Origin of the sequence: Candidatus Syntrophocurvum alkaliphilum, assembly GCF_009734445.1 — a bacterium.
Classification (GTDB): Bacteria; Bacillota; Syntrophomonadia; order Syntrophomonadales; family Syntrophomonadaceae; genus Syntrophocurvum; species Syntrophocurvum alkaliphilum.
Map to the genome: position 1 here is coordinate 2,205,756 of NZ_CP046457.1, position 57,186 is coordinate 2,262,941.

The window sequence follows — 57,186 nt, forward strand, 5'->3', positions numbered from 1 at the left end:
TAGAGTTGGAGGGGACAAGTTTGATGATGCAATAATAAGATACATACGAAGAGAATATAACCTAATGATTGGTGACAGAACAGCTGAGGATATTAAAATACAAGTTGGTACAGCTTATGTAACAGATAACAATAAGGATAAATATATGGAGGTAAGAGGAAGAGATTTATTAACAGGCTTACCAAAAACTATAAAATTTACTGCTCAAGAAAGTTACGAAGCTTTACAAGAGCCTATTGAATCTGTGGTTGAAGCAGTTAAAAAAGTTCTAGAAATAACCCCACCTGAATTAGCTGCAGATATTGTGAACAATGGTATCGTAATGACAGGTGGAGGCGCATTACTTAATGGATTAGATATATTAATTTCAAAGGAAACAGAACTTCCGACTCACATTGCAGATGAAGCTATATCATGCGTTGCTATAGGAACTGGAAAAGCATTAAATGAGATAAATATTTTACAACAAACAAAATATAGAGGAGCAAAAAGAGTATTATAAACAACTAAAGTTTTCTTAAACTAAAACCGATAAATAAAGTAAGAAAATAAACCTGGGGGTAATAACTTGATAAAAGGGTTATATACATCAGCATCAGGCATGATGCTACAGATGAAAAAACAAGATGTAGTAGCAAACAATATAGCAAATTCTGATACTACAGCTTTTAAAAAAGATATTGCTACTAGTAGATCATTTCCTGAAATGTTGATAAGTCGTTTAGAGCAGACGGACCAATCATCTACTAAGACTCCTACTGTTATAGGTGCATTAGGAACGGGAGCAGTTATTGATGGAGTTATAACAGATAAAACGCAAGGCAACTTACAACAAACTGATAATCCTACAGACCTAGCTATCAAAGATGAAGGTTATTTTGCAATAGATACACCTGAAGGTGAACGCTTTACAAGAAATGGGGCATTTAAAATTGATGGTGAAGGCTTATTAACTACTAGTCAGGGGTATCCTGTTTTAGATGACTTTGATGATTATATATATATTGATGGGGAGTTTACAATTGATAGTAGTGGTATGATATATGTTGATGATATGGAATTAACAATGCTAAAAATTGTAGATTTTGAAGATGACCAATTACTAGAAAAACAAGGTGATGTTTTATATGCTACAGAAGACCCATTCATGTTTGTAGAAAACCCTAATATATTACAGGGGTACTTAGAAGGTTCTAATGTAAATGCAGTTAAAGAAATGGTTACTTTAATAAATGTAGTCAGGGCCTATGAAACCAATCAAAAAATGGTACAAGCAATGGATGAAACATTAGATACGGCAATTAATGAGGTAGGAAGAACAGGCTAGATTAAATAAATAATTAGATAATATAAAGAGGATTAGTCCCAAAAAGACAAATCCTCTTTATTGTTTTTACAACTATCATCCTTTATGCATTTATGGTTATAATTAGGATACACATTTAAAAAGAAACTACAAAAAACTTAAGGCTGAGCAAACATGTTTGCTCAGCCGATTCCATAGTCTTAGTTGAGTTTTTTGCATTGAAATCATAAATTAGAATATATTGATAAGTTGGTTGCAAGTTGTTTTCTTACTAACCTAATTTAATATTTAAATAAGATGGGTGAAATTATGCAAAATAAAGCAAACATTCTAGGATGTAATGTTGATATAGTTACATTGCAGGATACAATTCAAAAAATAAATGATTACATAGAAGAAGGTACGCCGAAACATATTATAACATTAAATGGTGAAATAGCATATCAAGCATCCAAAGAAAGAAAGCTTTGTGAGATCATAAACAATGTAGATTTAGTAACACCTGATGGTATAGGAATTGTGTGGGCTGCTAAACAACTAGGCTATCCAATTAAAGAAAGGGTTACAGGTATTGATTTAGTATATGCATTATGTGCTCAAGCAGAAAAAAAAGACTGGAAGTTATATCTACTAGGTGCAGCACCAGGGGTAGCGGAACAAGCTAGCCATAAGATGAAGGAGCTTTACCCCGAAATACAAATATGTGGTACCCAAGATGGATATTTTAATGAAAGCGACATTAGTAGAGTAATTAAAAATGTAAAGCATCATAGACCGGATATAATTTTTATTGCTTTGGGAGCTCCAAAACAAGAATACTTCATAAATAAATATAAAGATAAGATGGAGGTTCCCATATGTATTGGTGTAGGTGGTAGCTTTGATGTAATATCAGGTAACAAAAAACGTGCACCAGAACTAATGATTAAACTAAATATAGAGTGGTTATATAGATTACTGTCAGAGCCCAGCCGTTTAACAAGGCAACTAGATTTACCCAAATTTGCTCTTGCAGTATTAAAGGATAAATATATAAGTAAAGGTAATCATTAGGGAGGGGATTATTTGGATAGTAATAGCATATTTGCACTCGATATAGGAACAAGAAAAGTTGCAGGATTAGTTATGAGAAAAGTTGAAGAAGACACCTTTGAAATATTAGATGCAAAAATGATAGAACATAGCTCTCGAGCAATGATTGATGGACAGATACACGATGTCAAAGCAGTTGCAGAAACAATTAGCAAAATAAAAAAAGCATTAGAAGATAGTTTAAATATCAAACTTGAATCAGCTGCAGTTGCAGCTGCAGGTCGAGCATTAAAGACTGCTACTGGAAATGCAACTATTAATCGAGATGTTACAGGGGAAATTATATCTGAAGAGGTTAGAGCATTAGAATTAGAGGCTGTCCAAAAGGCACAATATAATCTTGCCCAAGAAAAAGGGGGTTATGACGAAAGTTCTGTGTATTTTTGCGTAGGATATAGTGTAATTCGTTACTTTCTCGAAGGTCAAGAAATTACAAACCTAGTAGGTCATATAGGTAATAGTGCTTCAGTAGAAGTTGTTGCAACATTTTTACCTCGAGTTGTTGTTGATAGTCTTATATCAGCCCTTAACAAAGCTAATTTAGATATATATAGCTTAACACTAGAGCCTATAGCAGCATTGTCAATAGCAATTCCAAAAAACATGAGACTTTTAAACTTAGCACTGGTTGATGTGGGTGCAGGAACATCAGATATTGCTATAGTTAAATCTGGAAATGTATATTCTTATGCTATGGTGCCTATAGGTGGAGATGAACTAACAGAGCATATAGCTACAGAGTACCTATTAGATTTTAATTCTGCTGAAATTCTTAAATGTGAGTTATCAGACAAAGAAGAAATTACCTTTACTGATATTATTGAAAATGAAATAACAATAACTTCATCTGAAATAATAAACAATCTCCAGTCTATAATTGCAGATTTAACTACTAACATAACTGGTCAGATACTAAGTTTAAACCAAAAAGCGCCCGATGCTATTTTATGTATTGGTGGAGGGAGTTTGATTCCTACGTTTACTGATTCTCTTGCAGAAACAACTGGATTACCTAAAAATCGTGTGGGGATTAGAGCTCGTCAAACATTCAAAAACATAATAGGGGAATTCGATTTTTTAAATGGACCTAAAGGGGTTACTCCTTTAGGTATTGCTTATAACTCTATAGAAAAGCCCCCTGTACAATTTGTTAAAGTTACTGTAAACAATAAAGAAGTGGTTTTGTGGAACACAGGTGAAATAGACGTAGCACTAGCATTGCTAAGTTCAGGAATTTCACTTAACAATATTTACGGCAAACCGGGTATGGGAAAAACAATTGAAATTAATGGAAATCTAAAAGTGATAAAAGGTGAAATAGGTACTCCTCCAGTTTTAAAGGTCAATAATAAAACTGCATCACTAGACACATTAGTGAAAAATGGTGATATCATTGAATTCACTAAAGGAACTGATGGGAAAGATGCAATTTTAAAAGTTCAGGATTTAACCCCTGGTGAAACAGGTTATGTTTATGTAAATGGTGAAAAAATTCAGTTAGAACCTAAAATAACAATTGATGGTAAGAATGTTACCTTAGAAGATGAAATATCAGATAGAGCAAAAGTAGAGTATCATCGTAGAAATACCTTAGATTATATCTTAAACAAAGCTAATGTGCCTTCAGAGTATTTACAAGAAACCATGTTTAAGTACTATATTAACGAGCAAGAAATGATATTAAGGTGGATTCCAATAAAAGTTAAGGTAGATGGAAAAGAAGTACAACTAAATGAAACAATATCCTTTGGTGCAGTTATTGAATATCAGCTAATTAATGAAAAACCAACTATTAAGGATGTTTTAAATATTGATAACGAGACTATCGAGATTTTAGTGACTGTGAATGGCGAAGAAGTAAATATAGAGGGAAGCTTGATCAGTGCTAGTGTTGAAGGCAACCCTGTGCCACTAGATAAGGAGCTGTTTAGCGGGATAAACATAAGCATAGAAAAAAACCAAACTCCAGCTATACTTAGCGATATATTTAAGGTAATAGATATAAAACCTAATAGCACTGGAAAGTTAGTTTTAAAAGTAGACGGAAATCTTGCAGGGTTTACTACTCCAATTTATGATGGAAGTAACATAGAAATACTTTGGGAATAAAAACTAACAGTTGTTAATTAAAGTATGGTTTCACTGCGAAAAGCTAAACTTAGACTATGGAATCGGCTGAGTAAACATGTTTACTCAGCCTTAAATTTTTTGTAGTTACTTTTTGCAGCAGAATCAATATTAGATCATTAGTTTATAAAAAAATTTTTTGGAAAAACTAGAAAGAGAGTGTTATGGTGAACAATAGTCAAATATTTTAAAAAAACAAACAATTTAACCCCTTGAAAAGAAAACACTCTATATATAAAATATAACTAAAGGTCAACAAAGGTCAAAGGAGAGGGAGCAATGAAAAGAAGCCTAGCTGACCGAATAGAACAATATATAAAAGTACTTATTGAACGAAGTGGCAATAATCAAATAGAGATTCAACGTTCTGAGCTTTCTGAAACATTTAACTGCGTACCATCACAAGTTTCTTATGTTTTGGGTACTCGTTTTACAGAAAAAGAAGGATATTATATTGAGAGCAGGCGTGGTGGAAAAGGTTTTGTAAGGATAACTCATTTTATTAAAGCAGAAGAGCAAGATATCGACATTAAAGAACTGATTCATAATATAGAAAAACTATTAGTAGAAGAGTTGTTAACTGAAAAAGAAGCTGAACTAATTAAGCACATAGCAGTTTATATACTAAAAGACCAAGACCAAGAAACAAAAAATAAATTAACTAGAAACCTTATTGAAGGAATTGAGGGATATTGTAAGCATAATTTTAAAAAACAGAAATAATGTAAACCCTTTGTTAAGACCAAATTTACTAGCAAAAGGAGGTTTTGCAATGTATTGTGAGGAGTGCAAAAAAAATGTAGCAACTGTACATCTTACCCAGATGATAAATGGTGAAAAAACTGAGAACCACTTATGTGAAAAATGTGCAGCTAAAAAAGGAGGATTTTTATTTAATCCTGACGATCATCAGCTATCAGTTCAGAATTTGCTTAGTGGTTTTTTTGGATCTACACATAATGTATCTGATTTAAAAGCTTTACCAAATCAAAAAAACAACTGCGATAATTGCAATGTTAGTTTAGTAGATATACAAAAACATGGAAGATTAGGATGTAGTGAATGCTATAGTGTTTTTGAACAACAATTAGCTCATACATTAAGAAGAATACATGGAAATAGCAAGCATGTTGGGAAAATTCCAGCTCGCGGTGGAGAAAAAGTTTTAATTCAAAAAAAAATTGACCGCTTGAAGTCAAATTTACAAAAAGCAATTACTAATGAGGAGTATGAAAAAGCTGCTGAAATTAGGGATTCCATTAAAGATTTAGAAAAAGAACTAGAGTAGGAGGGGTGCTGATGAGTATAAGTGATTTAATTAATAGTACGTTTGTTCGTTGGATGGATAGTAGTGATAATAAATCAGATATAGTAGTTAGCAGCAGAGTCCGCTTAGCGAGAAATTTACGTTTATTACCCTTTCCTCATGTAATAAATGAAGAAAAAGGAAAAAATTTAATTGACAGCTTAAAAAAAGCAGTAGAAGGTGAAAACAAAAGTTCATTTATAGATTTTGATTTGATAACTTTTGATCAACTCCCGTTATTAGATAGACAGGTACTTATGGAAAAACATTTAACTAGTCCTAATCATATTCAACATAACACTTCACATAGGGGCTTATTAGTAAATAATGATGGTTCAGTAGCGATAATGGTAAACGAAGAAGATCACATAAGAACACAGTGCTTATTGCCGGGACTGCAATTAGATGAAAGTTATAAAAGAGTTCAGACTATAGATGATCAGCTTGAAAAAAGCATTGATTATGCATTTGACGATCGAATAGGCTATTTGACTTCTTGTCCGACCAATGTGGGTACAGGTATGCGAGCATCAGTTATGCTTCATTTGCCCGCTTTAACCATTGGAGGACATATTAATCGAATTTTTCATAATATAGGTCAGTTTGGCATGATAGTTAGAGGAATATATGGTGAAGGGACTGAAGCATTAGGTAATTTTTATCAATTATCAAATCAAATAACTTTAGGGCAATCAGAAGAAGAAATTGCACATCATTTAACAACGGTATGTAAACAAATTGAAGAACAAGAAAAAGTGATGAGGGAGCAACTAAAGGGTCAAATGAAGCATCAATTAGAGGATAAAATAGGGCGCTCCTATGGGATTCTTACTAATGCAAAGGTAATTAGTTCAAGTGAGGCATTAATGTTATTGTCTGATGTCAGGTTGGGGGTTGATTTAGGAATTATTGGTGAAATAAATCGCTTTGCATTAAATGAATTAATAGTAGCAATTAGGCCAGCTCATTTGCAAAAAAAAGCTGGGATGGAAATGGCCGAATCAGATCGAGACCTAAAGCGGGCCGAAGTTATTAAGGAAAAACTTGAATATGAGAATACAAAGTAAATAAAGGAGGCGATGATATTATGTTTAGGAAATTTACTCAGCGTGCTAGGAATGCTGTTATACATGCTCAAGAAGAAGCAAAAGAATTAAATCATCCTGCAATTGGAACGGAGCATATTCTTCTAGGCCTCTTACGTGAGGGAGAAGGTGTAGGAGCAAAAGCGTTACTTAGTTTAGGTATTGATTTAGAAAAAGTTAGACAGGAAGTAAAAAAATTAATAGGTCAAAATGGAGAAAATTTAGAGGAGGCAGCTGGAGACTTACCAATTACTCCAAGGGCAAAAAAGGTTTTTAATCTTGCATTTGATGAAGCTAGAATTCAAGGAGTTAATTACGTAGGAACTGAACATTTGCTACTTGCATTAATAAGAGAGGAAGAAGGTGTAGCTGGTCAGGCTTTGATAACTATGGGTGTTAAGCTTGATGAAGTGAGAGAGCAAGTTATGCTTTTATTAGGTAATGACAACCAAAGCTCTATGGGGAATGAGCCTACTGGAGAACCAAAACCGATTCAACAAACACAACAGACTGGTAGTAAAAGAAAAGGCAAAAGCAAGACCCCTACTTTAGATAGTTTTAGTAGAGATTTAACCAATGATGCTAAAGAAGGTAGACTCGATCCAGTTATTGGGAGAGATTTTGAAATTGAAAGAGTAGTACAGGTATTATCTCGTCGTACTAAAAACAACCCAGTATTAATAGGTGATCCGGGGGTAGGTAAAACTGCTATTGTAGAAGGCCTAGCTCAAAGAATTGTAGAAAGTGTAGTACCAGAAATATTACTTGACAAAAGAGTGGTTGCTCTTGATCTTTCCTCAATGATAGCTGGAACTAAATATAGAGGTGAGTTTGAGGATAGACTAACTAAGATAGTTAATGAAATCAAATCGGCCGGCGATATTATCGTTTTCATAGATGAGTTGCATACTCTTGTGGGTGCAGGAGCTGCAGAAGGTGCAATAGATGCGGCTAATATATTGAAGCCTTCACTAGCAAGGGGAGAATTTCAATGTGTTGGAGCAACTACCCTAAATGAGTATAGAAAATATGTAGAAAAAGATGCAGCCTTAGAAAGGCGCTTTCAGCCGATCACAGTTGATGAACCAAGTGTAGAGGAAAGTATTGAAATTTTAAAAGGATTAAGGGATAGATATGAGGCTCATCATAGTGTAAAAATAAGTGATAGTGCTCTTGAGGCAGCGGTAAAGCTTTCAGCGAGGTATATAACTGATCGTTTTCTCCCAGATAAAGCGATTGATTTAATTGATGAAGCATCTTCTAAAGTAAGATTAGAAAAATATATATTGCCACAGGAATTGAAAGATAAACAAGAAAATTTGGAGGAAATTATTAAAGAAAAGGAAGAAGCTATTAATGCTCAGGAATATGAAAAAGCAGCAAGACTAAGAGATGAAGAGCAAAAAGTAAAAGATGAGCTGCTGCAGGAAAGGAAAGAATGGGCAAGTAAACGAAGTGTTGAGTCAGGGGCTGTAGGAGAAGAAGAAATTGCAGTGATAGTTTCTAACTGGACTGGAGTACCTGTAAGTAAAATAGCTGCTGAAGAAGGGGAAAAACTTGTAAATCTAGAGGAAGTATTGCACCAGCGATTAATTGGTCAAGATGAAGCAGTAAAATCTGTAGCTAGGGCGGTTAGAAGAGCTAGGGCAGGGTTGAAAAATCCGAAAAGGCCAATAGGATCTTTTGTATTCCTAGGTCCCACTGGAGTGGGGAAGACGGAGCTTGCTAGAGCATTAGCAGATGCAATGTTTGGTAGTGAAGATGCTATTATAAGACTAGATATGTCAGAATATATGGAAAAACACGCAGTTTCTAGAATGATAGGTTCTCCACCAGGTTATGTTGGTTATGATGAAGGTGGACAATTAACAGAAAAAGTTAGAAGAAAGCCTTATTCTGTAATATTGCTTGATGAAATTGAAAAGGCTCATCCAGATGTTTTTAATATTTTATTACAGGTACTAGAAGATGGAAGACTTACCGATGGTCATGGTAGGACGGTTGATTTTAGAAATACCATTGTAATTATGACATCTAATGTTGGTGCTGAATCTATACAAAGGGATAAAACAGTAGGGTTTAATCGAGCTATAGATGAAGCACAAAATTATGATAAAATGAAGCAAAGAGTAATGGATCATATGAAGCATACATTTAGACCAGAGTTTTTAAACAGAGTTGATGAGCTTATAGTATTCCAAAGCTTATCTGAAGAAGAATTAAAAGAGATTGTTAATTTGTTAATTAAGGATTTAAGTCAACGCATTAAAGAAAATGGCTATGAACTAGAAATAACAGAAGCAGCAAGTGAATTAATAATGAAAGAGGGTTATGACCCATCTTTTGGAGCTCGTCCCCTAAAGAGGGCTTTACAAAAACTGGTTGAAGATACTATATCAGAGGAAATATTAAAAAACACCTTTGCGCCTGGTGATAAAGTAGTAATTGATGCAAAAGATGGTGAAATAGTAGCTCAAAAAGGTGAGTAGATTAACCTATAAATCAGACAAGAGAGAAATTCTTGACGAAGATCTCTCTTGTTTTTATTTTTATAAAAGTATACTGTTTGGCTTCACTGTGAAAAGACAAGCTCAGCCTTAAGTTTTTTAGTTACTTTTTGTAGCAAAATTACGTTTTGAAGTTTATTTTAAAAAACTTAGCAAAATATTTATAAACTTTTCCGGTAATAAGTATTATAATTATTTTAAAGGAGTGTATTATGGGGAAAACTAGTAATAAATATGTATGCAGTGAATGTGGATATGTAAATATAAAATGGCTAGGTAAATGTCCTAGCTGTAATAACTGGAATACTCTGCTTGAAGAAAATGTGTCTAAAAAAAGTACAAATATAACAAAAAAAGTTGATGCAATCCCCTTAACTAATATAACCAATGAAGATGTTTTAAGAGTTGCTAGTGGAATTGGAGAACTTGACAGGGTCCTTGGTGGAGGGATTGTACCAGGTTCTTTAGTTTTAATTGGTGGTGATCCAGGCATAGGGAAATCAACAATATTATTGCAAGTTGCAGATTCCATTGGCAAACAAAATAAAAAAGTATTATATTTATCTGGAGAAGAAGCTCTTAAACAAATAAGATTAAGGTCGTTACGGCTTAATATTAACAATAAAAACATATATTTATTAAATGAACAAAATATAGAATTACTAGAACTATACTTAGAAGATATAAATCCAGATCTAATTATTATAGATTCTATACAAACGGTATATTCTGAAAACATTTCCTCTATACCCGGGAGTGTATCGCAGCTTAGAGAATGTACTGCTAAAATAATGGAGATTGCAAAATCTCAAGAAAAAGCTTTTTTTGTAGTGGGGCATATTACAAAAGATGGTGTTATTGCAGGACCTAAAGTGTTAGAACATATGGTAGATGTAGTAATTTACTTTGAAGGTGAAAAAAATTTCGCGTTTCGATTGTTAAGAGGAGTTAAGAATCGCTTTGGTTCAACAGATGAAATAGGATTAATGGAAATGAGAAGCCAAGGTTTAGTAGAAGTTGAAAATCCATCATATTTTTTTTTAAGTGATTCAGATAGTAATGCTAGTGGTACGTCAGTTGTTGCTAGCTTTGAAGGTAGCAGACCTCTTTTAATTGAAGCCCAAGCTTTAGTTACTCCTACAGGACAAGGATATCCTAGGCGCATGACTTCTGGAATTGATCAAAATAGGCTTGCTCTAATAATAGCAGTCTTAGAGAAGAGAGCAGGAATAAATTTGGCAATGTATGATGTATATATAAAAATTACGGGTGGAGTATTTTTAAAAGATCCATCTATTGATCTTGGGCTAGCGGCTGCTATTATATCTAGTTATAGAGATGAACCATTATCACCAGGGACTGTTTTTATAGGAGAACTAGGGTTGTCAGGAGATATTCGATCTGTTCCTTCTGTTGAATTAAGATTAAAGGAAATACAAAAGCTAGGGTTTAATACTGTTGTAATGCCAATTTCATCTTCTTTAAATAAAGAGATTGAGAAAAAGCTTAATATAATACAAATAAATAATATAGATGATTTAATACATAAAATTCTGGAGGGACAATAATGGATGACATATATCGTTCCGAATTCCGTCAATTTTTACAAATGCTTGCCCCAGGTACTATATTTAGACTTGCAATAGAAAATATCTTACAAGCCAATACTGGAGGTCTCATAGTTGTAGGTGATTCACCAAAAGTGATGAAACTAGTAAGTGGTGGTTTTTATATAGACTGTGAGTTTTCCCCTGCGCGTCTTTATGAACTGGCAAAAATGGATGGGGCTCTTATAACCAATCGCGATGCATCGAGGATACTTATTGCTAATGCTCAACTTGATCCTGATACTAATTTACCATCTAATGAAACAGGAATAAGACATCGCACAGCTGAAAGAGTAGCAAAACAAACTGATGAATTGGTGGTTGCTGTTTCCCAACGTCGTAAAGTTGTTACATTATATCAAGGAAATAGTTCTTTCCGTCTTAGAGATGTCCCAACAATACTAGTAAAAGCAAATCAAGCATTACAAACATTAGAAAAATACCGACATGTGTTGGGAAGGGAGCTTCAACGTTTAGGTGGACTTGAATTCGAAAATATGGTGACAATATCCGAGGTTTGCGAGATATTAAGACGTTCTATTAGGGTTCTTTTAATTGCTCAAGAAATAGAAAATTTTATTTTAGAACTAGGTTCAGAAGGCCGCTTGGTTAAAATGCAACTAGATGAAATGATATCAAATGTTGAAGATGAAGCTTTATTTATTGTTCAAGATTACAATAATAATCCGGAAAAAGATGCTAGAGAATTGTTAGATAATATGTTAAAAGCATTTGAAGAAGATGTATCTGATTCGGTATTTATAGCCAAAATATTACAAATAGGTAGTGCTAATAGTCATTTAGATAACCATGTTTCCCCTCGCGGATATAGAATGCTACAAAAGCTACCGCGTATTCCTTTACCTATTATTGAAAATCTTGTTAATCGTTTTAACTTACTGGCTGATATCTTAAATGCTAGTATAGAAGAATTAGATGAAGTTGAGGGTATAGGAGAGGTTAGAGCTCGTTCAATAAAGAATGGATTAAAAAGAATGCGTGAACAATTATTACTAGAATATATGGGTTAAAAAAACCGCTTCCTAAAAGAAGCGGTTTTTTATTTTATCTACTAAGTCATATTATATACGCCTAAAGCAGAGGCTTTTTTGTATTCTTTAATAAATACATCGTAGAGGCTTATATCAATTGCATTACAAAGTGCTGCTGAATAAAACACGAGCTTACCTAGCTCATTATAAATAACATCTTGACAATTAGGGCATAAGTCACCTCTTAAGTGATTATCTAGGCAAGAACGAAGTTCAGTAATGGAACCAATATTTTCTGGTATTTGTAGCTTTTCAGCATGTATTGATATACATCCACAATCTGTTACGGCTTTAGTTACAGCTCGGTTAACTCTACAGTTAGCCTCGGATAACTTGGATAGGACATCTAAGATACTGTGGTGACGGATAAGTAAATCTGATACTACATTTTGAAATTCATCACATATAAGGTCTTTCATAAAGAGGAGAAACCTCCTTTTTGCTATCAATTTATATTATTATATCTTCTATTTTACTTCCTTGTCAATTCAACGAAAAAAACTCAAAAACTAACAGCCCCCATCTTTTGGGGTTGCGAAACAATTCACAACAGTATATTTTTGCCAAATCATTCCTATTATTTTTTCACAAACATGTATAATATTACCTTATGAAAACCACAATATATAGTGGAGGTGAAATTATGCACAAAAAAGATAATTTTTCTAAAATACTATTTGTTAGTGCAATTATTTTTGGTATTTGGTCTGTCTATATTTTATCAATGTACTTAAATTTAGGTATAATTTGGCAGATGGTTCTTGGTATTTTATCTACTAGTCTCTTTTACATAACATTTGGTTGGTTGGGTAAGGTTATACGTTTAGGAATGAACAAATTTAATCAATTCATTGACAACATATCTATTGAAGTAATGTTAGGAGGTACTAGTGGTTTATTAGTAGGGGTATTGGTAGGTTTATTAAGTAGCTATCCTCTATCAATGATTAGTGGAATAGGTGGTTTTCTTACATTTTGTACATTTTTGTTTTGTGGCTTTTTAGGTTTGAAATTAGGTGTTCGTAGAGCGCCGGAAGTTATAGGCTTGTTACCTATTAAGTCTAAAAAAATTGAACCAGATAAACCTCAAAGAACTAAGCATAAAGTTCTTGATACTAGTGCAATTATTGATGGGCGTATTTACGATGTTTGCTTAAGCAATTTCTTAGAAGGTGAATTAGTTGTACCGACATTTGTAATAGAGGAACTACAACATATTGCTGATTCTTCAGATAATATCAGAAGAAATAAAGGGCGAAGAGGATTAGAGCTATTAGCTAAGATGCAAAAACATCCGGAAATAAAAATTAGGTTAATGGAAGGAAATGATATAGAAGAAAAAGAAGTTGATAAAAAACTAATTCGTCTATGCAAGCAAATTAATGGAAGTATTGTGACAAATGACTATAACTTAAACAAAGTTGCACAGTTACAAGGCATAAAAGTGTTAAATATAAATGAGCTAACTAATGCAGTTAAAGTTATAGTTTATCCTGGTGAAAACATGCAAATTAACATTATAAAAGAAGGCAAGGAAGTCGGGCAGGGTATTGGATACCTAGAAGATGGTACAATGGTTGTTGTAGAAGAAGCTCAAAGTGATATTGGTAAAGATTTAGAGGTAATTGTTACTAGTGTTTTTCAAACAGCAGCAGGTAGGATGATTTTCACTCGAAAAATAAAAGAAGAAACAACTACAAAAGATGTAGATGTTGGTTTGCAGGACGTGCAAGAGGTGAATTTATATGGATAAAGACCTGGGGGTTGTTATTGCAGCCGCAGGCACAGGTACAAGAATGAAAAGCAGTATAAATAAGCAATACATGCAAATAAGTTCTCATCCTGTACTTTCATACACAATAGATGTTTTTGATCAACTAGATATAGTTAAACAAATTATATTAGTAGTAAATCCAAATGATATTAATTATTGTAAAAAAGAGATAGTAGAAAAATACGGGTATAAAAAAATTACTAATATTGTTGAAGGTGGCAAAGAAAGACATGACTCTGTTTGGAGTGGTCTTAATAAAATTTTTAAAAGTTTAAAAAAAGTGGCTGTGCATGACGGAGCACGGCCACTTTTAATGCCTAGTTTAATAGAGAAGCTTGTGTCTGAAGCTGATAAATGGGGAGCTGCAATTCCTTATACAAAACCTAAAGATACACTTAAATCAATAGATGGTGATGGTTTTGTGAAAGAAACCTTAAACCGTGCAACTATCGCATCTATACAAACACCACAAGTGTTTAAGCTAGAACAAATAATTAAAGCATATGAAAAGGCTTATAAAAATAATTCTTTTGGCACAGATGATGCTAGTCTATATGAAAAATATATAGGTAGAGTAAAACTAGTAGAATCTGACTATACCAATATAAAAATAACAACACCAGAGGACATACAATTAGCGGAATTATATTTAAAGAAAATAGACACAGACTTAACAGACTAACATACACCCTTCGGGTACTACTGATGCTCTTGTCGTCGTAATTATGGTTGCAGGCTTTTTATAATTTTTTGATTCTGCTGCAAAAGTAACTACAAAAAAACTTAAGGTTGAGCAAACATGTTTATCTAAGTCCTTAAATGGCAAGACGTGGTGAATGATTACGTCAAAGTATAAATAAAATTTCAAAGTACTAAGCTAATAGATATAAAGTCGATGAGTGGCGTGATAAACATGTTTGCTCAGCCGGTTTTATAGTCTAAGATTAGCTTTTCGCAGTGAAACCAAAATTTAAAATTAAGAATTATCCGAAGGGGGAGAGATTATGCGCATTGGGATTGGATATGATGTTCATAGATTAGTTGAAGGGAGAAAGCTTATTTTAGGTGGTGTTCAAATTCCTCATGAAATGGGGTTATTAGGGCACTCCGATGCTGATGTTTTAATACATGCTATATGTGATGCACTGCTAGGGGCAGCAGCTTTAGGAGATATAGGTAAACATTTTCCTGATACCAATGAAGCTTATCGAGGAATTAGCAGTATTATTTTACTAAAACACGTTGAGCAGTTAATTAAAGATAAAGGATATAAAATAGCAAATATAGATTGTACTATAGTAGCTCAAAAGCCAAAACTAGCTAATTATATTGATGAAATGCAAAAAAACATAACTCAAGCCCTTAACATAAAATCAGATCTAATAAACATAAAGGCAACAACAACTGAAGAATTAGGATTTGAAGGAAAGCAGGAAGGTATTTCAGCTCAAGCAGCAGTATTGCTAAAATATAAGTGATTATTTATATACCATAGTAAAGATTTAAAAGAGGATAAGTTCAATCTGTTTGAAGATTAAAATAAATAAGTGTTATAATAAACGGGTATATTAACCTGTATTGCATCATTTAGGGAGGGAACAAATATTGTTCGAATATAGAGTAAGATTTGCACCAAGTCCGACTGGACCACTACATATAGGTGGAGCGAGATCAGCATTATTCAACTACCTATTTGCTAGAAACCTTAATGGTAAACTAATAATACGCATTGAAGATACTGATTTAGAAAGATCTAAAAAGGAATATGAGGATGAGATAATTCAATCACTAAAATGGTTAGGTTTATCTTGGGATGAAGGTATAGATGTGGGAGGAGACTATGGCCCATATCGCCAGACAGACCGCTTAGAAATCTATAAACAATATACAGAAAAACTTATCTCAGACGGTAAAGCGTATCCGTGTTTTTGTACTCAAGAGGAGTTAGAACAAGAGAGGCAATCAATGCTAGAATCTGGTCATGTAAAATATTCTAGGAAATGCTTAAACCTCACACCACAAGAGCGCGAAGAAAAAATAAAACAAGGTATAAAGCCTAGTATAAGACTAAGGGTGCCTGAAAACAGGGTTTTTGCTGTAGAAGATTTAGTTAGGGGCGAGGTCACCTTTGATAGTAATGAAATTGGAGACTTTATAATAGTTAAATCAGATGGAATTCCTACATATAACTTTGCAGTTGTTATTGACGATATGCTAATGAAAATTACACATATTATTAGGGCAGAAGAGCACTTATCAAATACGCCTAGACAACTGATGGTTTATGATGCTTTGGGAGCTAAATCACCAGCTTTTGCTCATATTTCTTTAATACTAGGTGAAGATAAACAAAAAATGAGTAAAAGACATGGAGCTACTTCGCTTATTCAATACCGAGAAGAAGGCTATTTGCCAGAGGCTTTATTTAACTTTTTAGCTTTGTTAGGTTGGTCACCTTTAGGCGAAGAAGAAATATTAACCCAAGACGAAATAATATCAGGTTTTAATCTCAATAGAGTATCTAAAAGCCCAGCAATTTTTAATATGGAAAAACTAAACTGGTTAAACCAGCAGTACATAAAAAGCAAAAGCAATGAAGAACTATTGCCATTGTTAAAACCTTATCTTGAAAACAGTAAATACCAAGAAAGTGTTAATAAACTTGATAATAATTCAATTACCTTACTTATAGATGCACTAAAAGATTACTTAGTATGTTTAAGTGATATAACTACTCATGCCGGTATTGTTTTTGATGACATTGATTATACTGATGATGCTTTAGAGGTTCTAAATGGAGATGATGTTAAACTTGTCTTACAAGCCTTTAAGGAAAACTATTCTGAACCTAGTACTGTTGATGAAGTAGCTAAGTACTTAAAAAGTATAGTAAAACAAACGAAACTAAAGCCGAAAAATGTATTTATGCCTATAAGATGTGCACTGACAGGGAAAACAAAAGGACCAGACCTTCCTTATCTTATACTAATTTGGGGCACAGAAGAGACCTTAAGAAGGATAGATAATACTTTAATGAAAATTTAGGATATAGTTGACACATTATTATATAGGTGCATATAATAAGAACAAATTCTAATATAAAAATGCTGAGAATAGGAGAAGTAAGCGCCGATCGCTAACAGAGAGAAAAGGTCACCGGCTGAAAGCCTTTTTAAGTATGAAGTCGCTGAAAATGCGCCTAGGAGCAGATGTGCTGAAAATAGTAGGCATATTCGGTTGAGAAGCCGTTATTAATGATAAAGCAGGAATGTATTAAATACATTCAAGCAGAGTGGAACCGCGGAAGTACCCTTTCGTCTCTGAAGAGGCGAAGGGTTTTTTATATTTATATAGGAGGGATCCTGATGTTTTCAACCTTAAGAAGGGAAATTGATGTGATTTTCGAAAGAGATCCGGCTGTGAGAAGTATTTGGGAAGTAATATTTTGCTACCCTGGGTTTCATGCTATTATCTTTCATCGCATAGCTCATTTTTTCTATAGAAGAAACCTATTTTTTATTGCTAGATTTATTTCGCATATTAACCGCTTTTTAACTGGGATCGAGATACATCCAGGGGCAAGAATAGGTAAGGGTTTATTTATTGACCATGGGAGTGGAATAGTAATTGGAGAAACTAGTGAAATAGGTGATAATGTCACCTTGTATCAAGGAGTTACCTTAGGGGGTACAGGAAAAGATAAAGGAAAACGTCACCCAACTATTGGTAACAATGTTACAATAAGTGCAGGAGCTAAGGTATTAGGATCTTTTACTGTGGGAGATAATGTTAAAGTAGGTGCAGGATCTGTAGTATTAAAGAGTGTTCCGCCTAATTCAACAATAGTTGGTGTTCCGGGCAGGATGGTAGTTAGGGATGGAGCTAAGTTAGAAGATGATAAAATTGAAGTTGACCTAGAACATCATATGCTTCCCGATCCTATAGCTGATACTTTAACAGCGATGCAGGAAAGAATAGAACAGCTTGAGGAAAAAATTCAGCAATACGAAAACCAGGAGGGTGAAGAAAATGCAAGTATACAATACGTTAAACGGAAGAAAAGAAAAGCTACAAACATTGAATCCGCATGAGGTTAAGATGTATGTGTGTGGCCCAACTACCTACAATTACATCCATTTAGGTAATGCTAGACCACTAGTAGTATTTGATACATTACGCCGTTATCTTGAGTATAAAGGAAAAAATGTAACTTATATACAAAACTTTACGGATGTAGATGATAAAATTTTAAATCGAGCAAATGAGGAAGGTGCAGAACCATTAACATTAGCCGAGGTATATATTGATGAATATTTCAAAGATGCTGATGCTCTTGGAATAAAAAGAGCTAACTATCATCCGCGTGTAAGTGATCATATAGAAGACATTGTTGAAGCTATAAGTAAGTTAATAGAAAAAAACTATGCTTATGAAATAGATGGAGATGTGTACTTTAGAGTAAAAAACTTTAAAGAATATGGAAAATTATCTGGTCGAACATTAGATGAAATGATGGCTGGTACTCGGGTTGAAGTAGATGAACGTAAAGAAGAAACCTTTGATTTTGCACTTTGGAAAAAAGCAAAAGCAGATGAGCTTTCATGGAATAGTCCTTGGGGGAAAGGTAGACCTGGTTGGCATATAGAGTGCTCAGTTATGGCAGCTAAATATTTGGGTGAAACATTTGATATACATGGTGGAGGTAGTGACTTGATTTTTCCTCATCATGAAAACGAAATTGCTCAATCAGAAGCATTAACTGGAAAACCCTTTGTTAATTATTGGATGCACAATGGGTTTATCACTGTTAATAAAGAAAAAATGTCTAAATCTTTAGGTAACTTCTTTATTTTAAGAGAAATATTAGATAAATATCCAGCTGATGTTGTAAGGTTTTATCTTATTTCAACCCATTATCGTAGCCCATTAGATTTTGATGATGGAAAACTTGAAGAAGCACGCAAGGCTTTAAATAGGCTTAAAACAACCATAACATTACTTGATGAATTTGTTAATGATGATATATCGGGAAATACAGAACTAGACGAAGAGTCCAAAGCATTCATACAAGAAGTAGAAGGATTAAAAGACAATTTTATAAATGCAATGGATGATGATCTGAATACTGCTAAAGCTCTAGGTTATTTATTTGAAATGTCTCACTCTATAAATAGCTTTATTGCTAAGGCTGATAAAAATGACAAATCAAAGCAAAGTGTAGCTAAAAAAGCTTATATAACTTATACAGAGATGGGTAGTGTTTTAAATATATTTATAAAAAGTGAAAAAACTGATTCTAATATAGATTCAATAATAGAGGTTCTACTAGACTTAAGACAATTAGCTCGCAAAGAAAAAGATTATGCGTTATCTGATTCAATAAGAGATTTTCTCTCTCAAAATGGAGTGAAAATAGAAGACACTTCAGAAAAAACTAGATTTCGCTTGGAAGAAAACATTAACGAACAGGATATTTTGGATTATGTTGTTAACTTAAGAACAGAGTTTAAGCAAAAAAAGCAGTACCAAATGGCAGATTTCATTAGGGAAGGTCTAAAAGAAAAAGGTTTAATAATAGAGGATACCCGGGAAGGAGTTAGAATTAAACTTGCTAATTTATGATAAAGTTGATGAACTCACCTTAAGAGAGTATTCGCCGGTAATACTTGCTTATATTGGTGATGCAGTTTTTGAGCTTTTTGTTAGAACATATTTAGTTGCAGAAGGCAATAGAAAAATTAAAAATATTCATAAAAATACAACTGAATATGTTAAAGCCGAAAGTCAAGCAAAAGCAGTAAGATATCTATATGACGAATTAAATGAAGATGAAAAAGAAATAGTGCTACGAGGTCGCAATGCAAAAAGCACACCTCCAAAACATGCTGATTACATGGATTATAGAATGAGTACTGGTTTTGAGGCTCTTTTAGGGTATCTTTATTTAAAAGGCGATAAACAAAGGCTTGCTTATCTAGTAAATCAAGTGTTAGAAAGTGATTAATTATTAATATAAAGACAGACGAGGACTTTTGGTCAGCGTCTGTCTTTTGTGAATATTATTGATTAGTACATAATAATTTTGATTCTGTTGCAAAAAGTAACTACAAAAAACATAAGGCCGAGCAAACATGTTTATCTAAGTCCTTAAGTAGCAAGGCGTGGAGCATAGATTACGGTTAAGTATAAATGAAATTCACCTTAGATAATAAGTGCTAAGCCAAAATGAAGATAAAGAAACGATGAGCGGTGTGATAAACATGTTTGCTCAGCCGATTCCATAGCCTAAGTTTAGCTTCTCGCAGTAGAACCCATTATTACATATAAAAAATGGAGTGAAAATCATTGAAAACCCAACTAAAAGTTGAGCTTATTGAATTTACCCCTAATCCAGAAAAGCTTGTGGCAGCAGCTGCTAAGCTTTGTTATGCATCATTTGGGGTTGAAAACATTATGGATGACTTAGATGAGAATAAAACTACAAACTTTATTTCTATGTTAAATTCAATTGGCCATGAAAGTCCAATAGAACATGTTAGCTACACATTTGCTATATCAGGTGTAAGTAGAGCTCTACTAGCACAAATTACACGGCATAGGCTAGCTAGTTATAGTGTAAGATCCCAACGTTATGTAAATGAAAAGCAATTCGAATACATAATTCCACCCGAAATTGAAAATATGCCTGAAGCTAAGGAATTATACATAAAAGCAATGGAAGAGGACCAAAAAACATACCTTAAATTATCTGAGTTACTAAAAAATAAACATAAAGAAGAATTAATAGCATCTGGAGTTGATCCAATTGAAGCTGATAAAAAAGCTGAAAAAAAGGGTAATGAAGATGCGCGTTTTATTTTGCCTAATGCCTGTGAAACTAAAATGGTTGTAACTATGAATGCTCGTAGTCTAAACAATTTCTTCAATTTAAGATGTTGCAGTAGAGCTCAATGGGAAATACGAGATTTAGCAACAGAGATGTTAAAGCTAGTTCGCAAAGTTTCCCCAACTCTATTTGCCAAATCTGGTCCCCCATGTTATGCATACGGTAAATGCCCTGAGGGTAAAATGAGTTGTGGTAGCATAAAACATGTAAAAGAAAAGTTTACAAATCTAATATTATAATTTTGAATTTTGAATTTTGATTCTGCTGCAAAAAGTAACTACAAACAAGCTTAAGGCTGAGCAAACATGTTTATCTAAGTCCTTAAGTAGCAAGGCGTGGTGTATAGATCACAACTAAGTATAAATAAAAAATCATTTTAGATAATAAGTGCTAAGCTAAAATGGAGGTAAAGACCGATGAGTGGCGTGATAAACATTTTGCTCAGCCGATTCCATATCTAAGTTTAGCTTTTTTGCAGTGAAATCATAATTAAAAATTAAATAGTGTAGGAGGCTTTTATGAAGGAAAAGATTGCTGGTGTTAATAGCATCATGGAAGCAATTAAAGGTGGTAGAAAGATACATAAAATATATATACAAAACGGTCGAGCGGGGAAAAAAATAGAAGACTTAATTAACTTGGCGCAAAAGAGGGGAATTTATATTCAAACTGTTGAAAAACAACGTCTTGATCAGATGTATACGATAACTAATCACCAAGGTGTTGTAGCCCAAGTTGAAAATTATGAGTATTCAGAAATTGAAGAGGTTTTAGAAAAAGCCGCCCTAAAAGGTGAAAAACCGTTTATAATAATATTAGATAGTATTGAAGATCCTCAAAATCTAGGATCAATAATTAGAACGGCTGAATGTGCCGGAGTACATGGTATAGTAATACCGCGTCATAACTCAGCTGAAGTTACTAGCGCTGTATCTAAAGCATCGTCTGGAGCAGTTGAACATATACATATAGTTCGCGAAAAAAATTTAGTGAACATTATAAAATATTTAAAAGAGCAGGGGATGTGGATTATTGGTGCAGATATGTCCGCATCAGATAACTTTTTTCAAACAGACATTCCTACACCGGCAACAATAGTTATAGGATCTGAAGGCAAGGGTATAAGGCGTCTTATTAAGGAAAACTGTGATATGCTTGTGAAAATTCCTATGAAAGGCAAAATAAACTCTTTAAACGCATCTATAGCTGCTGCTTTATTAGTGTTTGAAGTAGTGCGGCAAGATGAGAAAAATGAGGAAATAAATGAAAGCAGTACTAATAGTTGATGGTTATAATATAATAAACTCATGGTCAGAGTTAAACGAATTAAAAAACTCAGCATTAGAATTAGCTAGAGAAAAACTAATTGACATAATGATTAATTATGCTGGTTACTTAAATTATAAAATTTATATTGTATTTGATGGGCAAAGCAATAAGGGGCAAGAAAAAGTTTATTATTCCTCAGAAGTTGAAGTAGTATTTTCTAATTCAGAAGAGACAGCTGATGATATAATTGAGAGGATGGTATTTAATAAAAACTGGCCAGATGAAATGCCAGTTTTTGTAGCTACATCAGATTGGGCTGAACAAACAATGATTTTTTCTAAGGGTGCTTATAGAATATCTGCGTTAGAATTAAAAAAACAAATTGAACGAATAAACCATGAAATTAAATCTCATATAGCAAAAAATATTAATGGATGGAGGATAGATACAGTTATATCGTCAGATGTACTAGACAAGCTTGAAAAAATTAGAAGAAATGAAAAATAGTTCATTATAACTACCTAAAACTTTCTTAGTTTTACGCTGTTATAAGATTCAAAAAAACATAGTTTTTGGAAGGAAATATATTTTGTAAAGAATAAATTGGACAAGATAGGAAAATGAAGGAGTTTTATTAATCGTTACACATCTTGACGACCTATGTAACAGTAGCTATAATTAACTATGTTAACAGACAGCGGAATGATATTATAATAATTTATATGGAGGCGATTGAATGCCAAATTCCATCGCTGCAAAACAAATCTATCTTGTATATGTCGAAATGTCTGATGAAGAAATAGTTGAACTAGCGCAGCAAGGTGATCAGTATGCAATAGAATATTTAGTTGATAAATATAAAAACTTTGTTAGAGCAAAAGCTAGATCTTATTTTCTTATCGGTGCTGATAAAGAAGACATTATTCAAGAAGGCATGATAGGTCTTTTTAAGGCAATTCGTGATTATAAGGTGGACAAACTTACCTCATTTAGAGCGTTTGCAGAGTTGTGTATTACTAGACAAATCATTACAGCAATAAAAACTGCGACTCGCCAAAAACATATTCCACTTAACTCATATGTATCATTAAATAAACCTATCTATGATGAAGAATCTGATAGAACATTAATGGATATACTTTCTACTAATAAAATTACTAATCCTGAAGAAATAATTATTAGTAGAGAAGAATTTGTGTTCATTGAAAAAAAGATGGGTGAGATACTAAGTTCACTAGAGTGGAAAGTACTTATGGCGTATTTGGAAGGTAAGTCTTACCAAGAAATTGCTGTTGAATTAAAAAGGCATGTTAAGTCTATTGATAATGCCTTACAAAGAGTAAAAAGGAAGCTTGAAAAGTACTTAGAAGATAGAAATGAGATTTAGTACAAATTAACTTTAATTTGCTATTGACTTTAATTAATCTAGGGTTTAGAATATTACTTGCTGAGCCGAGCTAGCTCAAAGGTAGAGCAGCTGATTTGTAATCAGCAGGTTGCGGGTTCAAGTCCTGTGCTCGGCTCCATATTACGGAGGGATACCCAAGCGGCCAAAGGGGGCAGACTGTAAATCTGTTGGCTCAGCCTTCGAAGGTTCGAATCCTTCTCCCTCCACCATTTCGTCGCGGGATGGAGCAGTTGGTAGCTCGTCGGGCTCATAACCCGAAGGTTGCCGGTTCAAGTCCGGCTCCCGCAACCATTTTATTTTCTGGATAATTGCCCATATAGCTCAGCCGGCAGAGCGTATCCTTGGTAAGGATAAGGTCACCGGTTCAAGTCCGGTTATGGGCTCCATGTGGCGGCGTAGCTCAGTTGGCTAGAGCATACGGTTCATACCCGTAGTGTCAGGGGTTCAAATCCCTTCGCCGCTACCATAAATAAAAAATAATTAAGGAGTGGGAATTTATCTCACTCCTTTTATTTTTATGCAATATTGGGTAGAATAATAAAGTATAATGAAAACTAACATCAATTCTTTAACAAGAAAGGGGAAAGGTGAGTAGAAAATGGCAAAGGAAAAATTTGAAAGAACGAAACCTCATCTTAATGTTGGAACAATAGGTCACGTAGACCATGGAAAGACTACCTTAACAGCAGCAATAACCTTGTGTTTGTCATCAGAAGGTGGGGCAGTAGCAGCATCATATGATTCAATTGATAAGGCACCAGAAGAAAGAGAAAGAGGAATAACCATCAACACAGCTCATGTTGAATATCAAACAGAAGGAAGACACTATGCGCACGTTGACTGTCCAGGTCATGCTGACTACATAAAAAACATGATAACCGGAGCAGCACAAATGGATGGTTCCATATTAGTGGTATCCTCATCAGATGGACCAATGCCACAAACTAGAGAACATATTCTCTTATCAAATCAGGTAGGAGTAGAAAATATAGTAGTATTCATGAACAAAGTAGACATGGTAGATGATGAAGAGTTACTAGAACTAGTAGAAATGGAAATAAGAGAACTACTAAGTGAATACGATTTTCCTGGAGACGATATACCAATAATAAAAGGTTCAGCTCTAAAAGCATTAGAATGTGGATGTGGAACAAGAGAGTGTGATTGGTGTAGCAAGATATGGGAACTAATGGATGCAGTAGATGACTACATTCCATTACCAGAAAGAGCAACAGACAAACCATTCCTAATGCCAATAGAAGATGTATTCACAATAACAGGAAGAGGAACAGTAACAACCGGAAGAGTAGAAAGAGGAACCATAAAAACTGGAGAAGAAGTAGAAATCATAGGAATGCAAGAAGAAATCAGAAAAACAGTATGTACTGGAGTAGAAATGTTTAGAAAGCTTCTTGACTATGCAGAAGCAGGGGATAACATAGGAACACTACTAAGAGGAGTAGACAGAAAAGAAGTAGAAAGAGGACAAGTACTAGCAAAGCCAGGAAGCATCAAACCATTAATCGAATTTGATGCTGAGGTATATGTACTAACCAAAGAAGAGGGAGGAAGACATACTCCGTTTTTCAGTGGATACAGACCACAATTCTACTTTAGAACAACAGACGTAACAGGAATATGTGAATTACCTGAGGGAGTAGAAATGGTAATGCCAGGAGACAACATTCAAATGGCAATAAGCCTAATAACCCCAATAGCAATTGAAGAAGGACTAAGATTTGCTATTAGAGAAGGTGGAAGAACTGTTGGAGCCGGTGTTGTAACTGGAATTAAAGAATAAGACTTGTTAGCCTATATTTTATAATATTGACAACTTATAGATGTATAGCAGGGACCAAATCTCTGCTATACTCTGATATTCTATTGACATAAATCATGGCATTGTGATAGAGTATTGTAGGATTTTTGTGCTGAGGATGGAGGTGTAGGCGTGAGAGTTGGGGTAACACTAGCTTGTTCAGATTGTAAGCAACGTAATTACACAACAGTTAAGAACAAGAAGACCATGACAGAAAAGGTAGAATTAAAAAAGTATTGTAGATTTTGCAATACACATACTGTTCATAAAGAGATTAAGTAAACACTGGGGATGTGAAAAAGTGGCCAAAAATAATGCTTCAGCAAAAGAAGAAAAAAACATTCAATCAAGGTTTAGTTGGTTAAAAGAATTTTTAATTAATGTATATAGTGAACTAAAGAAAGTTCACTGGCCCGGAAGACCACAAATAATAGGATATACTGGTGTAGTTTTATTTGCTGTTACACTAGTTGCTATTATAATATGGTTATTTGACATGGGGCTTTCATTTGTGTTAGAGAGACTATTTAATGCATTTGCATAATTGGAGGAGGTGGTTCCAGTTAATATGAAGGAGCCATTAGAAAACACAAATACCAATTTAGAAAGAGAAAAAGATTTAACACGAGCTAGAAAAGGTGACTGGTATGTAGTTCATACATATTCAGGTTATGAAAATAAAATAAAAGTCGACCTAACAAAAAGGGTTGAGTCAATGAACATGCAGGATAAAATTTTTGATGTGATAGTGCCTGAGGAGCAAGAAGTTGAGTATAAAGCTGGTAAGCGCAAGGTTACCAATAAAAGAGTTTTTCCTGGTTATGTTATTGTTAATATGATTATGGATGAAGAATCTTGGTATGTTGTAAGACATACTCCGGGAATTACTGGTTTTGTTGGAAGTGGAACTAAGCCAATACCATTGCAGCAAGACGAAGTGGATAAAATTTTAGAACAAATGGGATTGCTTGAGAAAAAGCCTAAGAAAGTTATCGATGTTGATATAGGTGATAACATAAGAGTTAAAAGTGGACCATTTGCTAATTTTGAAGGTGTTGTTAAAGAAATACTTGCTGATAGAGGTAAGGTTCGTGTTAATATATCCATGTTTGGTAGGGATACCCCTGTAGAATTGGATTATGAACAATTAGATAAACTATAAAGGGAGGTGGAACATAATGGCAAAAAGAGTTATGGGAAAGATTTCACTACAAATAGCTGCAGGAAAAGCAACACCAGCTCCACCTGTAGGGCCAGCTCTTGGACAATATGGTGTAAACATAATGGGATTTTGTAAAGAATACAATGCCAAAACAGCTAATCAAGCTGGATATATTGTACCGGTTGAAATTACCGTGTATGAAGATAGATCTTTTTCTTTTATAGTAAAATCACCACCTGCATCTGATTTACTTAAAAAACTAGCTAATGTAGAAAAAGGCTCTGGTGAGCCCAATGTTAATAAAGTAGCTAAGATAAGTCGTGATAAGCTAAAAGAAATAGCAGAAATGAAAAAAGAAGACCTTAATGCAGCAGACCTAAATGCAGCTATCAGAATGATAGAAGGTACTGCAAGAAGTATGGGTATAGAAGTAGTTGAGTAAAAAAATGTGGGAGGATTTAAATCCGCCTAAACCACAGGAGGGAACAAAATGAAAAAAGGAAAATCATACGTAGAATCAGCAAAAAAAGTAGAGCGTAACAAACAATATGAATCTGCTGAAGCCTTAGAGTTAGTGAAGGAAACAGCTAGAGCTAAGTTTGATGAAACTGTTGAAGTTCACATAAAGCTTGGGGTAGATCCAAGACATGCAGATCAACAAGTGAGAGGAACTGTTAGTCTACCACATGGAACAGGTAAAACCCGCCGTGTTCTTGTTTTTGCTAAGGGAGACAAGGCTCAAGAAGCAGAAGCAGCTGGTGCTGATTATGTAGGAGCAGAAGATTTAGCAGAAAAAATTCAAAATGGTTGGTTCGAATTTGATGTTGCTGTAGCGTCCCCTGACATGATGTCAGTAGTGGGTAAGCTAGGAAAAATACTAGGGCCTAGAGGATTAATGCCAAATCCAAAAGCTGGTACAGTAACCCCTGATATTGAGCGTACAGTAAATGAACTTAAAGCTGGTAGAATAGAGTTTAGAGTAGACAGAACTTCTATAGTTCATGCTCCAATAGGAAAAGCATCATTTGATGTTGAAAAGCTACAAGAAAATCTTAATGTTTTAGCTGATGCTTTAATAAAAGCTAAACCTGCTGCTGCCAAAGGTCAATATATGCGATCTGTTACTATATGTACAACAATGGGGCCAGGAATAAAGATTAACCCCCTTGTATTGATGGCAGCAAATAAGTAAAATAGTATATATTAACAACATAAAATTGAAAATTGAAACTGTAGAAAGCCGGTGGCTATAAGCCTTAAAGAATTAGATTCACCTGCCGAGGTTTATTAGATAATTTGCATTAAACAACAACTAATGCACTTCTAACCTCTGCGGGCTAATCTGCAGAGGTTTTTTGATACTAAAAAACCTCATGATTTCCCGAAAAAGGGGGTGACATAAAACGATGTCCAAAATTGAAGAAAAACAAAAACTAGTAAAAGAAATAGAACAAAAGATTAAGGATTCAAAATTGGTTGTTTTTACTGATTTTAGAGGGCTTAATGTTGACGAAGTTTCTGAACTTAGGAACAAATTAAGGGTTCCAGGTGTTGAATATAAAGTGTTAAAAAACACCATGGTTAGATTTGCGCTTCAAAATAATGGCCAGGAAGACATAGCTGAGAAAATTGTAGGCCCAAATGCAATTCTCTTTAGTGAAGAGGACCCAGTTGGCCCGGCAAAAACATTATTTGAATTTGCAAAAACACATAAAAACCTTGAAGTTAAACTAGGGATTTTGGAAGGTCAGATGGTTGAAGCAAATAAAGTAAAAGAATTAGCTGACCTACCTTCAAGAGAAGTTCTTGTTGCTCAAGTGCTTGGCACAATGCAAGCACCTATTACAGGATTTGTTAATGTTCTAAATGCGAATATTACTGGGCTAGTTAGAGCATTAGATCAAATAAAAGATCAAAAAGAGGCATGTTAATAAATTTTAAAGTTATTTAATAAGGAGGCAATTTTAAATGAGTAAAGTACAAGAAGTTATCGATATTGTAAAGGATCTTACGGTTTTAGAATTATCTGAATTAGTAAAGGCACTAGAAGATGAGTTTGGTGTAAGTGCAGCAGCACCTATGGCAGTAGCAGCAGGACCAGTAGCTGGTGGAGAAGCAGAAGCTGCTGAAGAGCAAACTGAATTTGATGTCATCTTAGAATCACCTGGAGATAAGAAAATTAATGTTATCAAAGTAGTTAGAGAAATAACTGGTCTTGGATTAAAAGAAGCTAAAGCTTTAGTTGATGAAGCACCAAACCCGGTAAAAGAAAAAATCGGTAAAGAAGAAGCTGAAGAAATTAAAGGTAAAATCGAAGAAGCTGGCGGAAAAATCGAACTTAAATAAGTTGCATAAAAAAGGGTGTGTACACACCCTTTTTTTAATTTTGAATTTTGATTCCACTGCAAAAAGCTAAACTTAGAGTATGGAATCGGCTGAGCAAACATGTTTATCATGCCACTCATCGGTCTTTACCTCCATTTTAGCTTAGCACTTATTATCTAAGATGATTTTTTATTTATACTTAGCCGTGATCTATGCACCACGCCTTGCTATTCGGGGTTAGATAAACATGTTTGCTCAGCCTTAAGTTTGTTGTAGTTACTTTTTACAGCAGAATCAGAATTAAAAATTTAAAATTAATCAAAAACAGTTTAATTAACTACTAAAATTTAGTATTATATATAAAGTTAGGTTTAATTAAATGAAAAGAGGGAAATGATGTTAGTAGTACATAAATCTGTAGTTTTTCTATTAGCTTTAGTTATGGTTGCCGTGTTTCCAAAGCAAGCTCTTGCGACTAATGAGACAAGTAGCTTTTTAGATACCTTAAGTCAAAACATAACAAATGTGTTTGATGGACTATATAGATTTATGGTTAGTGAACCGTTTCTCGCTAGTGGAATAATATTTTTTGTAAGTTTCATAATTATACTTTTATTTTTATACCGTAAAATGCTGTCAGTAGAAAGATTAATAGATGAGTATTATTCACTAGAGCAAACAGAAGAAAACAAAAACTCTGACGAAGAAAAAAATGGAGAATAACAAAAAAACAAAACATTTCTTGACATCAGAAAATGGTTGTGGTAACATTAATAATTGCCATTGTGTTACAGTGTCAGTTTAGTTAATATAGTTTTTAGGAGAGCGGTACATTAAAGCGAGGTTTAGGATTTAGGCCTTGCTTTTCACTCTTTTGGGAATTAATTAAAGGGGTGGATAATTGATGGCGTACATACAAAAATTTGGTCGAGTTGAAAGATTGAGTTATTCAAGGATTAATGAGGTTATTGGACTTCCTAATCTAATTCAAGTTCAACTTAACTCATTTCAATGGTTTTTGGATAATGGACTTCGAGAGGCGATTAACGAAGTTTTTCCAATTACTGATTTCACAGGAAACCTACAATTAGATTTTATTAACTATTCATTTGGTGAACCCAAATACGAAATCCATGAATGTAAAGAAAGGGATGTCAGTTACCAAGCGCCCTTAAAACTAAAAGTTAGATTAACTGATAAAGATAGTGGAGAATTAAAAGAAAATGAAGTTTATTTGGGCGACCTTCCACTCATGACCGATAAGGGCACGTTTATTATAAACGGAGCAGAAAGGGTAGTAGTAAGCCAATTAGTAAAATCACCAGGAGTGTACTTCAGTGATCGTTTAGATGTTGCAGGAAACATTTTATATGGCGCTACTGTTATACCTAATCGAGGGGCTTGGTTTGAGCTCGAAATGGATAGTGCAGGGATTATATATACCCGAATAGATAAAACTAGGAAAATACCTGTAACAGTGCTTTTAAGAGCTATAGGATATGAAACAAACGAGCAAATATTAGAGCTCTATAATAATGATGAAACTATCTCAAAAACATTAGATAAAGACCCAACAACAAATAAAAAAGAAGCACTAATTGAATTTTATAGGCGATTAAGGCCTGGTGAAATGGCCACTGAGGATGCTGCTGAACAGCTATTAAATAATCTGTTTTTTGATCCTAGAAGATATGACATGGCTACTGTAGGTCGCTACAAAATAAATAAAAAACTTGATCTGGATATACCAGTAGAAACCAGACATTTAACCCTTGATGATATGACAGGTACAATTGGATATATTCTTAAACTAATTAACGGTGAAGGTAAAACAGATATAATCGACCACTTAGGTAATAGGAGGCTTCGTTCTATTGGTGAACTATTGCAAAATCAATTTAGAACGGGACTAGTTAGAATGGAAAGAGTTGTAAGGGAAAGAATGAGTATTCATGATGTAGAAAGCCTTACTCCTCAAGCACTTATAAACATAAGACCTATTACTGCTGCTGTGAAAGAGTTTTTTGGTAGTTCACAGTTATCTCAATTTATGGATCAAACTAATCCATTAGCTGAGCTAACGCATAAAAGGCGCCTAAGTGCACTGGGGCCAGGCGGATTGACACGCGAAAGAGCTGGCTTCCAAGTTAGAGATGTTCACCACTCCCATTATGGTCGTATATGTCCAATTGAAACACCGGAAGGTCCGAATATTGGGCTTATAGGATCCTTGGCAACATATGCGAGAGTTAATGATTTTGGGTTTATTGAAACCCCATATAGAAAGGTGAATAAAGAAACAGGAGTAGTAACTGATGAAATAGTATATCTTTCAGCGGATGAAGAAGAAGATTATGTTGTTGCACAGGCAAACTCACCCATTGATGAAAATGGGAAATTTAAAACAGACAGAGTAGAAACTCGTTTTGCTGAAGAAACATTAGAGGTGCCTATAGACAGGGTAGATTATATGGACGTATCACCCAAGCAGGTGTTTAGTGTTGCTACTTCATTAATTCCATTTTTGGAAAATGATGATGCTAACCGTGCGTTGATGGGTGCTAATATGCAAAGACAAGCTGTACCAGTAATAAAAACAGAATCCCCTATTGTTGGAACTGGTCTTGAATATAAGGCGGCCAAGGATTCGGGTTCGGTACTTTTAGCTAAAAGATCTGGTGTTGTGAAAAATATTAGTGCAGACAAAATTGTTATAGAGGCAGATACTGGACAAATAGATACCTATAACTTATTAAAATTTGTACGTTCAAACCAAGGTACTTGCTATAATCAACGTCCGATTGTTAAGTTAGGAGAACATATAGAAGAAAATGAAATCATTGCTGACGGTCCTAGTACTGATAATGGAGAATTAGCTTTAGGACGAAACGTTCTAGTAGCCTTTATGCCTTGGGAAGGTTATAACTATGAGGATGCTATATTAATTTCAGAAAAACTTGTTAAAGACGATGTTTTTACTTCTATTCATATTGAGGAATATGAGTGTGAAGCTAGAGATACTAAACTAGGCCCAGAAGAAATCACTCGTGATATACCAAATGTTTCTGAAGATATGTTGAAAAATCTTGACGAACAAGGAGTAATTAGAGTAGGGGCTGAAGTAAGGCCAGATGATATATTAGTTGGCAAAGTTACCCCTAAAGGGGAAACCGAGCTTACCCCTGAAGAAAGGCTTCTTCGAGCAATTTTTGGTGAAAAAGCTAGAGAAGTAAGAGATTCGTCGTTACGTGTTCCACATGGAGAAGGTGGGAAAATTGTTGCAGTTAAAAGATTTTCACGAGACAAGGGTGATGAATTACCCCCAGGGGTAAATCAACTTGTAAGAGTATATATAGCACAAAAACGAAAAATATCTGAAGGGGACAAAATGGCAGGTCGACATGGTAATAAAGGAGTTATTTCACGGATACTGCCAGAAGAAGATATGCCGTTTTTAGAAGATGGCACACCGGTAGAAATCGTTTTAAACCCACTAGGAGTTCCATCACGAATGAACATTGGACAAATATTAGAATGTCATATGGGGTGGGCGGCTAAAACTTTAGGCATAAATATTGCTACACCAGTATTTGATGGTGCTGATGAAAATGATATATTTGAAAAATTCAAAGAGGCAGGACGGCCAGAAAGCGGAAAAGCCGTGTTATATGATGGTAGAACTGGTGAACGATTTGATAATGAAATTACGATTGGATATGTGTATATGCTTAAATTAGCACACTTAGTTGATGATAAGATACACGCTAGGTCAATAGGTCCATATTCACTAGTTACTCAACAACCACTAGGGGGCAAAGCTCAATTTGGTGGGCAGAGATTTGGAGAAATGGAAGTATGGGCTTTAGAGGCGTATGGAGCTTCATATACACTACAGGAAATATTAACTGTTAAATCAGACGATGTAGTAGGGAGACTTAAAACTTACGAGTCAATTGTAAAAGGTGACAATATTCCTGAACCAGGAGTTCCTGAAGGATTCAAGGTTTTAATTAAAGAGTTACAAAGTTTGGCTCTTGATGTAAAAATGTTAGCAGGGGATGATCAAGAAATCCACATTAAAGATGTAGATTTAGAGGTTGATGAAAAAGAAAAAGCTAAAGAGCTTGGTCTTGAGTTACCTGATGCAATTCCTCAATCTAATGATGATATTAAGAAAATGGATACGGATGAAGAAAGCTTAGAAGACGATGACGAAGAAGAAGGTTTTGATGATGTTATAAACATAGAGCAGGATGAAGAAGTGGTTGATATTAATAGTGACCCTGATGATCCTGGTGACGATGATGACATATTAGTTTAACTAGGGAGAATAAGGTCTAGTAATCTTCTGGAAGGGAGAGAATGCTTTGTTAGATATTAATAATTTTGAGCGCATAAAAATATCCTTAGCTTCTCCAGAACAAATTCGCTCATGGAGTAGTGGTGAGGTAAAAAAGCCTGAGACGATAAATTATCGTACACTAAGACCCGAAAAAGAAGGCTTGTTTTGTGAAAAGATTTTTGGTCCAGTTAAAGATTGGGAATGTCACTGTGGAAAATACAAAAGGGTGCGCCATAAAGGCATAGTTTGTGATCGTTGTGGTGTAGAAGTAACTACTTCTAAAGTAAGAAGAGAACGTATGGGTCACATTGAATTAGCTGCACCAGTATGTCACATATGGTACCTAAAAGGTATTCCAAGCCGCATGGGATTACTTATGGACATGTCTCCCAAGGTGCTAGAAAAAGTAATTTATTTTGTTAATTACATTGTACTTGATCCTGGAGATACACCTTTACTTAAGAAGCAACTTCTTAGTGAAAGGGAGTATAGGGATCATAAGGAGCGCTATGGTGAAACCTTTACGGTTGGCATAGGAGCTGAAGCAATTAGAGCAATTTTAGAAGACATAGATTTAGAAAAGCTATCAGTTGATTTAAAGCAAGAAATATCATCAACAACCGGGCAGAGAAAAAGCAGAGCTATAAAAAGGCTCGAAGTAGTTGAAGCCTTTAGATTATCTGATAATAACCCTAAGTGGATGATTATGGATGTACTACCCGTAATTCCACCGGAATTAAGGCCCATGGTTCAGTTAGATGGTGGTAGGTTTGCTACATCTGACTTAAACGATTTATATCGCAGGGTTATAAATAGAAACAATCGACTAAAAAGATTATTAGATTTAGGTGCTCCAGATATAATTGTTAGAAATGAAAAAAGAATGCTACAGGAAGCAGTAGATGCTTTAGTGGATAATGGTAGAAGAGGTAGACCTGTTACTGGTCCTGGCAATCGTCCACTTAAATCATTAAGTGATATGCTAAAAGGTAAACAGGGGCGTTTCCGTCAAAACCTTTTAGGGAAACGTGTTGATTACTCAGGAAGATCAGTTATAGTAATTGGTCCAAAGCTAGACATGCATCAATGTGGGCTTCCCAAGGAGATGGCACTAGAGTTATTTAAGCCATTTGTAATGAAAAAACTTGTAGATAAAGCAATAGCATCTAATATTAAAAGTGCTAAAAAGATGGTTGAAAGAGGACGAGAGGAAGTATGGGACATTCTAGAGGATGTTATTAAAGAACACCCTGTACTATTAAACCGTGCTCCAACACTACACCGTTTGGGAATACAAAGTTTTGAACCAGTATTGGTTGAGGGGCGTGCTTTACAGATACATCCATTAGTATGTACAGCATACAATGCTGACTTTGATGGTGACCAAATGGCTGTTCATGTACCTTTATCAGCTGAAGCACAAACAGAGGCAAGATTACTTATGCTTTCAAGCTGTAACATTCTAAATCCTAAAGACGGAAAGCCAGTAGTTACTCCTACTCAAGATATGGTTATAGGGTTATACTATTTGAACTATATGAGTGATGAAGAAGCAAACAAAAAAAATCCTAAGTCCTATAGTAGCCCAGAAGAAACTCAAATGGCTCATGAATTAGGGCATATTAAGCTACAAGAAAAAATAAAGGTTAAGATACCTGCTAGCAAGGGTGGGTCAAATGATCTTGTAGAGACAACAGTTGGGAGAATAATATTTAACGATGTTATACCAGATAGCTTAGGATATTTCAATCAAATGATAGACAAGAAAAAACTAGGTGATATTATTTATGAATCCTATCGGTTTGAAGGTAATGCTAAAACAGCCCAAATGCTTGATGGTCTCAAAAGATTAGGGTATAAATACTCCACTAAAGGTGGCATAACTGTTGGGGTAACAGATTTTGAAACCCCAGAAACTAAATGGACTATTTTAGAAGAAGCAGACAAAATAGTTGATGATATACAATTTGATTATCAAGCAGGTCTGATAACAGATGAAGAACGTCATAATCAAGTAGTTGAGATATGGAACAATGCTACAGATGAAATAACTGATGAACTAAAAAAGTATCTAAGCAAAGAAAACCCAGTATATATGATGGCTACATCAGGTGCGCGTGGTAACTTCCAACAGATAAGACAATTAGCAGGTATGCGTGGACTAATGGCGGATCCATCAGGGAAAATTATAGATCTTCCAATAAAAGCAAACTTCCGTGAAGGCTTGACTGTACTAGATTATTTTATATCAACACATGGTGCAAGAAAAGGTCTTGCAGATACAGCCTTACGCACAGCAGACTCAGGTTACTTAACTAGAAGACTTGTTGATGTATCACAAGATGTTATAGTAAGGGAAGAAGATTGCGAATCAGTTGAAGGAATATGGGTAGAAAAAATAACTGAAGGCTCACAACTAATAGAACCTCTTCATCAAAGATTAGTTGGTAGAGTATCTATTGATACAATATTGCACCCTGAAACTGGTGAAGTAATAGTTTCAGAAAATGAAATGATTGATGATTATACAGCTAATCTAATAGAAAAATTGGGTATAGAAAAGTCTAAAATTAGAAGTGTATTAACATGTAAAACTAAACATGGTGTATGTAAAAAATGTTATGGTAGAAATCTAGCGACTGGGTATAACGTTGAAATAGGAGAAGCGGTTGGTATAATAGCGGCTCAGTCAATAGGTGAGCCCGGAACACAGTTGACTATGAGAACTTTCCATACAGGTGGTGTAGCCGGTGATGATATAACTCGAGGCTTGCCACGCGTTGAAGAATTGTTTGAAGTTAGAAAGCCTAAAGGTCAAGCAATAGTTGCCGAAGTATCAGGTGTTGTTAGGTTTGGTGAAAACAAAGGTAGGCGCGAAGTAGAAGTATTAGATGATAATGGTGAGATTTTAGGAGCATTTCCTGTGCCATATGGTTCTAGATTAAAAGTCCAAGAGGGTGACTATGTAGAAATGGGAGATGCCTTAACTGAAGGCCCATTAAATCCACATGATATTTTAAAAACTAAAGGATTGCAGGATGTGCAAAGATACTTATTACAAGAAGTTCAAAAAGTGTATCGTTCCCAAGGTGTTGATATTAGTGACAAACATATAGAAATAATGATAAGGCAAATGCTAAAGAAAGTTAAAGTTGAGGATGCAGGTGAAACATCAGTATTGCCAGGTGCGTTTATTGATATTTCAACATTTGAGGAAGAAAACTTAGAGACAATTTCTCAGAACAAGTTGCCTGCAGTTTGTAGTCCAATGCTATTAGGAATAACAAAAGCATCACTAAACACAGACTCGTTCTTATCAGCTGCTTCGTTCCAAGAAACAACTAAAGTTCTTACGGAGGCTGCTATAAAAGGCAAAGTTGATGATCTGATAGGTTTAAAGGAAAACGTAATTATTGGAAAACTTATTCCTGCAGGTACAGGATACTCCCGATATAAAAAGGTTGATATTATTGACGAAGAGGAGTCAGATTCTAGTTTAGAAGAAGTAGTTGAAAATTCTGAAATAATCGAATTAGTAGGCTCAACAGAATAAGACCGTGTAATCTTGTTATTAATTAAGATTTATAAAAGGAAAGCCAAAGCTTTCCTTCTTAAATATATAAAAAAGGAAACGTAAGTTTTCCGATTTCATAGCCTTAGTTTTGCTTTTTGCAGAAACCAGAATTCATAAATTAAAATAATTACTGATTAATAATAAAAAAAAATAACTATATTACTTAAAAATATGGTAACAAAACAAAAAATATTATATTTATTTAGGTAAAAAAATTGACTCCATTCTAGAATAGGTGATAAAATGTTTAGGTGCGTAATCAGCAACCCATAAAACAAAAGGGGCCTATAATTTAGAGGAGGGTTATAAACAGTTGTCACTTGACGAAATACGAAATTGTAATAGCAAAGTAATAGGAACAAAACAGGTGAAAAAAGCTATTACAAAAGGATTAACTAAAAAAGTTTATATCGCTAGTGATGCTGAACCTCATATAATTAACTCATTAGTAGAAACATGTAAAGCCCACCAAACAAATTACGAAATGGTGGAAAAAATGGAATTACTAGGTAGTGCTTGTGGTATTGATGTAGGTTCTGCTACAGTAGCATTACTTTATGATTAATTCGGGGAAGGAGGTGCAGATATGCCAACGATTAATCAATTAATTAGAAAAGGACGCAAGGAAATAACACAGAAATCAAACGCACCAGCCCTAAAAAGCTGTCCACAGAAACGTGGGGTATGTACCCGTGTTTATACTACAACCCCTAAAAAACCAAACTCTGCATTGCGTAAAATAGCAAGGGTAAGGTTAACTAATGGTATAGAAGCAACAGCTTATATTCCAGGAATAGGCCACAACCTACAAGAACACTCTGTTGTACTTATTAGAGGTGGTAGGGTAAAGGACTTACCTGGTGTTAGATACCATATTGTTAGAGGATCACTTGATACAGCGGGTGTACAAGATCGCAATCAAGGAAGATCAAAATATGGAACTAAAAGACCAAAGAAAAAATAGGAGGGAGGAGCGATATGCCTAGAAAAGGGCCCGTTCCCAAGCGACAAATATTACCAGATCCCATATACAACAGTAAAGTTTTTACAAAGCTAGTAAACCAAATAATGTGGGATGGCAAAAAAAGCATAGCAGAAAAAATTTGTTATGGTGCTTTTGAAATAGTTGAAAAAAAATCAGGAAAAGACCCTATGGAAGTTTTTGAAGAAGCAATGAAAAATATTACTCCAATAGTCGAAGTAAAAGCAAGAAGAGTGGGTGGAGCAAACTATCAAGTTCCTGTTGAGGTAAGGCCTGATAGAAAGCAAACTCTAGCAATTAGATGGCTAGTTGATTATTGCCGCAAACGTGGTGAAAAAACAATGGCTGAACGGCTAGCAGGAGAAATACTTGATGCAGCAAATAGCAGTGGTTCTGCTGTTAAGAAAAAAGAAGATACACATAAAATGGCGGAAGCAAACAAAGCCTTCGCTCATTACCGCTGGTAAGGTAAGCCAGTAGATTTAAACTGCCAAGGAGTGGTGATATGGCCAGTAACAGTGACCTTAAAGCCATAAGGAACATTGGAATAATGGCTCATATTGATGCAGGTAAGACTACTACTACTGAAAGAATATTGTACTATTCAGGTAGAGTTCATCGTATGGGTGAGGTAGATAGTGGGACTGCTACTATGGATTGGATGATGCAAGAGCAGGAGAGGGGCATAACCATAACTTCTGCTGCTACTACTTGTTATTGGAACAATTATAACATTAACATTATCGACACACCTGGCCATGTGGACTTTACAGTTGAAGTGGAAAGATCCTTGAGAATTTTAGATGGAGCTATTGCAATTTTTTGTGCAGTTGCAGGTGTGCAGCCTCAGTCAGAAACGGTCTGGAGGCAAGCTGATCGATATAATGTTCCTAGGATAGCCTATATAAACAAAATGGATCGTATAGGTGCTGATTTTTTTAATGTTGTTAAAATGATAAATGAAACACTAGGCAGTGTGGCAATGCCAATACAACTTCCTATAGGAGCCGAAGCTTCTTTCGAGGGAGTTATTGATATTATAAATCTAAAGGCTTACATCTATGAAGACGAAATTGGTGAAAAATATACAACTAGAGATTTAAGCTCATCTGAGTATGAATTAGCTTTAGAATATAGAAACCAATTACTTGAAAAGCTATCTGAGTATAATGACGATATACTAGAAAAATATATAGAAGGTCATGATATATCAACAGAAGAAATAAACAGTTCTTTACGAAACTTAACAATTGCTAACGAAATAGTTCCTGTATTATGTGGCTCTTCATTTCGCAACAAGGGTGTTCAAATGCTACTAGACGCAGTAGTAGATTATTTACCTTCACCATTGGATGTGAAAGGAATAAAAGGTATTGACCCCAAAACTGAAGAGGAAGTTATTGTTAAAGCAGATGTTGATTCTTCTTTTTCAGCCTTAGCTTTTAAAATTGCTGTTGACACATATGTGGGTAAACTTACCTATATCAGAATATATTCTGGAAAAATAAAAATTGGCTCATATGTGTTAAATTGTACTAAGGCCAAAAAAGAAAGAATAACCAAACTGCTGAAAATGCATTCTAACCACAGAGAAGAAGTAGATACTGCCTATGCTGGTGATATAGTAGCGGTAGTTGGTCTTAAAGAAACTATTACTGGTGAAACAATTTGTGATGAAAAAAATAGTGTTCTTCTTGAATCCATGAATTTTCCTCAACCAGTAATTGATGTAGCAATTGAACCAAAAACTAAAGCCGACCAAGATAAGATCGGCGAAAGCTTACGACGTTTAGGTGAAGAAGATCCTACTTTTTATACACGCTCTGATTCAGAAACTGGACAGACAATTATCTCTGGAATGGGTGAACTACATTTAGAAATAATAATTGATCGACTATTAAGGGAATTTAAAGTGAATGCCAATATAGGAAAACCACAGGTTGCATATAAAGAAACAATCAAAAACACGAAAAAGGCTGAGGCTGTTTTTGAAAAGCAAGCTGGTGGTAGGGGACAATATGGGCATGTAGTTTTGCAAATTACACCTTTAGAAGAAGGACAAGGGATAAAGTTTTATGACAAAACATCTCAAGGTGTTATACCTAAGGAGTTTATAAGCAGTATAGAAATTGGAGTTAAAGAAGCTCTTCAGGCTGGGATATTAGCTGGATATCCTGTTGATGATATAGAGGCTAGACTGATAGGAGGTTCATTTCATGAAGTGGATTCCTCTGAACAAGCATTTAAAATTGCTGCTAGTATGGCAGTAAAGGAGGGGTTGCAAAAGGCTAAATCAGTACTTCTAGAGCCAATAATGGATATTGAAATAATAACCCCTGAGGATTATATGGGAGATATAATTGCAGACTTAAACTCACGCAGGGGAAGAATACTTGGTTTTGAAGAAGGAAAGGATTTAAGAATTGTTAAAGGCACAGTACCATTAGCTGAAACATTTGGATATGCAACAGCCTTAAGGTCAGCTAGCCAAGGCAGAGCAACATTTTCAATGCAGCTTAGACAATACGCAGAAGTACCAGAAGCTAAAGGTAAAGAAATAATAGCAAAACGATATGGATTACCCGTTTAATGTTAAATAGAAAGGAAAGGTGAATAAAATGGCAAAGGAAAAATTTGAAAGAACGAAACCTCATCTTAATGTTGGAACAATAGGTCACGTAGACCATGGAAAGACTACCTTAACAGCAGCAATAACCTTGTGTTTGTCATCAGAAGGTGGGGCAGTAGCAGCATCATATGATTCAATTGATAAGGCACCAGAAGAAAGAGAAAGAGGAATAACCATCAACACAGCTCATGTTGAATATCAAACAGAAGGAAGACACTATGCGCACGTTGACTGTCCAGGTCATGCTGACTACATAAAAAACATGATAACCGGAGCAGCACAAATGGATGGTTCCATATTAGTGGTATCCTCATCAGATGGACCAATGCCACAAACTAGAGAACATATTCTCTTATCAAATCAGGTAGGAGTAGAAAATATAGTAGTATTCATGAACAAAGTAGACATGGTAGATGATGAAGAGTTACTAGAACTAGTAGAAATGGAAATAAGAGAACTACTAAGTGAATACGATTTTCCTGGAGACGATATACCAATAATAAAAGGTTCAGCTCTAAAAGCATTAGAATGTGGATGTGGAACAAGAGAGTGTGATTGGTGTAGCAAGATATGGGAACTAATGGATGCAGTAGATGACTACATTCCATTACCAGAAAGAGCAACAGACAAACCATTCCTAATGCCAATAGAAGATGTATTCACAATAACAGGAAGAGGAACAGTAACAACCGGAAGAGTAGAAAGAGGAACCATAAAAACTGGAGAAGAAGTAGAAATCATAGGAATGCAAGAAGAAATCAGAAAAACAGTATGTACTGGAGTAGAAATGTTTAGAAAGCTTCTTGACTATGCAGAAGCAGGGGATAACATAGGAACACTACTAAGAGGAGTAGACAGAAAAGAAGTAGAAAGAGGACAAGTACTAGCAAAGCCAGGAAGCATCAAACCATTAATCGAATTTGATGCTGAGGTATATGTACTAACCAAAGAAGAGGGAGGAAGACATACTCCGTTTTTCAGTGGATACAGACCACAATTCTACTTTAGAACAACAGACGTAACAGGAATATGTGAATTACCTGAGGGAGTAGAAATGGTAATGCCAGGAGACAACATTCAAATGGCAATAAGCCTAATAACCCCAATAGCAATTGAAGAAGGACTAAGATTTGCTATTAGAGAAGGTGGAAGAACTGTTGGAGCCGGTGTTGTAACTGGAATTAAAGAATAAGACTGAGTGCGTGTTATCATAGGGCGCAAAAAATGCAAAGAAGGATTGGGACTAATCCTTCTTTGCAAAACACTTGGAAGCGTGTTATATATTAAGCCAGTCTAAGGAGGTAAAGTTTAGAGTGAGTGCTCAACAAAAAGTTAGAATAAGATTAAAGGCATTTGACCATAAACTATTAGACCAATCTACCCAAAAAATTGTTGATACAGCTAAAAAAAATGGTGCTAAAGTTTCTGGTCCAATTCCGCTCCCAACTAAAAAAAGCATATATACAATATTAAGATCACCACATGTAAACAAAGACTCAAGAGAACAATTTGAAATGAGAACCCATAAGCGTTTAATTGATATACTAGATCCAAATCCCAAGACTATAGATGCTCTAATGCACCTGGATTTACCCTCGGGTGTTGACATTGAGATAAAGTTATAGATTGGGGAAAAGTGCCAAGAGATTAGTGGGTTATATAATAATCTCAGAGCAAAAAACAAAGACCCTAAGGTGATGTTGGATTTCCCACTTCCAACCTCTCGCTTTGAGAACACAACTAGGAGGTATATAGGGTGGCAAACATAGATAAGGCAATATTAGGCATAAAAATAGGAATGACTCAAATATTTGATGATGAAGCAAAGGCTGTGCCGGTAACAGTAGTTGAAGCTGGACCGTGTGTTGTTCTTCAAAAGAAAAAAGTTGAGTCTGATGGATATAACGCAATACAAGTTGGATTTATGCCAATTAAAGAAAAATCAGTGAACAAACCAGAAAAAGGTCATTTCAAAAAGGCTAATACCAAACCACTACGTTATGTGAAGGAATTTCGTGTGGATAATGTTGATGATTATGAAATAGGACAAGAGTTAAATGTTGATGTTTTTAATGAAGGAGATATGGTTGATGTAGTAGGAACATCTAAAGGAAAAGGGTTTGCAGGAAGTATAAAAAGACATAATTTTGCTAGAGGAACAATGACCCATGGCTCTCATTTTCACAGAGGACCTGGTTCACTTGCAGCAAAAGGTCCTGCAAAAGTTTTTAAAGGAAGAAAGCTTCCAGGTAGACTAGGAGGCGATAGGGTTACTGTTCAAGCATTAAAAATTGTTAAAGTTTATTCAGATAGAAAATTAATTTTAATAAAAGGTGCAATACCAGGGCCCAAAAGAGGTCTAGTTATCATAAAGAATACTGTTAAAGCATAGCTAATATGCGAAGGAGGTTAGAAAGATGCCTAAAGTTGCAATATATGATATGAACGGGGCCCAAGTTGGAGATATTGAGCTAAATGACAGTGTTTTTGGAATAGAGCCAAATGAAGCCGTTCTACATGACTTTATAAAAATGCAGCTTGCAAATAAAAGGGTAGGAACTGCATCTACCAAAACAAGGGCAGAGGTAAGAGGTGGCGGACGAAAGCCGTGGAGACAAAAAGGAACTGGACGTGCACGCGTAGGGAGTGCCCGGAATCCTATATGGACTGGTGGTGGCATAGTATTTGGACCTAAGCCTAGAGATTATTCATATAAGCTTCCTAAGAAAGTAAGACGTTTAGCCATGAAGTCTGCACTTTCAATCAAGGTGAAAGAAAACATGATTATCATAGTAGACGAATTAAAGTTTGATGAACCCAAAACAAAAAAAATGATACAAACATTAGAGTCTCTTAAAGCTAGTAATAAGACATTATTAGTAACTGCAGATAATGATGCAAATGTTTATAAATCAGCCCGCAATATACCAGGGGTAAAATCACTTAAAGCAGATTATATTAATGTATTTGATTTACTAAAACATGATACTTTACTCATCACCAAGGATGCAGTGAACAGAGTAGAGGAGGTGTTTGCCTAAATGAAGGATTACCGCGATATTATTATTAAGCCTGTAATTTCAGAGAGATCAATGGATCTTTTAAATGAAGACAAGTATACATTTATAGTTGACAAAAAAGCTAACAAATCCGAAATAAAAACTGCAATTGAGAAAATATTTAAGGTAAGAGTAGAAAAAGTACGTACAATAAATGTGAAAGGCAAACCCAAACGCATGGGAAGATTTGAAGGTAAAAAACCTGATCGTAAAAAAGCCATAGTAACACTAAAATCGGGTGACAAAATTAGAATTTTTGAAGGTATGTAAGAGAGTTTCACCTTTGCTGTAAGGAGGGAAAAACAAAGAAATGGCTATAAAAAAATACAGACCTATAACCCCAAGTAGAAGACATATGACCACATTAAGTTATGACGAAATAACTAAGACTGAACCTGAAAAGAGTCTTACAGCACCTTTAAAGAGTAAAGCTGGTAGAAATGTTAACGGTCGTATAACAGTTAGACATCGTGGTGGCGGTCATAAACGTCTTTATCGCATTATAGATTTTAAACGGATTAAAGATGATGTTCCTGCTAAAGTAGCAGCTATTGAATATGATCCAAATCGTTCAGCAAATATAGCATTATTACATTATGCTGACGGTGCTAAAGCATATATAATTGCACCAAATAATCTAAAGGTAGGCGAATTTGTAGTTTCAGGTTCAGGTGCGGATATTAAAGTAGGAAATACATTACCCTTAAAAGATATACCCACTGGTTCGCTTATACACAACATAGAGCTAAGACCTGGTAAAGGTGGTCAAATAGCAAGATCAGCTGGTGCAGCTGCACAGTTAATGGCTAAAGAAGGAAAATACGCACATGTAAGACTACCTTCAGGAGAAGTAAGATTAATACTTACTACATGTAGAGCTACTATAGGTCAAGTTGGGAATTTAGAATATGAAAACCAAACCATTGGTAAAGCTGGAAAATCACGCTGGTTAGGTAAGAGACCAACAGTTAGAGGATCAGTTATGAACCCTGCTGACCATCCACATGGTGGTGGTGAAGGTAGAGCACCAGTTGGTAGAAAATATCCAGTATCACCATGGGGTAAAATTGCTATAGGTGGTAAAACTCGTAGAAAAAAACCATCTGATAACATGATAGTGCGGAAACGCAAATAAAGGAGGTCTTTAAATGGGTAGGTCACTAAAAAAAGGACCTTATTGTGAGGAAAAGCTTCTAAAAAGAATAGACGAAATTAATGAAACAGGTAAGAAAAAAGTTTTGAAAACTTGGTCAAGACGTTCAACTGTTATGCCCCAAATGATAGGTCACACAATAGCAGTACATGATGGCCGCAAACATATACCAGTATATATAACTGAAGATATGGTAGGAATGAAATTAGGCGAATTTGCTCCTACGCGCACTTATAGAGGCCATGCAGATAAATCTGAAAAAGCGAGTAGAGCAAAGTAGAAAGGAGGAAAAGTACATGGAAGCTAGAGCTGTTGCCCGATATATGCGGATATCTCCTTTTAAAGCTCGCCAAGTAGCTGACTTAGTTAGAGGTAAAGATATTAATGAAGCAATAGGAATACTTAGATATACAAACAAAAGGTCCGCTCCTGTAATAGGAAAAGTACTCAAATCAGCGATGGCTAACGCAGAGCATAATTATGATATGGATACAGAGGAACTTTACGTATCAGAAATTTATATAGATGAAGGCCCTACTATTAAAAGAATGAGGCCCAGGGCTTATGGAAGAGCTGATATTAGACGTCATAGAACCAGCCATATTACTGTTGTGCTGAGTGAAAGGGAGGTTAAATAGTGGGTCAAAAGGTTCATCCAAAAGGTTTTAGAATTGGAGTTATACGTGGTTGGGATTCAAATTGGTATGCAGATAGGGATTATACTGATCTTTTACATGAAGATTATAAAATAAGAAATTATGTAAAAGACCGTTTTTATACAGCCGGTATCTCCAAAGTACAAATTGAAAGAACAGGCAACAGAATACGTTTAACTATTCATACCGCAAAGCCTGGGATAGTTATTGGCCGCGGAGGAAAAGAAGTAGAACAACTGAAATCTGATTTAGCCAAGTTAACAGGCAAAAATATAAATATTAATATTCAAGAAATAAAAAAACCAGAATTAGATGCGCAGATCGTTGCAGAAAATATTGCACAGCAAATTGAAAAAAGAATATCTTTCCGTAGAGCACTAAGACAATCGGTAGGCAGAACTATGAGAGTTGGAGCCCAAGGCATTAGAGTTGCCATTTCAGGAAGATTAGGTGGTGCAGAAATAGCTAGAACTGAATGGTATGCAGAAGGAAAAGTGCCACTTCACACTTTAAGAGCTGATATAGATTATGGTTTTGCTGAAGCAGACACTACTTATGGAAAGATAGGAATTAAGGTATGGATTAATCGTGGGGAGATAGTACCTATGCCTAAGCAAAAACCAACAGAGAAACAAGCGGAGGAGGCAGATAAATAATGCTTACCCCAAAAAGAATAAAATACAGAAGACAACACCGTCCTAGCCTTAAAGGAAAAGCAAATAAAGGTAATGCTGTTACGTATGGTGACTATGGTCTTCAAGCAGTAGGACCAGCTTGGATTACTAATAGACAAATAGAAGCAGCGCGTATAGCAATTACGAGACATGTTAAAAGGGGCGGAAAAGTTTGGATAAAAATATTTCCTGACCGCCCAATTACAGCAAAACCTGCAGAAACGCGTATGGGTAAAGGAAAAGGAACTCCAGAACATTGGATAGCAGTAGTAAAGCCAGGTAGAGTTATGTTTGAACTAGCCGGAGTAAGTGAAGAATTAGCACGTGAAGCAATGAGGTTAGCCTCACACAAGCTTCCAGTAAAGTGCAAATTCGTAAAAAGAGAAGAAATGGGTGGTGAGGTCAGTGAAAGCTAAACAAGCTAGGGAATTAACCGATGACGAATTAAGAAAAAAGGTTTCGGATTATAAAGAAGAGCTATTTAATCTTCGCTTTCAACTGGCTACAGGACAGTTAGATAATCCAATGAGAATTAGAGATGTTAAGAAAAGTATTGCTAGATGCAAAACTATATTACGTCAAAGAGAACTTGCAAGACAGCAGTAACATATAAAAGGAGGTCTAAGGGTGGCCGAAAATATAAGAAAGATTAGGCAGGGCACTGTTACTAGTGACAAAATGGATAAAACTATAACTGTAAGTGTTGAAACTACAAAAAAACATCCATTATATAAAAAGACTATAAGAACAAATAAAAAATTTAAGGCTCATGATGAAAATAATGAAGCTAAAATTGGCGATATAGTAAAAATCATAGAAACACGCCCCTTGAGCAAAGACAAAAGATGGAATTTAATAGAAATAGTTCGTAAAGCCAAGACATTACAATAGTTTGGTTTGCGAAGGGAGGTTTACACTGTGATTCAACAGGAGACAAAGCTACAGGTTGGAGATAACACTGGGGCAAAAAAGATTTTATGTATAAAAGTTTTAGGCGGATCTGGACGCAAATATGCAACAATAGGTGATGTTATAGTTGCTAGTGTTAAAGAAGCATCCCCAGGTGGTGTCGTGAAAAAGGGTGATGTAGTAAGAGCTGTTATAGTGAGAACTAAAAAAGAAATAAGAAGAAATGACGGTTCTTATATTTCTTTTTCGGAAAATGCAGCAGTAATAATAGATGAGAACAATAATCCCAAAGGCACACGTATCTTCGGACCAGTAGCCAGAGAGCTAAGGGAAAGAAATTTCATGAAGATAGTGTCATTAGCACCGGAAACCCTTTAGGAGACGGAGGTGTAAGAATGAAGATTAAAAAAGGCGATATGGTAATGGTTATGACTGGTAAGGACACTGGAAAATCTGGAAAAGTATTAAGAGTTATCCCTAGAGAAAACCGTGTTGTTATTGAGGGTGTAAATAGAGTTAAGAAACATCAAAAACCATCAAGACAATTACCACAGGGTGGAATTATGAATGTTGAAGCACCACTAAATGCTTCAAATGTTATGGTGCTTTGTATTAAATGTGATAAACCAACACGTATAGGAAACAAAATTTCAGACCAACAAGAAAAAGTAAGATATTGTAAACAATGCGGAGAAATCTTAGATTAAACTCCAGGAAAGGAGGAACAACTAGTAAATGGCTAGGTTATACGACGAGTATAGACAAGAAATAGTGCCAAAATTAATGGATAAATTTCAGTATAAAAGTGTGATGCAGGTACCAAAAGTTGAGAAAATAGTTCTTAACATAGGAGTAGGGGAAGCCGTACAAAATCCTAAGGCACTTGATGGAGCAATTAATGATTTAGTTGTGATATCAGGTCAAAAGCCTATAGTTACAAAAGCCAAGAAATCTATAGCTGGATTTAAGATTAGACAAGGCATGCCAATAGGGTGCAAAGTTACTTTAAGAGGCGAAAGAATGTATGACTTTCTTGATAAATTGATAAACATAGTATTACCTCGTGTGCGTGATTTTAGAGGGGTTTCACCTCAAGCATTTGATGGTCGTGGAAACTATTCACTAGGTATAAAGGAACAAACAATATTCCCCGAAATTGAATATGACAACATCGACAAAATACGAGGCATAGAAGTTTCAATCATTACTACGGCCCCAACCGACGAAGAAGCTAGAGAACTGCTTAGAAGCATGAAAATGCCATTTAGATAGGAGGTTATTTTAATGGCCAAAAAAGCAATGATTGCTAAACAAAGGCGCAAACAAAAGTTCAAAGTTAGAGAATACAATAGATGTAAAATATGCGGAAGACCTAGGGCATATATGCGAAAATTTGGTATGTGCAGAGTATGTTTCAGAGAGCTAGCCCATAAAGGTGAAATTCCTGGTGTAACAAAGGCTAGCTGGTAGGTCGCTAAAAAAGGAGGTATAGATTATGGTCATGACTGATCCCATAGCAGATTTTCTGACTAGAATCAGAAACGGCAATATGGTCATGCATGAAACCGTTGAAGTACCCAGTTCAAAAGTTAAACTTTCTATTGCTGATATTATGAAAGAAGATGGGTACATCAAGGATTATGAATATATTGAAGATGGTAAACAAGGAATTATTAGAGTATACCTCAAATATGGAAACAACAAAGAAAAAGTTATCACTGGACTAAAAAGAATTAGCAAACCAGGGTTGAGAGTATACGTGAAAAAAGATGAGATTCCTCGTGTTTTAGGGGGCCTTGGAACAGCAGTTATATCAACATCCAAAGGAATAATGACAGACAAAAACGCCAGAAAAAGTGGATTAGGTGGCGAAGTTGTATGTTATATATGGTAGCTGAAGGAGGATTAAACAATGTCAAGAATTGGTAAAAAGCCTATCAGTCTACCCAAAGGCGTAGAACTTAAGGTAGAAGATAATAAAGTAACAGTAAAAGGACCTAAAGGAGAATTAAGTCAAAATATTCCTGCAGTTATAACAGTAAGTCAGGAAGATAATGTAGTTAAAGTATCTAGACCTAATGATTTGAAGAAAAATAGAGCTTTTCATGGTCTTAGTCAAGCTTTAATTGCTAATATGGTAGAAGGAGTTAGCAAAGGTTTTGAAAAGAAACTAGAGCTAGTTGGTGTAGGATACCGTGCTCAGATGCAAGGAAATAAATTAGTTTTAAATGTAGGATATTCTCACCCAGTTGAAATCGAAGCTCCAGCAGGTATTGAATTTGAAGTGCCGGCTAACACCAAGATTACTGTTAAAGGTATAGATAAGCAATTAGTTGGTAATACGGCTGCTGATATAAGAGCAATTAGAAAACCTGAACCTTATAAAGGGAAAGGCATTAAATATGAGAATGAGGTAATAAGACGTAAAGCTGGTAAAGCAGGGGCTAAATAATTAGCGGAGGGAGTGACCATATTTGATCAACAAAGCTAGTAAAAAAGAAACTAGGTATGGAAAACATAAAAGAATTCGCAAAAAAATATCCGGAACTCCGGACAAACCAAGACTATGTGTATTCAAAAGTAGCAAAAACATTTATGCACAATTAATAGATGATGAAAATGGTATCACCCTAGCAACTGCCTCAACTCTCGAGAGTGATTTACAAGAATTCAGAGGAAACATAAGTGTTGAAGCGGCAAAGCGTGTAGGTGATAGTATTGCAGAAAAAGCTAAATCTAAAGGTGTTACTAAAATTGTTTTTGATAGAAACGGATATATTTATCATGGTCGAATAGCTGCATTAGCTGATGCAGCAAGAGAAAAAGGACTTGAATTCTAGAAGTTAAATTTAGGCTAGGAGGGAAAAGATGACTGAAAGAGATCAGGCTAGCCCAGAACTAATTGAAAAGGTTGTTAATATTAGAAGGGTTGCCAAAGTTGTTAAAGGTGGACGTAGGTTCAGCTTTAGTGCATTAGTAGTAGTTGGTGATGGCGAAGGTTCCGTTGGCACTGGTAAAGGTAAAGCTACTGAGGTTCCTGAAGCTATTAGAAAAGCTGTTGAAGATGCTAAAAAAAATATGATAAAGGTGCCATTAATTGACCAAAGAACTATTCCTCATGAAATAATAGGAAAGTTTGGAGCAGGTCAGGTTTTATTAAAGCCAGCATCTCCTGGTACAGGAGTTATAGCAGGTGGTCCAGTAAGAGCTGTTCTCGAATCTGTAGGAGTAAAAGACGTATTAACTAAATCTTTAGGATCAGCTAACTCTAATAATATAGTTCATGCAACAATGGAAGGACTTAAAAACTTAAAGTATGCAGAAGAAGTTGCAAGGAAACGCGGCAAATCAATAGATGAGTTAATGGGATAGGGAGGGATAAACTTGGCTAAACAGTTAAAGATAACGTTAGTGAAAAGCGTTATTGGTTGTCCTGAGACCCAAAAAGCAACTGTTAAAAGCTTAGGTTTAAAAAAGCTTAATCAAACAGTTATAAAAGAAGATAGTCCAGAGATAAGAGGACAGGTTAACAAAGTAAAGCATCTAGTCAGCATTGAAGAGATAGATTAATTAAGGAGGTTTTAATGTGAAAATACATGAACTAAAATCTCCATCAGGTGCAAATAAACGCAAAAAAAGAGTTGGAAGAGGCCCATCATCTGGTCATGGAAAAACATCGACTAGAGGACATAATGGGCAAAATTCTCGCTCAGGTGGTGGAGTAAGACCTGGTTTTGAAGGTGGACAAATGCCTTTAATTCGACGTATTCCAAAGAGAGGATTTACCAATAAGTTTAGAAAAGAATACGACATAGTAAATGTAGGTGATCTTAACAGGTTTGATGACGGTACAGAAGTAACCATTGACCTTCTAAAACAATCAGGTTTAGTTAAGTCTGTAAAAAATGGAGTGAAAATACTAGGTGATGGTGAGCTAGAAAAGAAGTTAACTATAAAAGTTAATAAAATAAGTAAACAAGCAGAAGAGAAAATCTTGGCCAAGGGCGGCAAGGTTGAGGTGATTTAATGCTTGGGTCATTTCAACAGGCCTTTAAAGTAGGAGACCTGAGAACAAAACTCTTGTTTACTTTATTGATGATACTTGTATTTAGAATAGGTGCTCACGTGCCAGTCCCGGGCGTTGATGCTAATGTAATGCAGGAATTGTTAAAAGGTCAATTGTTTGGTTTTTTTGACATAATATCTGGAGGAGCTTTTTTGCGATTTAGTATATTTGCTATGAGTATCACTCCATATATTAATGCATCAATTATCATGCAGCTCCTACGTGTTATTATACCTAGACTTGACCAAATGGCTAAAGAAGGAGAAGAAGGACAAAAGCAAATTCAACAGTATATTCGTTACGGTACTGTTTTCTTAGCATTTATTCAAGCAATAGGTATGTCAGTTGCTCTAAGTAGATTTGGTGCGATAATAGATCCTGGATTTACATCCGTTATGATAATTGTTGTATCCTTAACAGCAGGTACTGCAATGTTAATGTGGATAGGTGAGATGATAACTGAAAAAGGAATAGGCAATGGTATATCTTTAATAATCTTTGCTGGTATTGTTTCAGGAATACCTAGACAACTATCAAATTTATCTCAGGAAATTGCTGGTGGTATTGTTGGCTGGTTCAACATTCTCTTATTCATTATTATTGCGTTATTGATAATAGCATCTATAGTAGCTGTAAATGAAGGTCAAAGGCGAATACCGGTACAATATGCAAAACGTGTGGTAGGTAGAAAAATGTATGGTGGACAGAGCACATTTTTACCACTAAAGGTTAATGCAGCAGGTGTTATACCAATAATATTTGCAATGTCATTAATGATGTTTCCGGCAACTATTGCTATGTGGGGCGATCAGGCGTCCGGATTTAATCAATTTTTAAATGAGTACTTCCATTTTGGCAGTGTTGCATATAATGCTATTTATGCTGTGTTAATAGTATTTTTTACTTACTTTTATGTAGCAATAATATTTAACCCAGCAGATGTCGCCGACAATGTTAAAAAATATGGAGGATTTATACCTGGTATAAGGCCTGGTAGACCAACTGCTGAGCATATAGACAAAGTGCTAACTCGTTTAACACTTGCAGGTGGTACGTTCCTTGCTTTAATAGCTATTTTACCAAACTTTGTTATTGGCTTAACGGGTATAACTAGTCTAATGTTTGGAGGTACATCTCTACTCATCATGGTTGGTGTTGCTCTTGATACAATGAAGCAAATCGAATCACATTTACTACTAAGAAGTTATCAAGGTTTCGTGAAATAGGAGATGATTTGATGAACGTTATATTAATGGGCCCTCCCGGAGCAGGCAAGGGAACCCAATCGGAACTAATTAAGAAAGAATATTCAATTCCACATATATCCACCGGGGATATGTTTAGAGAAGCAGTAAGTAACGGAACGGAATTGGGAAATGAAGCTAAAAAATATATGGATGAAGGAAATCTAGTTCCAGATGAAATAACAATCGGTATAGTAAAGGAAAGACTATCACAACCTGATTGCCAAAAAGGCTTTATGTTAGATGGTTTTCCAAGAACTAAAATTCAAGCAGAAGCCCTTGATGAAGCCTTAAAAGATATGAATGTGAATATACAGTCAGTTATAAACTTTTCTGTACCTAAGGAGATTCTACTTGAGAGGTTACCTGCAAGAGTCACCTGTAAAGATTGTAAGTCAGTATTTAATAAAAAGTTTAATCCTTCATCATCTGGAAATAAGTGTGAAAAATGTGGAGAAGAACTTATTGAAAGAGATGATGATAAGGGTGAAACTGTTAACAAAAGATTAGAAGTTTATTTAGAACAAACAAATCCTGTACTAGATTATTATGAGAAGCAAGGAATACTTTATAATTTAGATGGCAATCGCTCTACAGAGGAAGTGTTTGCAGATATCCAGAATATACTAGGGAGTAGTAAATGATAGTTATAAAAAACGAACAAGAAATAAAAAAAATGAAAATAGCCGGGCAGTTCGTTGCACATGTACTAAGGCTTATAGAAGCAGCAGTTAAACCTGGAATTACAACAAAAAAGCTAAATGCTATAGCTGAAGAAGAAACCAAAAAAAAGGGTGCTAAGCCTGTATTTAAGGATTATCCTAATCCAAAAGGCGGAAGACCTTTTCCAGGTTTAATCTGTGCATCTGTCAATGAAGAAGTTGTGCATGGTATACCAAGTAACCGAAAACTAATTGAAGGTGACATTATAAGTGTAGACTTCGGAGTGTTGCTAGAAGGATTTGTGGGAGACTCGGCTATTACAGTTCCTGTAGGAAATGTTGATCCCCTTGTTAAAAAGCTATTAAAAACAACTGAAGAATCTTTAATGAAAGGGATTGAACAAGCTAAGGTTGGAAATAAACTTGGTATGGTATCAAGTACAATACAGGAACATGCTGAAAAAAACGGCTTTTCTGTAGTAAAAGATTTTGTAGGACATGGAATAGGAAGAAATATGCATGAAGATCCTCCTGTACCAAACTATGGAAACCCTAATCGAGGTCCAGTTTTAAAAGAGGGTATGACTATAGCGATTGAACCTATGGTTAATATAGGAACACATCAAGTATATACCAAATTAGATGAGTGGACAGTTGTAACTAAGGATGGCAAATACTCAGCTCATTTTGAGCATAGTATTGCTATTACTAATAATGGACCAGAGATACTTACCTTAAGGTAATGGGGGTGGACCAAAAATTCTAAATACAGATTTAGGGCAGATAGTAATATCAAAAGCCGGTCGTGATAAAGGAAAATCCTTTGTTGTTATAGAGGTAATAAATGAAAAATATGTGATGATTGTCGATGGAGATTTACGTAAAGTAGAAAGTCCTAAAATGAAAAATATTAGGCATCTGCAATTTACAAACTTTGTAGCAGATGATGTAGTAGAATATTTGAACAAAGGAATAAATCCAGATAATCATATAATAAGAAAAAATCTTAAAAAAATAATGGATGCCAGAGAAACTAATGGGAAGGAGGTCTGAAATGGCTAAGGATGATGTTATAGAGGTTGAAGGGAAAGTTCTTGAACCACTACCAAATGCCATGTTTAAAGTAGAACTCGAAAACGGACATAAGGTCCTTGCCCATATATCTGGAAAAATGAGAATGAATTTTATAAGAATATTGCCAGGTGATCGAGTAATGGTGGAATTATCACCCTACGATTTAAGCCGTGGCAGAATTATATATCGCTTTAAGTAGGAAACTTTCTTCACCGTATTAAGGAGGTAAAAAAGATGAAAGTTAATCCATCAGTTAAACCAATATGCGAGAAATGCAAAGTAATTCGACGCAGAGGCAGAATAAGGGTAATATGTGAGAACCCAAAGCATAAACAGGTACAAGGATAATCAATTGGAGGTGAAATAATTTGGCAAGAATAGCAGGTGTAGACTTACCTCGAGATAAGCGAGTAGAAATATCACTAACCTATATTTTTGGGATAGGTAGATCCTCAGCCCAGAAAATATTGGCAGAAGCAGGTATAAATCAAGCTACAAGAGTAAAAGATTTAACAGAGGAAGAAGTTTCTAAGCTTAGAGAAATCATTGATAAAACCTATCAGGTAGAAGGAGACCTTCGTCGTGAAGTCAACATGAATGTTAAAAGACTTATGGATATGGGTAATTATAGAGGTCTTCGCCATCGTCGTGGTCTGCCGGTTAGAGGACAACAAACTAAAACCAATGCTCGTACGCGTAAAGGACCAAAGCGTACAGCAGGTGGTCGTAAAAAATAACCAAAGGGGGATTAATTAAGTGGCAAGGAAAACAACAACGACGAGGGTAAAAAAGCGTGAGAAAAAGAACATCCAACAAGGAGTAGCTCACATTAAATCAACATTTAACAATACAATAATTAATATTACTGATAAGCAAGGAAATGCAATTGCTTGGGCCAGTGCAGGTACTTCTGGATTTAAAGGATCCAGAAAAAGCACTCCTTTTGCTGCTCAGCAGGCTGCAGAATCTGCGGCTAATTCGGCTATGGAACATGGTTTGAAAGAGGTAGAATGCTATGTAAAAGGTCCAGGTGCGGGACGAGAAGCAGCAATAAGATCTCTACAGGCAGCAGGTCTAGAAGTAAGTGCAATAAAGGATGTAACTCCTATTCCACATAATGGTTGTAGACCGCCTAAGAGAAGAAGAGTTTAAAAAAGGAGGTATTGGTTTAAGTGGGAAGATATACAGCAGCAGTTTGCCGTCAGTGCCGCCGCGAAGGAGAAAAATTATTTCTTAAAGGAGATAGATGTTATTCTGAAAAGTGTGCGGTAGAACGTAAAAGCTATATACCTGGAGAACATGGTCAAGGGCGTAGGCAAAAACCTAGTGAGTATGGTCTTCAGCTAAGAGAAAAACAAAAAACTAAGCGGATTTATGGTGTATTAGAAAAACAGTTCCATAACTACTTTCAAAAAGCTGATAGTCAAAAAGGAATTACTGGTGAAAATTTATTAGTAATATTAGAAAGACGTCTTGATAATATAGTATTTAGACTAGGTTTTGCTTCATCAAGGAAAGAAGCTCGTCAACTAGTCAATCATGGTCATTTTCTCTTAAATGGGAGAAAAGCAAATATTCCCTCGATGATGGTAAAATCTGGTGATATAATACAAGTTAGAGAAAACAGTAGAGATTCAATGAAATTCCAGGAGCTTAAAGCTCAAGCTGCGTACAAAACACCTCCAGAATGGTTGGAAGTAGATGTAGACAACTTAACTGGTAAAGTATTAGATCTTCCGGAAAGAGATCAAATTGATACTGCAGTAAATGAGCAGCTAATTGTAGAACTTTACTCCAGATAAAGAGAATTTCAAAATCTCAACTAAAGAAGGAGGGGGATAAGTTAATGCTAGAAATGGAAAAACCCCGAATTGAATGTGTTGAAAAAAAAACAGATAACAATTATGGGCGATTTGTGATTGAGCCTTTAGAAAGAGGTTATGGTACCACTTTGGGTAATTCTTTGCGCAGAGTACTACTATCTTCTCTTCCAGGGGCTGCTATTACATCCATAAAGATTGATGGAGTATTACATGAATTTTCTACTATTCCTGGAGTTGTAGAAGATACCACAGAAATAATCATTAATCTAAAAAAGCTGGTATTACGTTATGATGGAACCGAACGTAAGATAATACGGCTTTCACAACAGGGTAGAAAAGAAATAACAGCTAGCGATATAGAAACAGATGCTGAGGTAGAAATACTTAATCCAAATCTACACATAGCAACTTTAGATGAAGATGGAAAAATAGAAATGGAAATGACAGTTGAACGTGGTAGAGGATACATAAGCGCAGACCAGCAGGAAATAAAAAACGATGAAATCGTTGGCTTATTGCCCATTGATTCTATATTTACTCCAGCTATAAGAGTAAATTACACCGTAGACACTGCTAGAGTAGGAAAACGTACTGACTATGACAGCTTAATTCTAGAAGTGTGGACAAATGGAAGCATAAGTCCTGAGGAAGCTGTTAGTTTATCAGCACAAATTATGATAGAGTATCTAAAACTTTTTACAGAAATAGATGATACTTATTCAGAGGTAGAAATTTTAGTTGAAAAAGAAGAAGAGAAGAAAGACAAAGTACTAGAAATGTCAATTGAAGAACTTGAATTATCAGTACGTGCTTCAAATGGCTTAAAAAGAGCGAATATAAATTCAGTAGGCGATCTTGTAGAAAAAACCCGTGATGAGATGGGCAAAATAAGAAACCTTGGACAAAAATCGCTAGAGGAAATTGAAAGAAAACTAAAAGAACTAGATCTTTCCTTTAAGAAACCAGAAGATTAGAAAGGAGGGGACTCAGTGAGTTATAGAAAGTTAGGATTTAGAAGTGATCATAGAAGATCTATGTTAAGAAATTCAGTAACGTCTTTACTAGAGCATGAAAAAATAGTTACAACAGAATCTAGGGCAAAAGAAATTAGAAAAAGTGCTGAAAAGATAATTACACTTGGGAAAAGAGGAGATTTACATGCCAGAAGGCAAGCACTTTCCTACTTATTTAATGAAGATACAGTCAGTAAGGTTTTTAGCGATTTAGCTGAAAGGTATACAGATCGTCAAGGTGGCTATACGAGAATAATTAAGACGGGTGCTAGAAAAGGCGATGGTGCACCAATGGTAATTATAGAATTGGTTGATTAAAATGATTCAACTAGATAATGTTAGTTATTCTTATGACAACAAATATCTAGCATTAAATAAGATATATCTACACATCAATAATGGAGAACATGTAGCAATCCTAGGGAGCAATGGTTCTGGAAAATCTACATTAGCTAGACTATTAAATGGTCTCTTAACTCCTACTGAAGGTAGAGTAATTATAGATGGTTTAGATACTAGCAAACCTAAGCACAACAAAAGAATAAAACAAAAAGTTGGATTACTAGTATCATCTCCAGATGATCAGATAGTTGCATCAATT

At 35.1% G+C, this 57,186-nt stretch carries 71 protein-coding genes, 5 tRNA genes and 2 other annotated features (2 of these 78 running past the window's edge); of the genes, 75 read left to right on the forward strand and 1 reads right to left on the reverse strand.

All coding sequences use genetic code 11. From position 1 onward, the window contains the following. The 10 genes from mreB to disA all read left to right on the forward strand — a co-directional run. Positions 1-502: the final stretch of a rod shape-determining protein gene (gene mreB / locus SYNTR_RS10650; protein ID WP_156204490.1), read on the forward strand. The gene continues 524 nt to the left of window position 1, outside the view; only the last 502 of its 1,026 coding nucleotides appear in the window; its start codon lies beyond the left edge, outside the window; its stop codon occupies positions 500-502. A 66-nt stretch (positions 503-568) separates the two neighbouring features. Next, on the forward strand, positions 569-1,327 hold the full coding sequence (gene flgF, locus SYNTR_RS10655) for a flagellar basal-body rod protein FlgF (protein WP_156204491.1): 759 nt from the start codon (positions 569-571) through the stop codon (positions 1,325-1,327). A 288-nt stretch (positions 1,328-1,615) separates the two neighbouring features. Continuing rightward, positions 1,616-2,359 carry a WecB/TagA/CpsF family glycosyltransferase gene (locus SYNTR_RS10660; protein ID WP_243140192.1) on the forward strand — a complete coding sequence of 248 codons (744 nt, stop codon included), beginning with the start codon at positions 1,616-1,618 and terminating at the stop codon, positions 2,357-2,359. 12 nt (positions 2,360-2,371) lie between these two features. After that, on the forward strand, positions 2,372-4,507 hold the full coding sequence (locus SYNTR_RS10665) for a cell division protein FtsA (RefSeq protein ID WP_156204493.1): 2,136 nt from the start codon (positions 2,372-2,374) through the stop codon (positions 4,505-4,507). A 297-nt stretch (positions 4,508-4,804) separates the two neighbouring features. Next, positions 4,805-5,248: a CtsR family transcriptional regulator gene (locus SYNTR_RS10670; RefSeq protein WP_156204494.1), complete on the forward strand. Its 444-nt coding sequence runs from the start codon at positions 4,805-4,807 to the stop codon at positions 5,246-5,248. 49 nt (positions 5,249-5,297) lie between these two features. After that, positions 5,298-5,813, forward strand: a complete 516-nt coding sequence (locus SYNTR_RS10675; RefSeq protein WP_156204495.1) for a UvrB/UvrC motif-containing protein — start codon at positions 5,298-5,300, stop codon at positions 5,811-5,813. A gap of 11 nt (positions 5,814-5,824) precedes the next feature. Continuing rightward, positions 5,825-6,898 (forward strand): protein arginine kinase, encoded by a 1,074-nt coding sequence (locus tag SYNTR_RS10680; RefSeq protein WP_156204496.1) that lies wholly within the window; start codon positions 5,825-5,827, stop codon positions 6,896-6,898. A 20-nt stretch (positions 6,899-6,918) separates the two neighbouring features. Then, the gene (locus SYNTR_RS10685; protein WP_197079117.1) at positions 6,919-9,405 is read left to right on the forward strand and encodes an ATP-dependent Clp protease ATP-binding subunit; all 2,487 of its coding nucleotides are present in this window, start codon (positions 6,919-6,921) and stop codon (positions 9,403-9,405) included. A gap of 230 nt (positions 9,406-9,635) precedes the next feature. Continuing rightward, positions 9,636-10,991, forward strand: a complete 1,356-nt coding sequence (gene radA, locus SYNTR_RS10690) for a DNA repair protein RadA (RefSeq protein ID WP_156204498.1) — start codon at positions 9,636-9,638, stop codon at positions 10,989-10,991. Further along, positions 10,991-12,061, forward strand: a complete 1,071-nt coding sequence (disA, locus tag SYNTR_RS10695) for a DNA integrity scanning diadenylate cyclase DisA (protein ID WP_156204499.1) — start codon at positions 10,991-10,993, stop codon at positions 12,059-12,061. The genes radA and disA overlap by 1 nt, the downstream gene beginning before the upstream one ends. 41 nt (positions 12,062-12,102) lie before the next feature. On the opposite strand, the gene SYNTR_RS10700 is transcribed toward disA, so the two are convergent. Continuing rightward, positions 12,103-12,501: a nucleoside triphosphate pyrophosphohydrolase family protein gene (locus SYNTR_RS10700; RefSeq protein ID WP_156204500.1), complete on the reverse strand. Its 399-nt coding sequence runs from the start codon at positions 12,499-12,501 to the stop codon at positions 12,103-12,105. 224 nt (positions 12,502-12,725) lie between these two features. On the opposite strand from SYNTR_RS10700, the gene SYNTR_RS10705 reads away from it, so the two are divergent. The 65 genes from SYNTR_RS10705 to SYNTR_RS11025 form a co-directional block, all read left to right on the forward strand. Next, the gene (locus SYNTR_RS10705) at positions 12,726-13,835 is read left to right on the forward strand and encodes a PIN/TRAM domain-containing protein (protein WP_197079118.1); all 1,110 of its coding nucleotides are present in this window, start codon (positions 12,726-12,728) and stop codon (positions 13,833-13,835) included. Then, on the forward strand, positions 13,828-14,538 hold the full coding sequence (ispD, locus tag SYNTR_RS10710; protein ID WP_156204502.1) for a 2-C-methyl-D-erythritol 4-phosphate cytidylyltransferase: 711 nt from the start codon (positions 13,828-13,830) through the stop codon (positions 14,536-14,538). Before SYNTR_RS10705 ends, ispD begins: the two co-directional genes overlap by 8 nt. 322 nt (positions 14,539-14,860) lie before the next feature. After that, complete coding sequence (ispF, locus tag SYNTR_RS10715; protein ID WP_156204503.1) at positions 14,861-15,334, forward strand: 2-C-methyl-D-erythritol 2,4-cyclodiphosphate synthase; 474 nt, start codon at positions 14,861-14,863, stop codon at positions 15,332-15,334. A gap of 127 nt (positions 15,335-15,461) precedes the next feature. After that, positions 15,462-16,901, forward strand: coding sequence for a glutamate--tRNA ligase (gene gltX / locus SYNTR_RS10720; RefSeq protein WP_156204504.1), 1,440 nt, complete (start codon positions 15,462-15,464; stop codon positions 16,899-16,901). Positions 16,902-16,956: 55 nt separating this feature from the next. Then, positions 16,957-17,181 (forward strand) — a binding site (T-box leader). A gap of 40 nt (positions 17,182-17,221) precedes the next feature. Next, complete coding sequence (gene cysE / locus SYNTR_RS10725; RefSeq protein WP_156204505.1) at positions 17,222-17,947, forward strand: serine O-acetyltransferase; 726 nt, start codon at positions 17,222-17,224, stop codon at positions 17,945-17,947. Continuing rightward, positions 17,886-19,478, forward strand: coding sequence for a cysteine--tRNA ligase (gene cysS / locus SYNTR_RS10730; protein ID WP_156204506.1), 1,593 nt, complete (start codon positions 17,886-17,888; stop codon positions 19,476-19,478). Before cysE ends, cysS begins: the two co-directional genes overlap by 62 nt. Further along, complete coding sequence (locus tag SYNTR_RS10735; RefSeq protein ID WP_243140193.1) at positions 19,465-19,860, forward strand: Mini-ribonuclease 3; 396 nt, start codon at positions 19,465-19,467, stop codon at positions 19,858-19,860. Before cysS ends, SYNTR_RS10735 begins: the two co-directional genes overlap by 14 nt. 341 nt (positions 19,861-20,201) lie before the next feature. Next, positions 20,202-20,981 carry an FAD-dependent thymidylate synthase gene (gene thyX, locus SYNTR_RS10740; RefSeq protein WP_156204507.1) on the forward strand — a complete coding sequence of 260 codons (780 nt, stop codon included), beginning with the start codon at positions 20,202-20,204 and terminating at the stop codon, positions 20,979-20,981. Positions 20,982-21,260: 279 nt separating this feature from the next. Then, a complete protein-coding gene (gene rlmB, locus SYNTR_RS10745; protein WP_156204508.1) occupies positions 21,261-22,028 on the forward strand; it encodes a 23S rRNA (guanosine(2251)-2'-O)-methyltransferase RlmB in 768 nt (255 codons plus the stop codon). Further along, on the forward strand, positions 22,006-22,518 hold the full coding sequence (locus tag SYNTR_RS10750) for an NYN domain-containing protein (protein WP_156204509.1): 513 nt from the start codon (positions 22,006-22,008) through the stop codon (positions 22,516-22,518). Before rlmB ends, SYNTR_RS10750 begins: the two co-directional genes overlap by 23 nt. Positions 22,519-22,747: 229 nt before the next feature. Next, on the forward strand, positions 22,748-23,398 hold the full coding sequence (sigH, locus tag SYNTR_RS10755) for an RNA polymerase sporulation sigma factor SigH (RefSeq protein WP_156204510.1): 651 nt from the start codon (positions 22,748-22,750) through the stop codon (positions 23,396-23,398). Between the two features lie 64 nt (positions 23,399-23,462). Further along, positions 23,463-23,537, forward strand: a tRNA-Thr gene (locus SYNTR_RS10760). 6 nt (positions 23,538-23,543) lie between these two features. Next, positions 23,544-23,628: transfer RNA gene (locus SYNTR_RS10765), tRNA-Tyr, on the forward strand. A 6-nt stretch (positions 23,629-23,634) separates the two neighbouring features. After that, positions 23,635-23,710 (forward strand) — tRNA-Met (locus SYNTR_RS10770). 19 nt (positions 23,711-23,729) lie between these two features. Further along, a tRNA-Thr gene (locus tag SYNTR_RS10775) sits at positions 23,730-23,805 on the forward strand. A gap of 3 nt (positions 23,806-23,808) precedes the next feature. Then, positions 23,809-23,885: transfer RNA gene (locus SYNTR_RS10780), tRNA-Met, on the forward strand. Positions 23,886-24,017: 132 nt separating this feature from the next. Continuing rightward, entirely contained in the window at positions 24,018-25,220 is a 1,203-nt protein-coding gene (tuf, locus tag SYNTR_RS10785) for an elongation factor Tu (protein WP_156204511.1), read from the forward strand. Positions 25,221-25,370: 150 nt separating this feature from the next. Then, complete coding sequence (gene rpmG / locus SYNTR_RS10790; protein WP_156204512.1) at positions 25,371-25,520, forward strand: 50S ribosomal protein L33; 150 nt, start codon at positions 25,371-25,373, stop codon at positions 25,518-25,520. A gap of 19 nt (positions 25,521-25,539) precedes the next feature. Continuing rightward, positions 25,540-25,782 carry a preprotein translocase subunit SecE gene (gene secE / locus SYNTR_RS10795; protein WP_156204513.1) on the forward strand — a complete coding sequence of 81 codons (243 nt, stop codon included), beginning with the start codon at positions 25,540-25,542 and terminating at the stop codon, positions 25,780-25,782. A 24-nt stretch (positions 25,783-25,806) separates the two neighbouring features. After that, on the forward strand, positions 25,807-26,400 hold the full coding sequence (gene nusG, locus SYNTR_RS10800) for a transcription termination/antitermination protein NusG (protein ID WP_156204514.1): 594 nt from the start codon (positions 25,807-25,809) through the stop codon (positions 26,398-26,400). Between the two features lie 16 nt (positions 26,401-26,416). Further along, on the forward strand, positions 26,417-26,842 hold the full coding sequence (gene rplK / locus SYNTR_RS10805) for a 50S ribosomal protein L11 (protein ID WP_156204515.1): 426 nt from the start codon (positions 26,417-26,419) through the stop codon (positions 26,840-26,842). 48 nt (positions 26,843-26,890) lie between these two features. Beyond that, the gene (gene rplA / locus SYNTR_RS10810) at positions 26,891-27,592 is read left to right on the forward strand and encodes a 50S ribosomal protein L1 (RefSeq protein WP_156204516.1); all 702 of its coding nucleotides are present in this window, start codon (positions 26,891-26,893) and stop codon (positions 27,590-27,592) included. A gap of 20 nt (positions 27,593-27,612) precedes the next feature. Next, positions 27,613-27,766 (forward strand) — a sequence feature (ribosomal protein L10 leader region). 40 nt (positions 27,767-27,806) lie between these two features. Continuing rightward, positions 27,807-28,331, forward strand: coding sequence for a 50S ribosomal protein L10 (gene rplJ / locus SYNTR_RS10815; protein ID WP_156204517.1), 525 nt, complete (start codon positions 27,807-27,809; stop codon positions 28,329-28,331). Between the two features lie 37 nt (positions 28,332-28,368). Then, positions 28,369-28,746, forward strand: a complete 378-nt coding sequence (gene rplL / locus SYNTR_RS10820) for a 50S ribosomal protein L7/L12 (RefSeq protein ID WP_156204518.1) — start codon at positions 28,369-28,371, stop codon at positions 28,744-28,746. A gap of 372 nt (positions 28,747-29,118) precedes the next feature. Then, complete coding sequence (locus SYNTR_RS10825; RefSeq protein ID WP_156204519.1) at positions 29,119-29,448, forward strand: hypothetical protein; 330 nt, start codon at positions 29,119-29,121, stop codon at positions 29,446-29,448. A 181-nt stretch (positions 29,449-29,629) separates the two neighbouring features. After that, a complete protein-coding gene (gene rpoB / locus SYNTR_RS10830; RefSeq protein WP_156204520.1) occupies positions 29,630-33,046 on the forward strand; it encodes a DNA-directed RNA polymerase subunit beta in 3,417 nt (1,138 codons plus the stop codon). A gap of 46 nt (positions 33,047-33,092) precedes the next feature. Continuing rightward, positions 33,093-36,620 (forward strand): DNA-directed RNA polymerase subunit beta', encoded by a 3,528-nt coding sequence (gene rpoC / locus SYNTR_RS10835; protein WP_156204521.1) that lies wholly within the window; start codon positions 33,093-33,095, stop codon positions 36,618-36,620. 334 nt (positions 36,621-36,954) lie between these two features. Then, positions 36,955-37,206: a ribosomal L7Ae/L30e/S12e/Gadd45 family protein gene (locus tag SYNTR_RS10840; protein WP_156204522.1), complete on the forward strand. Its 252-nt coding sequence runs from the start codon at positions 36,955-36,957 to the stop codon at positions 37,204-37,206. Between the two features lie 21 nt (positions 37,207-37,227). Further along, the gene (gene rpsL, locus SYNTR_RS10845; RefSeq protein WP_156204523.1) at positions 37,228-37,605 is read left to right on the forward strand and encodes a 30S ribosomal protein S12; all 378 of its coding nucleotides are present in this window, start codon (positions 37,228-37,230) and stop codon (positions 37,603-37,605) included. Between the two features lie 14 nt (positions 37,606-37,619). Further along, a complete protein-coding gene (rpsG, locus tag SYNTR_RS10850; protein ID WP_156204524.1) occupies positions 37,620-38,090 on the forward strand; it encodes a 30S ribosomal protein S7 in 471 nt (156 codons plus the stop codon). Between the two features lie 38 nt (positions 38,091-38,128). After that, positions 38,129-40,213 (forward strand): elongation factor G, encoded by a 2,085-nt coding sequence (gene fusA / locus SYNTR_RS10855; protein WP_156204525.1) that lies wholly within the window; start codon positions 38,129-38,131, stop codon positions 40,211-40,213. Between the two features lie 28 nt (positions 40,214-40,241). Then, positions 40,242-41,444, forward strand: coding sequence for an elongation factor Tu (gene tuf, locus SYNTR_RS10860; protein ID WP_156204511.1), 1,203 nt, complete (start codon positions 40,242-40,244; stop codon positions 41,442-41,444). A 121-nt stretch (positions 41,445-41,565) separates the two neighbouring features. After that, entirely contained in the window at positions 41,566-41,877 is a 312-nt protein-coding gene (gene rpsJ, locus SYNTR_RS10865; protein WP_156204526.1) for a 30S ribosomal protein S10, read from the forward strand. Positions 41,878-42,017: 140 nt separating this feature from the next. Further along, positions 42,018-42,644 carry a 50S ribosomal protein L3 gene (gene rplC, locus SYNTR_RS10870; protein WP_156204773.1) on the forward strand — a complete coding sequence of 209 codons (627 nt, stop codon included), beginning with the start codon at positions 42,018-42,020 and terminating at the stop codon, positions 42,642-42,644. Positions 42,645-42,669: 25 nt separating this feature from the next. Then, positions 42,670-43,293 (forward strand): 50S ribosomal protein L4, encoded by a 624-nt coding sequence (rplD, locus tag SYNTR_RS10875; protein ID WP_156204527.1) that lies wholly within the window; start codon positions 42,670-42,672, stop codon positions 43,291-43,293. Beyond that, positions 43,294-43,581, forward strand: coding sequence for a 50S ribosomal protein L23 (gene rplW / locus SYNTR_RS10880; RefSeq protein ID WP_156204528.1), 288 nt, complete (start codon positions 43,294-43,296; stop codon positions 43,579-43,581). It begins immediately after the preceding gene. A 40-nt stretch (positions 43,582-43,621) separates the two neighbouring features. Beyond that, complete coding sequence (gene rplB, locus SYNTR_RS10885) at positions 43,622-44,446, forward strand: 50S ribosomal protein L2 (RefSeq protein WP_156204529.1); 825 nt, start codon at positions 43,622-43,624, stop codon at positions 44,444-44,446. Positions 44,447-44,459: 13 nt separating this feature from the next. Continuing rightward, entirely contained in the window at positions 44,460-44,744 is a 285-nt protein-coding gene (rpsS, locus tag SYNTR_RS10890) for a 30S ribosomal protein S19 (RefSeq protein WP_156204530.1), read from the forward strand. 16 nt (positions 44,745-44,760) lie between these two features. Then, positions 44,761-45,102 (forward strand): 50S ribosomal protein L22, encoded by a 342-nt coding sequence (gene rplV, locus SYNTR_RS10895; RefSeq protein WP_156204531.1) that lies wholly within the window; start codon positions 44,761-44,763, stop codon positions 45,100-45,102. Further along, positions 45,102-45,776: a 30S ribosomal protein S3 gene (gene rpsC, locus SYNTR_RS10900; protein WP_156204532.1), complete on the forward strand. Its 675-nt coding sequence runs from the start codon at positions 45,102-45,104 to the stop codon at positions 45,774-45,776. The genes rplV and rpsC overlap by 1 nt, the downstream gene beginning before the upstream one ends. Beyond that, the gene (gene rplP, locus SYNTR_RS10905) at positions 45,776-46,210 is read left to right on the forward strand and encodes a 50S ribosomal protein L16 (RefSeq protein ID WP_156204533.1); all 435 of its coding nucleotides are present in this window, start codon (positions 45,776-45,778) and stop codon (positions 46,208-46,210) included. The genes rpsC and rplP overlap by 1 nt, the downstream gene beginning before the upstream one ends. Then, positions 46,200-46,400 carry a 50S ribosomal protein L29 gene (rpmC, locus tag SYNTR_RS10910; RefSeq protein ID WP_156204534.1) on the forward strand — a complete coding sequence of 67 codons (201 nt, stop codon included), beginning with the start codon at positions 46,200-46,202 and terminating at the stop codon, positions 46,398-46,400. The genes rplP and rpmC overlap by 11 nt, the downstream gene beginning before the upstream one ends. A gap of 72 nt (positions 46,401-46,472) precedes the next feature. Then, a complete protein-coding gene (rpsQ, locus tag SYNTR_RS10915; protein WP_478210249.1) occupies positions 46,473-46,685 on the forward strand; it encodes a 30S ribosomal protein S17 in 213 nt (70 codons plus the stop codon). A 27-nt stretch (positions 46,686-46,712) separates the two neighbouring features. Continuing rightward, complete coding sequence (gene rplN, locus SYNTR_RS10920; protein ID WP_156204536.1) at positions 46,713-47,081, forward strand: 50S ribosomal protein L14; 369 nt, start codon at positions 46,713-46,715, stop codon at positions 47,079-47,081. Between the two features lie 17 nt (positions 47,082-47,098). Further along, complete coding sequence (gene rplX / locus SYNTR_RS10925) at positions 47,099-47,410, forward strand: 50S ribosomal protein L24 (protein ID WP_156204537.1); 312 nt, start codon at positions 47,099-47,101, stop codon at positions 47,408-47,410. 28 nt (positions 47,411-47,438) lie between these two features. Beyond that, the gene (rplE, locus tag SYNTR_RS10930; RefSeq protein WP_156204538.1) at positions 47,439-47,975 is read left to right on the forward strand and encodes a 50S ribosomal protein L5; all 537 of its coding nucleotides are present in this window, start codon (positions 47,439-47,441) and stop codon (positions 47,973-47,975) included. Positions 47,976-47,987: 12 nt separating this feature from the next. Beyond that, positions 47,988-48,173, forward strand: coding sequence for a type Z 30S ribosomal protein S14 (locus SYNTR_RS10935; RefSeq protein ID WP_156204539.1), 186 nt, complete (start codon positions 47,988-47,990; stop codon positions 48,171-48,173). 25 nt (positions 48,174-48,198) lie between these two features. Continuing rightward, positions 48,199-48,597 carry a 30S ribosomal protein S8 gene (gene rpsH, locus SYNTR_RS10940; protein WP_156204540.1) on the forward strand — a complete coding sequence of 133 codons (399 nt, stop codon included), beginning with the start codon at positions 48,199-48,201 and terminating at the stop codon, positions 48,595-48,597. An 18-nt stretch (positions 48,598-48,615) separates the two neighbouring features. Continuing rightward, positions 48,616-49,155 carry a 50S ribosomal protein L6 gene (rplF, locus tag SYNTR_RS10945; RefSeq protein WP_156204541.1) on the forward strand — a complete coding sequence of 180 codons (540 nt, stop codon included), beginning with the start codon at positions 48,616-48,618 and terminating at the stop codon, positions 49,153-49,155. Positions 49,156-49,177: 22 nt separating this feature from the next. Next, positions 49,178-49,543 carry a 50S ribosomal protein L18 gene (gene rplR, locus SYNTR_RS10950; RefSeq protein WP_156204542.1) on the forward strand — a complete coding sequence of 122 codons (366 nt, stop codon included), beginning with the start codon at positions 49,178-49,180 and terminating at the stop codon, positions 49,541-49,543. Between the two features lie 28 nt (positions 49,544-49,571). Continuing rightward, positions 49,572-50,075, forward strand: coding sequence for a 30S ribosomal protein S5 (rpsE, locus tag SYNTR_RS10955; RefSeq protein ID WP_156204543.1), 504 nt, complete (start codon positions 49,572-49,574; stop codon positions 50,073-50,075). 12 nt (positions 50,076-50,087) lie between these two features. Continuing rightward, positions 50,088-50,273, forward strand: a complete 186-nt coding sequence (rpmD, locus tag SYNTR_RS10960) for a 50S ribosomal protein L30 (protein ID WP_156204544.1) — start codon at positions 50,088-50,090, stop codon at positions 50,271-50,273. 16 nt (positions 50,274-50,289) lie between these two features. Then, positions 50,290-50,730, forward strand: coding sequence for a 50S ribosomal protein L15 (rplO, locus tag SYNTR_RS10965; protein WP_156204545.1), 441 nt, complete (start codon positions 50,290-50,292; stop codon positions 50,728-50,730). Further along, on the forward strand, positions 50,730-51,995 hold the full coding sequence (secY, locus tag SYNTR_RS10970) for a preprotein translocase subunit SecY (protein ID WP_156204546.1): 1,266 nt from the start codon (positions 50,730-50,732) through the stop codon (positions 51,993-51,995). The genes rplO and secY overlap by 1 nt, the downstream gene beginning before the upstream one ends. Positions 51,996-52,006: 11 nt before the next feature. After that, entirely contained in the window at positions 52,007-52,657 is a 651-nt protein-coding gene (locus SYNTR_RS10975; RefSeq protein ID WP_156204547.1) for an adenylate kinase, read from the forward strand. Further along, positions 52,654-53,418: a type I methionyl aminopeptidase gene (map, locus tag SYNTR_RS10980; RefSeq protein WP_156204548.1), complete on the forward strand. Its 765-nt coding sequence runs from the start codon at positions 52,654-52,656 to the stop codon at positions 53,416-53,418. Before SYNTR_RS10975 ends, map begins: the two co-directional genes overlap by 4 nt. Positions 53,419-53,533: 115 nt before the next feature. Further along, positions 53,534-53,728, forward strand: coding sequence for a KOW domain-containing RNA-binding protein (locus SYNTR_RS10985; protein ID WP_197079119.1), 195 nt, complete (start codon positions 53,534-53,536; stop codon positions 53,726-53,728). Position 53,729: 1 nt separating this feature from the next. Then, positions 53,730-53,948, forward strand: a complete 219-nt coding sequence (infA, locus tag SYNTR_RS10990; protein WP_156204550.1) for a translation initiation factor IF-1 — start codon at positions 53,730-53,732, stop codon at positions 53,946-53,948. A 35-nt stretch (positions 53,949-53,983) separates the two neighbouring features. Continuing rightward, positions 53,984-54,097, forward strand: coding sequence for a 50S ribosomal protein L36 (rpmJ, locus tag SYNTR_RS10995; RefSeq protein ID WP_156204551.1), 114 nt, complete (start codon positions 53,984-53,986; stop codon positions 54,095-54,097). A gap of 20 nt (positions 54,098-54,117) precedes the next feature. Beyond that, on the forward strand, positions 54,118-54,486 hold the full coding sequence (gene rpsM / locus SYNTR_RS11000; protein WP_156204552.1) for a 30S ribosomal protein S13: 369 nt from the start codon (positions 54,118-54,120) through the stop codon (positions 54,484-54,486). 19 nt (positions 54,487-54,505) lie between these two features. After that, on the forward strand, positions 54,506-54,901 hold the full coding sequence (rpsK, locus tag SYNTR_RS11005; RefSeq protein WP_156204553.1) for a 30S ribosomal protein S11: 396 nt from the start codon (positions 54,506-54,508) through the stop codon (positions 54,899-54,901). Positions 54,902-54,921: 20 nt separating this feature from the next. Continuing rightward, a complete protein-coding gene (gene rpsD / locus SYNTR_RS11010) occupies positions 54,922-55,551 on the forward strand; it encodes a 30S ribosomal protein S4 (protein WP_156204554.1) in 630 nt (209 codons plus the stop codon). Between the two features lie 44 nt (positions 55,552-55,595). Further along, positions 55,596-56,546, forward strand: coding sequence for a DNA-directed RNA polymerase subunit alpha (locus SYNTR_RS11015; protein ID WP_156204555.1), 951 nt, complete (start codon positions 55,596-55,598; stop codon positions 56,544-56,546). A gap of 15 nt (positions 56,547-56,561) precedes the next feature. Then, positions 56,562-56,903: a 50S ribosomal protein L17 gene (rplQ, locus tag SYNTR_RS11020; protein ID WP_156204556.1), complete on the forward strand. Its 342-nt coding sequence runs from the start codon at positions 56,562-56,564 to the stop codon at positions 56,901-56,903. A 1-nt stretch (position 56,904) separates the two neighbouring features. Next, positions 56,905-57,186: the start of an energy-coupling factor transporter ATPase gene (locus SYNTR_RS11025; RefSeq protein WP_243140287.1), read on the forward strand. 540 nt of this gene lie beyond the right edge of the window; 282 of the gene's 822 nt are visible here — the first part of the coding sequence; it begins with the start codon at positions 56,905-56,907; its stop codon lies off the right edge, out of view.

Coding starts and splice junctions, on each gene's coding strand:
- SYNTR_RS10660 (WP_243140192.1), top strand. CDS start 1,616: ATGCAAAATAAAGCAAACATTCTAGGATGTAATGTTGATATAGTTACA.
- SYNTR_RS10670 (WP_156204494.1), top strand. CDS start 4,805: ATGAAAAGAAGCCTAGCTGACCGAATAGAACAATATATAAAAGTACTT.
- SYNTR_RS10675 (WP_156204495.1), top strand. CDS start 5,298: ATGTATTGTGAGGAGTGCAAAAAAAATGTAGCAACTGTACATCTTACC.
- SYNTR_RS10680 (WP_156204496.1), top strand. CDS start 5,825: ATGAGTATAAGTGATTTAATTAATAGTACGTTTGTTCGTTGGATGGAT.
- SYNTR_RS10685 (WP_197079117.1), top strand. CDS start 6,919: ATGTTTAGGAAATTTACTCAGCGTGCTAGGAATGCTGTTATACATGCT.
- radA (WP_156204498.1), top strand. CDS start 9,636: ATGGGGAAAACTAGTAATAAATATGTATGCAGTGAATGTGGATATGTA.
- disA (WP_156204499.1), top strand. CDS start 10,991: ATGGATGACATATATCGTTCCGAATTCCGTCAATTTTTACAAATGCTT.
- SYNTR_RS10700 (WP_156204500.1), bottom strand. CDS start 12,501: ATGAAAGACCTTATATGTGATGAATTTCAAAATGTAGTATCAGATTTA.
- SYNTR_RS10705 (WP_197079118.1), top strand. CDS start 12,726: ATGCACAAAAAAGATAATTTTTCTAAAATACTATTTGTTAGTGCAATT.
- ispD (WP_156204502.1), top strand. CDS start 13,828: ATGGATAAAGACCTGGGGGTTGTTATTGCAGCCGCAGGCACAGGTACA.
- ispF (WP_156204503.1), top strand. CDS start 14,861: ATGCGCATTGGGATTGGATATGATGTTCATAGATTAGTTGAAGGGAGA.
- cysE (WP_156204505.1), top strand. CDS start 17,222: ATGTTTTCAACCTTAAGAAGGGAAATTGATGTGATTTTCGAAAGAGAT.
- cysS (WP_156204506.1), top strand. CDS start 17,886: ATGCAAGTATACAATACGTTAAACGGAAGAAAAGAAAAGCTACAAACA.
- rlmB (WP_156204508.1), top strand. CDS start 21,261: ATGAAGGAAAAGATTGCTGGTGTTAATAGCATCATGGAAGCAATTAAA.
- SYNTR_RS10750 (WP_156204509.1), top strand. CDS start 22,006: ATGAAAGCAGTACTAATAGTTGATGGTTATAATATAATAAACTCATGG.
- sigH (WP_156204510.1), top strand. CDS start 22,748: ATGCCAAATTCCATCGCTGCAAAACAAATCTATCTTGTATATGTCGAA.
- tuf (WP_156204511.1), top strand. CDS start 24,018: ATGGCAAAGGAAAAATTTGAAAGAACGAAACCTCATCTTAATGTTGGA.
- nusG (WP_156204514.1), top strand. CDS start 25,807: ATGAAGGAGCCATTAGAAAACACAAATACCAATTTAGAAAGAGAAAAA.
- rplK (WP_156204515.1), top strand. CDS start 26,417: ATGGCAAAAAGAGTTATGGGAAAGATTTCACTACAAATAGCTGCAGGA.
- rplA (WP_156204516.1), top strand. CDS start 26,891: ATGAAAAAAGGAAAATCATACGTAGAATCAGCAAAAAAAGTAGAGCGT.
- rplJ (WP_156204517.1), top strand. CDS start 27,807: ATGTCCAAAATTGAAGAAAAACAAAAACTAGTAAAAGAAATAGAACAA.
- rplL (WP_156204518.1), top strand. CDS start 28,369: ATGAGTAAAGTACAAGAAGTTATCGATATTGTAAAGGATCTTACGGTT.
- SYNTR_RS10825 (WP_156204519.1), top strand. CDS start 29,119: ATGATGTTAGTAGTACATAAATCTGTAGTTTTTCTATTAGCTTTAGTT.
- rpoB (WP_156204520.1), top strand. CDS start 29,630: ATGGCGTACATACAAAAATTTGGTCGAGTTGAAAGATTGAGTTATTCA.
- rpsL (WP_156204523.1), top strand. CDS start 37,228: ATGCCAACGATTAATCAATTAATTAGAAAAGGACGCAAGGAAATAACA.
- rpsG (WP_156204524.1), top strand. CDS start 37,620: ATGCCTAGAAAAGGGCCCGTTCCCAAGCGACAAATATTACCAGATCCC.
- fusA (WP_156204525.1), top strand. CDS start 38,129: ATGGCCAGTAACAGTGACCTTAAAGCCATAAGGAACATTGGAATAATG.
- tuf (WP_156204511.1), top strand. CDS start 40,242: ATGGCAAAGGAAAAATTTGAAAGAACGAAACCTCATCTTAATGTTGGA.
- rplD (WP_156204527.1), top strand. CDS start 42,670: ATGCCTAAAGTTGCAATATATGATATGAACGGGGCCCAAGTTGGAGAT.
- rplW (WP_156204528.1), top strand. CDS start 43,294: ATGAAGGATTACCGCGATATTATTATTAAGCCTGTAATTTCAGAGAGA.
- rplB (WP_156204529.1), top strand. CDS start 43,622: ATGGCTATAAAAAAATACAGACCTATAACCCCAAGTAGAAGACATATG.
- rpsS (WP_156204530.1), top strand. CDS start 44,460: ATGGGTAGGTCACTAAAAAAAGGACCTTATTGTGAGGAAAAGCTTCTA.
- rplV (WP_156204531.1), top strand. CDS start 44,761: ATGGAAGCTAGAGCTGTTGCCCGATATATGCGGATATCTCCTTTTAAA.
- rplP (WP_156204533.1), top strand. CDS start 45,776: ATGCTTACCCCAAAAAGAATAAAATACAGAAGACAACACCGTCCTAGC.
- rpsQ (WP_478210249.1), top strand. CDS start 46,473: ATGGATAAAACTATAACTGTAAGTGTTGAAACTACAAAAAAACATCCA.
- rplX (WP_156204537.1), top strand. CDS start 47,099: ATGAAGATTAAAAAAGGCGATATGGTAATGGTTATGACTGGTAAGGAC.
- rplE (WP_156204538.1), top strand. CDS start 47,439: ATGGCTAGGTTATACGACGAGTATAGACAAGAAATAGTGCCAAAATTA.
- SYNTR_RS10935 (WP_156204539.1), top strand. CDS start 47,988: ATGGCCAAAAAAGCAATGATTGCTAAACAAAGGCGCAAACAAAAGTTC.
- rpsH (WP_156204540.1), top strand. CDS start 48,199: ATGGTCATGACTGATCCCATAGCAGATTTTCTGACTAGAATCAGAAAC.
- rplF (WP_156204541.1), top strand. CDS start 48,616: ATGTCAAGAATTGGTAAAAAGCCTATCAGTCTACCCAAAGGCGTAGAA.
- rpsE (WP_156204543.1), top strand. CDS start 49,572: ATGACTGAAAGAGATCAGGCTAGCCCAGAACTAATTGAAAAGGTTGTT.
- secY (WP_156204546.1), top strand. CDS start 50,730: ATGCTTGGGTCATTTCAACAGGCCTTTAAAGTAGGAGACCTGAGAACA.
- SYNTR_RS10975 (WP_156204547.1), top strand. CDS start 52,007: ATGAACGTTATATTAATGGGCCCTCCCGGAGCAGGCAAGGGAACCCAA.
- map (WP_156204548.1), top strand. CDS start 52,654: ATGATAGTTATAAAAAACGAACAAGAAATAAAAAAAATGAAAATAGCC.
- SYNTR_RS10985 (WP_197079119.1), top strand. CDS start 53,534: ATGATTGTCGATGGAGATTTACGTAAAGTAGAAAGTCCTAAAATGAAA.
- infA (WP_156204550.1), top strand. CDS start 53,730: ATGGCTAAGGATGATGTTATAGAGGTTGAAGGGAAAGTTCTTGAACCA.
- rpmJ (WP_156204551.1), top strand. CDS start 53,984: ATGAAAGTTAATCCATCAGTTAAACCAATATGCGAGAAATGCAAAGTA.
- SYNTR_RS11015 (WP_156204555.1), top strand. CDS start 55,596: ATGCTAGAAATGGAAAAACCCCGAATTGAATGTGTTGAAAAAAAAACA.